This window comes from Vibrio sp. FF145, assembly GCF_041439075.1.
Classification (GTDB): Bacteria; Pseudomonadota; Gammaproteobacteria; order Enterobacterales; family Vibrionaceae; genus Vibrio; species Vibrio tasmaniensis_A.
Genome location: NZ_JBGONH010000005.1, coordinates 1 through 57,671 on the forward strand (window position 1 = coordinate 1; position 57,671 = coordinate 57,671).

Below are 57,671 nucleotides of genomic sequence, written 5' to 3' on the forward strand. Positions count from 1 at the left end.
AACCATCTGTAGGATCGTTCAACTGATCAGGAAAATGCTTAAATGATCAGTGTTAGCTCTTAAGCTGGGTTTTCTTTTATCAATCAAAGCTAATGATAAACTCAATCAAAACTAGGCGTCACTAGGTTCATCGATATCGATGCGAGTCACACGCTGCAAACCTCTTGGGAGCAGACCACCACGACGACCACGCTCACCACGGAAGTTTTCAAGATCCGCAGGTTTCAAGCCAAGTTTACGTTTGCCCGCGTAAATAGTCAGCGTTGCATTCTCTGGAATAGCCATCAGATGCGATACAAACTCTTCTCGCTCTTTTGCTTTCGCAGAAGGGATGTTGATGATCTTGTTGCCTTTACCTTTGCTCAGCTGAGGTAGGTCTTTAATAGGGAACAACAACATACGGCCTTGGTTAGTAATCGCCAGAATCTGGTTACTGTCCAGATCTGCAATAGGGCTTGGCAACATCACTTCAGAAGCTTGTGGCAAGTTAACTAACGCTTTACCGCTCTTGTTCTTTGAAAGCAGATCGCTACCCTTACAAACAAAGCCATAACCTGCATCAGAACCGACTAACCATAATTGTTCATTCTCTCCCATCACCACTTGGCGAATCGAAGTACCAGGGCTGACGTTCAGGCGGCCTGTAATTGGCTCACCTTGGCTACGTGCCGACGGTAATGAATGAGATTCAAGGGAGTAGCTTCGGCCATCACTGCCAAGGAACACCGCTTGTTGGTTACTCTTACCCTTAGCACTCGCTAAGAACTTATCACCAGATTTGTAGTTCAAGCCTTCAGCATCAACTTCATGCCCTTTAGCATGACGAATCCAACCTTTCTCAGACAACACAACCGTGATTGGTTCGCTTGGTACTAAGTCACGTTCTGTTAGTGCTTTCGCTTCAGCACGCTCAATCAGAGGTGAACGACGATCATCGCCGTATTTATCTGCATCTGCTTGGATTTCTTTCTTGATCAACGTATTCAAGCGACGCTCTGAACCGAGTAGCTTTTCAAGCTTTTCACGTTCAGCTTCAAGTTCCTCTTGTTCCGCTCGGATTTTAAACTCTTCTAACTTAGCTAAGTTACGAAGTTTAATATCAAGAATCGCATTAGCTTGAATTTCAGAAATGTTGAAACGGCTCATCAATACAGGACATGGTTCGTCTTCTGTACGAATGATTTCAATCACTTCATCGATATTAAGATAAGCAGCAAGCAAACCTTCTAAAATGTGCAAACGTGCTAGTACTTTATCTAAACGGTACTGCAAACGACGACGAATAGTTGTACGACGGAACTCAATCCACTCTTTCAGAATTTGAACTAGGCCTTTAACTTGAGGACGATTGTCTAAACCAATCATGTTCAAGTTAACGCGGAAGTTTTTCTCTAGATCCGTAGAAGCGAACAGGTGGCTCATCAATTGGTCACAGTCGATACGGTTTGAGCGAGGAACGACAACAATACGCGTTGGGTTCTCGTGATCTGATTCATCACGTAAGTCGTCAACCATTGGCAGCTTCTTAGCGCGCATCTGGTTAGCAATTTGCTCAAGTAACTTCGCACCTGACACTTGATGAGGTAAAGCCGTGATAACAATATCAGAGCCTTCCTTGTGCCAAACCGCGCGCATCTTGATGCTGCCACGTCCAGTACGGTAGATCTTTTCGATGTCCGACTTCGGCGAAATAATCTCAGCCTCTGTCGGGTAATCAGGGCCTTGAATGAAACCCATCACATCTGGAAGTTCAGCTTTCGGCGTATCAATCAAGTGAATCGCTGCGTTCGCCACTTCACGGACATTGTGAGGCGGGATGTCAGTCGCCATACCTACCGCGATACCAGTAATACCGTTAAGTAAGATGTGAGGCAGACGTGCAGGCAACATTTGAGGCTCTTTCATGGTGCCATCAAAGTTTGGTTGCCAATCAACGGTGCCTTGACCTAGTTCACCTAGCAGAACCTCAGCAAACTTAGACAATTTCGCTTCGGTATAACGCATTGCAGCGAACGATTTCGGGTCGTCCGGAGCACCCCAGTTACCTTGACCGTCTACCAATGGGTAGCGGTAAGAGAAAGGCTGCGCCATCAATACCATCGCTTCGTAACAAGCAGAGTCACCGTGTGGGTGATACTTACCTAATACGTCACCAACGGTACGTGCTGATTTTTTGTATTTCGATGCAGCTGATAAGCCCAGCTCAGACATCGCGTAGATAATACGACGCTGCACTGGCTTCAAGCCATCACCGATATACGGTAATGCACGATCCATGATCACGTACATTGAGTAATTTAAGTAGGCATCTTCGGTGAACTTGCGCATTGGCAGCTGTTCAACGCCATCATATGTAATTTCGTTAGACATCCATTATACCTCGGCCATATCACCGTTAGTCTGTAGCCATGTACGGCGATCATCTGCACGTTTTTTACCAAGCAGCATGTCCATCATCTCGTTGGTCGCTTCGTTGTCATCAATCGTTAATTGAACAAGACGACGAGTGTTTGGATCCATGGTGGTTTCACGTAACTGAAGTGGGTTCATTTCACCCAGACCTTTGAATCGTTGCACGTTGATCTTAGCTTTCTTCTGCGACAGTCGCTCAAGCACACCATCTTTCTCTGCGTCATCGAGTGCGTAGAACACTTCTTTACCGCAATCGATACGATACAGAGGAGGCATTGCCACATAGATATGACCCGCTTCAACCAATGCATGGAAATGGCGGGTAAACAATGCACATAGCAGTGTCGCGATATGAAGACCATCCGAGTCCGCATCGGCAAGGATACAGATCTTACCGTAACGCAGGCCTGATAAATCATCGTTGTCCGGGTCGATACCCAGAGCCACCGAAATATCATGTACTTCTTGTGAAGCCAATACTTGGTCCGCTGACACTTCCCATGTATTTAGGATCTTACCGCGAAGTGGCATAACCGCTTGGAACTCACGATCACGTGCTTGTTTAGCAGAACCACCCGCCGAGTCCCCTTCCACGAAGAAGATTTCGGTACGACTTAAATCTTGAACCGAACAATCGGTTAGCTTACCCGGCAGTGCTGGGCCTGAAGCAATCTTCTTACGCACAACCTTTTTGCTTGCGCGCATGCGACGGTGAGCATTCGCAATACAAGCTTCAGCTAACTGTTCTGCCAGTTGTGGTTTTTCGTTCAACCACAAGCTAAAGGCATCTTTTACCACCCCAGACACAAACGCTGCGGTTTGACGAGAAGAAAGACGTTCTTTTGTTTGACCAGCAAATTGCGGATCTTGCATCTTCACCGATAATACGTACGAACAACGATCGAAAATATCGTCACCCGTTAACTTAACGCCACGCGGTAGAAGGTTACGAAATTCACAGAACTCACGCATTGCATCAAGCAGACCTTGTCGAAGGCCGTTTACGTGTGTACCACCTTGCTTAGTTGGTACTAAGTTCACGTAACTCTCGGTGATCATATCACCGCCTTCTGGCTGCCAAATAATCGCCCAGTTCGCCATTTCTGTTTCAGCAACGAATTCGCCAACATAAGGTTCCTCAGGCAGTAAGGTGTAACCTTTCACACCTTCTGCAAGGTAGTCTTTTAGACCATCTTCATAGAACCATTTATGTTCTTCACCGCCAACCTTGTCGACAAAGGTGATTTCTAAACCAGGGCAAAGTACAGCTTTAGCGCGCAAGTTATTGATAAGACGTAAAACAGAGAACTTAGAGCTATCGAAATATTTTGGATCTGGCCAAAAATGTACCGTCGTACCGGTATTGCGATGACCACAAGTACCTGTAACAGTAAGATCCGTTACGGCATGACCACCTTCAAGGGCAATTTCATGTACCTGACCGTCACGGCGAACCGTCACTTCAACACGTTTTGACAACGCGTTTACCACCGAGATACCTACCCCGTGCAAACCACCTGAAAACTTGTAGTTATTGTTCGAGAACTTACCGCCAGAGTGGAGCTTAGTTAAAATCAGCTCAACACCTGAGATGCCTTTTTCAGGGTGGATATCAACCGGCATACCACGGCCATCATCCGTCACTTCTAACGATTGGTCAGCATGCAACACGACTTTAATCTTCTTAGCGTGTCCCGCTAGTGCTTCATCAACCGAGTTATCAATGACTTCTTGGGCAAGGTGGTTTGGTCTTTCTGTCTCGGTATACATTCCCGGGCGGTGTCGCACGGGGTCGAGACCTTCAAGTACCTCGAGGTCTTTTGCATTATATTGTTCAGTCATAATACGGAGTTTACTCAAAAAGTTTGCGTCAGTTCGCTGGCTCTAGTTTGACTAAAGCGAAATCATTACTATGAACCGTCATAGTAGAGCGAACGAGCGAAGTATTGGGGAATATAGTCTGGAAGCTGAGTAATGATGTCAAGCTAGTTCAAAAACTAAGGCATCAAACTATGATATTTCACCACTGATAGATGAAATAACAGTCAAACAAGAGAAAATTACTTGATTGCTGAAACAGATTAAAGATTTAGAAAGGTGATGATTTGTTGGGGGTAGCGTTCAAAATTAACAAAGCTATGATCCCCGCCCTCTTCTACTGTCTGTACTGCACCTTGGTACTTCTCTACCGCTTGTCGGTAATCCAGAACTTCGTCTTCCGTTTGCTGAAGTAACCAGAAGTCACTCGGCTGAGCGATAGCCGGAACCTCTAACGCCTTCAGTTCATTGATATGTTTTGTTTCCAGAACATATCGCTCTTCTGTGTATGGATTTACTTGTTCACCTAAATAGTCAGCAAGAAGCTCATACGGCTTAACGGCTGGGTTCACAACCACAGCTTTAAAGCCATAGTGACTATTCAGCCATGTTGAAAGATAGCCACCCAACGAGCTACCTACCAACGCTATCTGATATTGCTCTTTATATTGCTCCACCAGTTGCTGCAAATAAATGGCCGCTTGCTGAGGAAAACTCGGCAGTTGAGGTGTCATCACCTTGATATCAGGACGATGCTCCGCGCAATAGTCAGCCATCACCGTTGCTTTGTGAGAACGTGATGAACTGTTAAAGCCGTGAATATAGAGAAGCAGTGGCGGCTTAGCGGCTTGCTGTTCAGAATCAAACATCAATAACCTGCCGCTTCAAAATCAGGTAAGAATTGTCCATGAGGTAAACGGCGAACTTGCGTGCTTACAGATCCATCTTGATGCAATTCAATCTCTCTCCAACCAGGCGACAAAGTATCAACCGCAAAGTCATCTGAGTTAGGTTTGAATTGCACACAAGTCGACGGTGTTGCCATGACTTGTACACCATGATGATCTCGATTCATGTCTTGATGAACGTGACCACACAGTACCGCTTTCACATTGGTGTGCTGTTGAACCACTTCCCAAAATTGATCAGCATCTTTCAGGTTATGTTGGTCCAGCCATGCACTGCCAACCAATAGTGGATGATGGTGCAGCAGAACCAAGGTATTACGTTCGGGGAATTCGGTTAGCTTTTGTTCTAGTAGATCAAGCTGTTGATCACTGAGACGTCCGTGAGGCACACCAACCACTTGCGAGTCCAGCATCACCATCTGCCAATTATTGCCTAGCAAGACATGCTCAACGCACTGTATTTGTGGTGATGGTAAAACACTGCCCATATTCGGTTTGAAGTCATGATTCCCTGGTAACCAGTAACACGGCTTATCCAAAGGTTGAATTCCTGACTCAAATTTTTGGTACGACTCAGCACTGTGATCTTGAGAAATATCACCGGTTGCCAAAATCGCTTGATAGTCAAAGCCTTGACTAACAATGGCATCGACTACAGCACGAAAGCTATCTTGAGTGTTGATGCTTAATAAGCTGCCATTGCTCGGCGCAAATAAATGCGTGTCCGTTAGCTGTACAAGCTTAATACTGCTCTCATCAAATTTTGAAGTGTGTGATAATTCCAAAATAACAAATCCAGATACGTTACTGTTTAGACTTTAAAAGTGTTTTTAAATAGGCTCAATTAAAAAGAAACTGGGGTTCGGCTGATACCTGTTTTTAAACAAAACGTTAACCATTCCCCAAGAAATTTGTTCAATTGAAATTTCTCATCCTTTTGCAGAAGTTTTGTGTTGGGATAGTCATATTTTGCTTTGACTCGCGAAAAATCCCCGCTAGCGCACACTTCTGCAACTCGAGCGTCGTGATATAGCCTGACAGACATTTTTGGCAAAGGAAACACTGGCATCGCGTCACTCTGACATATATCTATTAATGTGGTGTATTTTGTGACCTCATTCACTGTCAATTGATACACCATATTAACGGCTTGGTAACAGCGAACGTCACCAACCTCATGCTCAACCGGTAACAGAGCATTAAGTTTGGCATAGTTAGTCTCGTAAACTCGCATCAATTCAGCCAGATCGACATGATACGGTTTTTTGACTGCTATATTTGGCATGACGTTAATCTATCCACTCTGACTGTAATTCTTGGTAGTTTAATTGTAGCCACTGCAGCGCAATGATCGTGGCGCCATTTTCAAACACACCGTCTTTTACTAACTGATAAGCGGCTTCGCGACTCATCACTTGTACTCGAATATCTTCACCTTCGTAATCCAATCCGTGAACCCCTTTTGCTGTCGTGGCGTCAACACAACCAACAAAGACGTCGAGCTTTTCTGAGCAACCGCCGGATGAAGGATAATACGAAGTAATAGGCAATACAGATCCGACTTCGACTCCCGCTTCTTCCATCGCCTCACGACGAGCAACATCTTGTGGTGATTCATCGGTATCAATAATCCCCGCAACAATTTCGTATTGCCACGGGTTCTCATGCTCTAGAGCACCGACACGGATCTGTTCGACGATCACGACTTCGTCACGTATAGGATCATAAGGTAACAACGCGGCAGCATGTCCACGCTCAAACATCTCACGCTCGATTGGTTGGCTCCAGCCGCCCTCAAACAGTCTATGTTTAAATGTGTACTTAACCATTTTGAAAAAACCACGAAACAGCGTCTCTTTTGAGACTATTTCCACATCTTGCGGAGTAAACTCATGTCGTTGATTGTCATACTGTTGCATTTGATACCTCACTAAGTGATCTTATAGTTTACTCATTGTCCGAGTTAACTACCAAGGATAAGGTTCAACTTTTAGTATAAAACTTATAATTAAAGTTAAGTTTTAAAAAATAAATATTGCACAAGTGGACAGTTAACTGTAAAAAAGTGCAAAGTTTCGAGTAAATTACCACCAAACTGGGTTAAACTCTTTTAAAGAAAATTCCATTAAAGGCAGGAATAGGAAAATGAAAAAACTGCTTCCACTATTTATCAGTGCAGCAATTGGCAGCCTGAGTTCGTCAGCTTTCGCTGATACGCTAGCTGAGGTTTACGACCAAGCAAAACAGAACGATCCTCAACTTCTTCGTTCAGCAGCGAAGCGCGATGCCGCTTTTGAAGCAGTAACGTCAAACCGTAGTGACTTGCTACCACAAATTGACTTGAGAGCTAACTACGACATCAACCGTGGTGAGCGAAGTGATGTAAATAATGACAGCAATCAATGGGGAGCTGGAATTTACTTTTCTCAGGAGCTGTACAAGCGCTCTTCTTGGATCACGCTAGATACAGCAGAGAAAAAAGCTCGCCAAGCTGATTCTTCATACGCAGCAGAGCAACAAGCTTTGATCCTTCGTGTTGCTACCGCTTACTTCGAAGTACTTCGTGCTCAAGATAGCCTAGAGTTTGTTCGTGCTGAAAAAGCCGCAGTTGCTCGTCAACTGGAACAAACTAAGCAGCGCTTTGAAGTTGGCCTTTCAGCAATCACCGATGTGCATGATGCGCAAGCTCAGTACGATGGTGTTTTGGCTGATGAAGTTTTAGCAGAGAACACTCTGATTAATAACTACGAAGGTCTACGTGAAATCACAGGTCAAGAGCACTCTAACCTAAACATCTTAGATACAGACCGCTTCTCAGCAAGCAAGTCTTCTGAATCTGCTGTTGCACTGGTTGAGCAAGCTCAAGAGAAAAATCTGAAGCTATTGGCATCACGTATTGATCAAGACATCGCTAAAGATAACATCACGCTAGCAAGCTCAGGTCATCTACCTAGCCTAACGTTGGACGGTAGCTACTCTCTTGCCGATCAATCAAGCAGCCCTAGTGATTACGACCAAGATAACCTAAACGTCGGCTTAAATTTAGTTGTGCCTCTATACACAGGTGGTAGTACAACTTCTTTGACTAAACAGGCTGAATACAACTACGTTGCAGCAAGTGAAGACCTAGAGGCAACTTACCGTAGCGTTGTGAAAGACGTTCGTGCATTCAACAACAACATCAGTGCCTCAATTGGTGCGCTACGCGCTTACGAACAGTCTGTTGTTTCTGCTCAGTCGGCTCTAGAAGCTACAGAAGCAGGTTTTGATGTAGGTACTCGTACTATCGTTGACGTACTAGATTCAACTCGTCGTCTATACGATGCCAACAAGAACCTTTCAGATGCTCGTTACAACTACATCCTAAGTGTACTTCAGCTTCGTCAAGCTGTTGGCACGCTAAGCGAACAAGACATTGTTGATGTAAACGCAGGTCTAAAAGTCGCAAGTAAGTAATGCTTAAATCCTAGTTAAATACTCTAACCAGAGTCTTTAATAAAGTGACTAGATTACCGCTACAAAAATGCCGCTCAATGAGCGGCATTTTTATTATCTGTTGATCTCAGCTTAACCCAAAGGTTAAGCCTTGAGACGAGAAAGCTAGAAGACTAAGAGTTAGCCTCGACCACCTTTAATCGCTTTAATGATTTCAGTCGTAGAGCAACCATCTTCAAAGTTAAGTACTTTAACTTCACCGCCAGCCGCAATCACTTCTGCACCACCAGCAATCTCTTCAGGTTTGTAATCACCACCTTTCACAAGAATGCTTGGAAGAACTTCAGAGATCAAACGTTGCGGTGTATCTTCAGAAAACGGAACAACCCAATCAACCGCACCTAAACCAGCCAGTACCGCCATACGACGATCGGTTGGGTTCACAGGACGACCTGGACCTTTTAAGCGTTTCACTGATTCATCCGTATTCACAGCAACTATCAAACGATCACCTAACTCAGCAGCATGGTTCATGTAAGAGACATGTCCCGCATGCAGGATATCAAAGCAGCCATTAGTCATAACGACTTTCTCACCTTTCGCACGAGCACGTTTCACAGCTTCAACTAGGGCAGCTTCAGAGATCACACCGTAGTCAGTATCTTGGCTACCATGAATCGCTTCCGCTAACTCAATCGTAGACAACGTCGATGTACCTAGCTTGCCGACTACCACGCCAGCTGCAGCGTTTGCTAATGCACACGCTTCATCAAGTGGCTTACCTGCAGCAACTGAAGCTGCTAATACTGAAATAACCGTATCACCAGCACCAGTAACGTCATACACTTCTTTTGCTTGAGTCGGTAAGTGGAATGGTTCTACGCCTTTGCGGAGCAATGTCATGCCATGCTCACTGCGAGTCACTAACAAGGCTTCAAAATCAAACTCTTCGATTAACGCGAGCCCTTTTTCGATCATTTCATCTTCAGACTTAACCTTACCGGCAACCAGCTCAAACTCCGCCATGTTTGGCGTAAGTAATGTCGCCCCACGGTAGCGTTCAAAATCTGCACCTTTAGGATCAATAAACACCGGAACGTTCGCTGCGCGCGCTTTTTGAATAAAGCTCTGCACATGCTCCAAAGCACCTTTCGCATAATCAGATAAGATTACCGAGCGTACATTAGGAAGAGCTTGCTCCATGCGAGATAAAACAAGTTCAGGATCCGTGTTCTCAAATTTGTCTTCAAAATCAAGACGGATCAACTGCTGTCCACGGCTCATGACACGCAATTTTGTGATGGTCGGGTAATCGTCCAACTCAACAAAATCACACTTAACCTTTAATGCACCCAAAGTATTTTTCAACACCTCAGCTGGCTCATCTTTTCCAGTCAAACCAACGATATGAGCATGACCACCAAGAGAGGCAATATTCATTGCTACGTTGGCAGCACCACCAGGGCGCTCTTCGTTATTTTCTACTTTAACAACGGGCACAGGTGCTTCTGGTGAAATACGGCCAGTAGGGCCATACCAGTAACGGTCAAGCATTACATCACCGACAACAAGAACGCCTGATTGGCTGTAGTCAGGTAGAATTGGTTTCATTGTGGATCTCCAAAAATCGAATCTGGCTAGAGTCTAGCACACTGATTACAGTGGCTAAACCATAGAAAAATGAGTGAAAGCCTAACTCGATAGATACTCTAGTAGCTAAGAAGTCGATAAGCGATCACTAAATGATAATGACGTAACCGTTAAGAAATAGTTCCGTTACGCTTCCATCCATTGCTTCCATGCCTGAACAACATGTTCCCTTTCCATTTTAAATTTATCAATCGCCACGTCCGCATCAAGGTTGAGTAGGTTGCGGTGATGGATTTCATCTCTTAATGTTGTATAGGCATTAGTTAATGCCATGCCTTGCTGTTCGTCCATAATCCCTTGTGACAACAGACTTTCAAAGATTCGTACATTGTCACACCAACGAGTCAACTTAGGTTTTTCATTACTGTATCGAAGTACTAAATATTGCGCCAAAAACTCAATATCGGTGATACCACCCGTATCTTGTTTCAGCATGAATCGATCGGCTTTTTTTCCACCTAGGTGCCCGCGCATTTTTTCACGCATATCGACAACGGATTTTTTAAGTACAGCTTCATCTCGAGTCAAACACAAAATCTCATGGCGAGTCTTGTTAAATGCCGAAGCCAATAAGTCATCACCATAAATCATACGAGCGCGAGTCAAAGCTTGGTGCTCCCAAGTCCACGCGTCATTATGCTGATACTCATCAAAGGCATCGGTTGGACTCACTAATAGACCAGAGACACCTGAAGGGCGCAAGCGAGTGTCGACCTCGTACAAAATACCAGAAGCAGTTCTGGTCGAGAAAATATGAATAATGCGCTGTGCCAACCTTAGATAAAACTGGCGTCCATCAATCTCTTTCTTACCATCAGTATAGATGTGTACTGGGCAATCGTGCATGAACACAATATCAAGATCGGAGTTGTAACCCAGCTCCCAGCCACCAACTTTGCCATAACCAACCACGGCAAAACCGCGCCCTTCTCGATCTTTCACATGAGTGGGCTCACCGAACTTAGCCGACACTTGCAGCCATGCTTGATTAATACCCGCCTCAACAATCGCTTCTGCTAAATAGGTTAGATGGTCGCTTACCTTCATAACAGGTAAAACGCCCGCAATATCAGCGGCTGCAATTCTCAAGATACAAGTCTGCTTAAACTGACGCAGCCCCTCCATCTGTTGCTCCATGTCATCTTCAGGAATACGGGCTAGATAATCACGTAACTCGGTCTTGTAAGACTCTAAAGGCACGGGATTATAGAGTTGCTGCGGATCAATAAGTTCATCTAACAGGATTGGATAGCGACCCAACTGCTCCGAGATCATCGGGCTCGCTGTACATAAGCGAACGAGTTGAGTGAGGGCCGCGGGGTGCTCATCCAATAGCTCAAGATACGTGGTACGCGTAACAATTTTTTGCAGCAGGTGCAGTACTCGAGACAAACCAAATTCAGCATCCTTGGCGGTGTAGAGCGCTTGAAACACTTTGGGCATTAATCGATTGAGTACCTCACGTCCACGAGGGCCAAGGGTTTTCTTAGCCAAATCAGCTTTGAATTGGATAATGGTTTTCGCCGCTTGCTGCGGGTTAGCAATCGCGATGTCATGCTCTAGAACCTGCTCAATCACATCTTGCTTATGAGCCATATCCCACAACTCACTAAAGTGACTCGCGATTGGGTTAGCATCATCTTCATCAACCCCAATTAGGTCTTCGAATACGGTGTGAACATTCGCCATATGAGCACGGGTCGCATCAATCAAACCATCCCAATCTGCAAACTGCATGGCGACAGCAAGTTGCAACTGTTCGAAATCGCCATCAGGTAAGGTTTGAGTTTGCTTGTCGGCCATCGCTTGTAATAGGTTCTCAAGGCGGCGTAAAAACAGGTATGCCTCACGTAAGTGACCGACCTCTTCTGCTTCTAATAAATGAAGAGATTCAATCGCACTTAACGTCTCCAACAAACCTCGACCACGAAGGCTCGGTTCACGTCCACCACGAATCAGTTGAAAGACTTGAGCAATAAACTCGACTTCACGAATACCACCAGAGCCAAGCTTAATGTTGTTTGATAAGCCGCGACGTCGCACTTCGCTACTGATCATCGACTTCATTCGACGCAAAGATTGAATGGCACTGAAGTCAATATAACGACGAAAAACAAACGGACGCAGCATCTGGCGGAGCTCTTGGTATTCAGGGTACATTTCGCTGCCCATCACACGCGCCTTAACCATTGCGTAGCGTTCCCAGTCACGGCCTTGTTCTTGGTAATAGTCTTCAAGAGCAGCATAGCTCATGACCAAAGGGCCGCTCTCCCCGAATGGACGCAAGCGCATGTCGACTCGATAACAGAATCCGTCAAAGGTTTGCTGATCAAGCGCCTTGATAATACGTTGCCCCAAACGCGTGAAGAACTGCGCGTTGGCGATACTTCTTCTTGCTCCTTGGGTTTCACCATTCTCAGGGTAAGTAAAAATTAGATCGATATCGGAAGAGAAATTCAGCTCACCGCCACCTAACTTGCCCATACCTATGATCAACATAGGCTGCGCTTCTCCTTGCTCGTTACAAGGTGTGCCCCACTCTTTACAACAAATATCGTACTGCCATTGATAGGTCTCAAAGATCATCGCCTCTGCTAGCATCGACAAATGATTTAAGCTCTGTTCTAGATCCCATGAGCCCATAAAGTCACGCCAAGCAATGTAGGTCATCTCACGATTACGGAATTGACGCAGTACACGTTGACCGCTCATTTCATCAACACAACCTGAAAGTAACTCGGCCAAACGCTTACGATACCCTTCCGCACGCTCTTGGCATCTCAGCACCTCTGGCAAGGTGCTGGATAAAATCGAGTCACGCTGTAAACAATCACCCACAAAACAGCTCAAGCCTAATACACGCTTGAGATCGGCAATCAGCGACTCAGGCCAAATGTTAATGGCGTCACTTTGATGCTCTAATAATTGCTCAAAAGCAGACTGGGAATGAGTGACGAGTAGAGAAGGCAATGGCATGTTTCTTCCTTGTGTAAGCTGCGCACCGAACAATTGGTTTGTCGGTTCGGTTCTTCAATAACGAGTTCTAAAAACTAATGATTAGTTATACCAAAGTTCTGCCAATAAAAAACGCCCACATTAGCAATGTGGGCGTTTTATCAGTGAACTGATCAAGCAAAGCCTTTATCTCTAATAACAAGTCTCCGTGGCCAAACCTCTAGGAATAGACCTATAGATCTTGCGAACTAGAGCTCAAGACCGAGAACAGGGGATTAAACCTTAAACTGCTTAATCTTACCGTCTAGCTCTTGTGCGTTGCTTTCCATGATCTCAGAAGTCTCGAGAAGCTCACCCACCACCACTACGGAGGCTTCAACAAGCTCACGAACATTGGTCAAATTGACACTCATCTCTTCCGCCACACTAGTTTGTTGGCCCGCAGCAGTCGCGATCTGGAAGTTCATATCATTAATCTGGTTTACCTGACTTACGATGCCATCAAGCTCAGAACCAGCGTTAGTCACTAGGTCTACGCCTTCAGCCGCTTCAACAACACTCTTTTCCATCAGCTCTACAGCCGAGTTAGCACTGCTTTGTAGATGGCTGATCATATCTTGAATTTCTACTGTCGCTTGCTGAGTACGTTGCGCAAGGTTACGAACCTCATCGGCAACAACCGCAAAACCACGCCCCGCTTCACCTGCACGCGCGGCTTCAATCGCTGCGTTCAAAGCCAATAGGTTGGTTTGCTCTGAAATGCCTTGGATAGTACCAACCACACTGCCAATCGAGTCTACGCGCTCTTCTACTTGGTTTACCGCTGCTGCAGAGGCTGCGATGTCCGAAGAAAGCTCACTCATCTTAGAAACAGAACCTTGAACGAACTTCTGACCTGTTAGTGCTTGACCTGATGCTTGCTCAGTAAGAGAAGAAGCACTTTGCGCGTGCTCAGCCACGGTTTGCACAGTAGACGTCATCTCGCTCATTGCTGTCGCTAGTTGGTCGATTTCGTTAAATTCTTCCTGAGCTGAATCTTTGGTTTCGGACATGCTGATGGTCATCACTTCCGTCAGGGCAAACAACTCATCAGAAGAGGCCACCTGAGTTTTGATCATGTCATTCAACTGGACTCGAGTTTTTTCGAGTTCTCGTGCAACATCACCGTATTCATCTTTACAATCCATATGAATTGGCACTGATAGGTTCTTATCGGCCATCGTTTTAATGGCGTCATTGAGGTATTGAGTTTGGCGAAGCATAACGCGCGCTGCCGCCAATAGAAGAACCACAAACACAATGATCATCAAGGCTGTTTGCCAAGCCACTTGAACTAGGTAAGTCTCGTAATGCTGCTGTGCAACTTGTGCATTGTTAGTGACTGCAAGTAATGAATCGTAAAACGCACTTGCGTCCCATAGCTGCTTCGAAATAATCAAGATAGTGCTGAAAACCATCAGCATGATCATTTTTGGAACGAGACGGATGTCCGAGATAATCCTTTCCCACGGCTTGAATGACAGTTTAGTCATTGTCAGTTCTCCATTAACTCTTATATATTGATGGCTTCTATATCCGCGAGATGGCTATGTCAGTCAAAGTTCGCGATTTATTTTGAGCCTCGTATGAATGTTAAATAGTATCAAAGACACCACTAAGCCGATGAGCTTATTATCACTGATTCTCTCTTTCTTAGCGTTATTTGTGATCTCAGGCTTATTGTTTGCACCGATTGATAAAGAATCGAAACAAGTTCTTATCGGCCTGGACTTTATAATCTGTAGCGTTTTTCTTTTTCAGCTCACTATTGATCTATTCAGATCACAAAATAAGAAAGAATATCTAAAAGTACACTGGATCGATTTCTTGGCAAGCATCCCTATGGTCGAGCCACTTCGATTCGCTCGCATTTTTCAGATCTTGCGCGTGATTCTCGTTCTTCGGTCAGGAAAACGTGTTTTCAGGGAGCTGTTTAGCAATCGAAAAGAAACGACACTCGCCTCAATTATTTTGCTATTGGTTATTCTCCTGACCATAGGTGCAGGAACAATACTGCTGCTAGAGCACAAGGATCCCAATGCCAACATTACCACTGGCCAAGATGCTTTATGGTGGGCTTTCGTAACGATTAGTACCGTGGGGTACGGCGATCATTATCCAGTGACGAGCTCAGGCAAGTTAGTCGCTTCTCTGGTGATCATTTGTGGTGTGGGTGTTTTTGGTATGATTTCAGGGTTGATTACTTCTTTGATCACCTCTCCAACTCGCCATGACAATCAACGAGCTGAAAACAAAGAGAAGCACCTTGAGAAGATCATTGAGCAACAACAGAAAATTCTCGAACGACTAGAAAAGCTGGAACAACAAACAAAAAAATAGGGCCGAAGCCCTATTTTCAATTTCATGTTGTTATGAAACTCAGTCTTGCCAATACGGCTCAACTTCTACACTTATTTGCCGTGTCTGTTCCATCGCATGCAGAATAGACACCTCTTGACGAGCTAACCAACGCTCTAGCTGAACCTTCTCATCGCCTTCTAACTTCTCAGTCAAAGGCTCTAATGTTTTAAGTGCCAGCAAATCGTCAATACCTTGCACCATATCGGCCCATGGCAAGCGGAAACTGTTTCGTTCATCGTCATCATACAAACTCGCGAAACCAACACCAGAATATAGGTTTCTCATCAAACGATATTGCTGTTCAATATACGCTTGGCTAGTCATCACTCGCTCTGGCGGGAAAGCTTCCATCAAGTCGGCCCATGTGCGATCGAGTTGCTTAACCGAAAACCATTCGATACCACGTGCCATTTGTTCACGTGCTTTTTCGTCTAAGAATGGTTGCCAGCCACGAGACAAGATCCAGCGACTCAGATCTAGCAACAAACCAGTGTAACGAGCAGAGCTCAACAGGGTAAGCAGCTCTTCGCGATCGGGAAGTTGCTCTTGCATCTCTTTAAGTTCAGCGACCAAAAACTTACGCGCATCCAATTTACGCAGTACGTGGCCTTTATCTTCGAGCAAATCTTCGAAGTGGTCATAGCTTTTCAGCCAGTTGAGCTCTTGCTCAAGCCACTTGAGCTCTTGGCGTAAAATAGCACTCGCGCGTCTTGGGACAATACCACCATAGATAGTGAAGGTTTGACGGATGAAACTCAGCGAGTGACTGATCTCATGTAACGCTTCAATTGATTGGCGCTCGGTGAAGATCTGCTCATGATAATGCCAATGAGCGAGAGCATGCTCTAAAGATTGAATAAAACACGATTCAACGGTATCACTTTTATCAGTATCAACTAAGGTCAAAGGAGTCACTTCATCTCCTTGATAACCTTGAGCAAGGCGGTAACCCTTAGCGGCTTTGCTTAGATTACCTAAACGCATGCCACCTTGTTCACAGAATTGACGAGACAATGTAAATAGAGCATCTGTTTGACCGGACTTAAGTTCCAATTCGACTTCACAAATCGGTTCTTGCAGTTCGCCTGATTCAACAAAACCTTGATCGAATGCGACCTCGACTTGACTGCCATCAGGCATACCAATCAACCACTGCTCACGTGTGAAGTTGGTAGAAAATAGAGGAGTCAGCTCAGCTTGCAGCGTTTCGATGTCTTTACCCGCTGGCCAGATGTCCTCTGGATGTAGGGCTAGCTTAGGTTCATTGCTGTCATGTTCTGCATTGTATTCAGGCCTTTGATGCAGGCCTGCAACCACACGACCAGCCGTCTTTACGGTTTGTACAAATACGTCATCAAAGCGTCGAATGCGCAAGCCAGTATCGTGCTTACGTAACCAGTTATCGGGGGTGTCAAAGTAGATGTTACCTAGCTCACGACAACTGTGCTGAAGTACTTTAGTTTCAGCAATTTTCTTGCGTAAAGTCTCTGAAAAATCAGGAGAAACAAAAAACTTCAGTTCTATCTCGGTTTCCATAGTTATACCTTTCTGTGAAGATAGGGACAGGATATTGCCAATTTGAAAACTCAGCAAGTCAGAAATATCGCCCTTATGATGATCTAAAACAGTTTTAATGAGACATTGATTAGGTTAACATGCGCGACTTTGTAGCCATCGCTTAACATTTCACCATGAATATGGTGTATGTTGTTTTAAGGTTATTATTTATTAGGTTGGATGACCATGCCAGTAAATACAATTATGGGGTTATTTGCAAAGTCCCCAATTAAACCTTTGCAGCGTCACGTAGTATGCGTGAACGAATGTTGTTCTCACCTAGTTAATTTCTTTGAAGTTTCTTCAAAAGGTGACTGGGAGAAAGCATCAGAAATTCGAGCTCAGATTTCTCACCTTGAGAAAGAAGCTGACGTACTAAAACGTGAAATTCGCCTTAAACTTCCTCGCGGTTTGTTTATGCCAGTTGATCGCACCGATATGTTGGAGCTATTAACTCAACAAGACAAACTAGCAAACCTAGCGAAAGACATTGCTGGCCGTGTATATGGTCGTCAACTTGTCATTCCTGCTCCTATGCAAGAAAACTTCATCGCTTACGTTAAACGTTGTCTAGATGCAGCGAACCAAGCACAAAACGTAATCAATGAACTAGACGAATTACTTGAAACGGGCTTTAAAGGCCGTGAAGTAACACTCGTTGCTGAAATGATTCATCAATTAGATGTAATTGAAGATGACACGGACGCGATGCAGATCGAACTACGCCAACAACTAATGGCGATTGAAGATGGTCTGAATCCAGTTGATATCATGTTCTTATACAAAATTCTTGAATGGGTTGGTGGTATTGCAGATCAAGCACAGCGTGTGGGCGCTCGTCTTGAAGTAATGCTTTCTCGATCTTAAATCATACGCTAACTATATAACGAAGAGCATTTTTTGAACAAACCACTTATGCGCTGAGTATTTCTCTCGCTGAGCGGTTTTTTCCGTCTAAATTTGTTCCGCTTGTTATCAAACAACTAGGTATTACGATGGATATCCTTGCTAACTACGGCACTGTCCTGATTATTGTTGCAGCAGCTTTCGGTTTCTTGATGGCTATTGGTATTGGTGCAAATGACGTTGCGAACGCAATGGGCACTTCAGTAGGCTCTAAAGCTCTAACCGTTAAACAAGCGATCATTATCGCAATGATCTTTGAATTCGCAGGTGCTTACCTTGCGGGCGGCGAAGTAACTGACACGATCCGTAAAGGTGTTATCGAAACATCTCTGTTTGCAGATCAACCTGACGTACTTGTGTACGGTATGATGTCTGCACTACTAGCTGCTGGTACATGGCTACTTCTAGCTTCATACATGGGCTGGCCAGTATCAACGACTCACTCAATCATCGGTGCAATCATCGGTTTTGCTTGTGTGTCTGTGGGTACTGAAGCTGTAGATTGGAACAGTGTCCAAGGCATTGTGGGAAGTTGGATTGTCACACCATTGATTTCCGGTATCTTCGCCTATCTCATATTTGTCAGTGCCCAACGACTGATATTCGATACAGAAAACCCGCTATTCAATGCGAAGCGTTTTGTACCGGTATACATGTTCATTACTACAATGGTCATTGCACTTGTAACGATCAAGAAAGGTCTTAAGCACGTAGGCCTTCATCTAACCGGTACTGAAGCATGGTTATGGGCTGCAGGTGTTTCTGCTGTCGTCATGATTGGCGGTTACTTATACATTCAGAAGAAGTTTGCTAACCGCGAAGAAGACCACGGTTTTACTGGCGTAGAAGGTATCTTCAGCGTACTAATGGTTATCACAGCTTGTGCAATGGCATTCGCACACGGTTCAAACGATGTTGCCAACGCGATTGGTCCACTATCAGCGGTTGTTTCAACGGTTGAGCACATGGGCGAAATCTCAGGCAAGAGCACTATCGCATGGTGGATTCTTCCACTAGGTGGTATTGGTATCGTTGTTGGTCTTGCAACAATGGGTCATAAAGTAATGGCAACCGTTGGTACTGGTATTACAGAACTAACTCCTAGCCGTGGCTTTGCAGCTCAACTAGCGACCGCGTGTACGGTTGTACTTGCTTCTGGTACTGGCCTTCCGATTTCAACCACGCAAACATTGGTTGGTGCGGTATTAGGTGTAGGCTTTGCTCGTGGTATCGCAGCTCTAAACTTAGGCGTTGTGCGTAACATCGTAGCTTCTTGGATTGTGACGTTACCTGCAGGTGCTCTACTTGCTGTTGTATTCTTCTACGCAATTCAGGCTATGTTTACTATGTAATAGCCCTGACGCTAGTCAATATTAGCGTCAGAAAACGGTGAGCTTCAGTAAAGATATGTAAATACCATGTCATTATTGACTCAAACGCACAGAAAGGGAGGCTTTGCCTCCCTTCTTTGTTGCACCATATAAAAAAACTAAATATTATTTGCTCATTGAGGCTGACTCATACGCCTACCCAATTTGAATCGTTAAAGGATTTACTGTGAAAAAACTGATTAGCTTAGTTTTGTTCGCAATGCTTGCGGCTCCAGCTGCCTTTGCTCAAGACCGTTATATTGCTGACAAACTATTTACTTATATGCACTCTGGCCCAAACAATACTTTCCGTATCATAGGTAGTATTGATGCCGGTGAGAAAATCACCTACCTGCAAACTAACAAGAGCACGGGTTACACTCAGGTTCAAGATAGCCGAGGACGCAAAGGTTGGGTTGAGAGTAAGTTCGTAAGCACAAAAGAAAGTATGGCGCTGCGCATGCCTAAGCTAGAGAAAGAACTCTCTGAAGTAAAAGGCAAGCTGGCAAATGCTCGCCAAAGTGCTGATAGCGAAAAAGCAGGTCTCGCAAGCTCTCTAGACTCTCGTAACAAGCAGATTGCTGAACTAGAGCAGAACTACAGTGAGATTAGCCAACAGCTAACGAGCTCTCAAACAGAGAACCGCGAACTACGCGCTAAGCTAGATACTCAAAAAGATGACTTACTATTGAAGTACTTCATGTACGGTGGTGGTGTTGCTGGTATTGGTCTACTTCTTGGCCTTGTTCTGCCACACATCATGCCTCGTCGTAGAAAGTCACCAAACGGCTGGGCGTAAGCCTCGCATTTGCTACAGTAGGTTCAGTATCGAATATCAAAAAGGAGCACCGAGGTGCTCCTTTTTATTTGTCTGGATTTATCATTCAAGTCACAGCGCTAATACCTATCACTGCGCTAACATCAATCACAGTAAGTAATATCGATAGTACTAACCTTTCCACTCATACAAAGCTGGGATTTCTATTTTCTGCTGATTGAATTCAATGATTACCGATTGTGGTTTAATCTCAAGCAACTGAATACCCCGCTCGATCCATTCCCCTTGAGCAACTTCATGTCCATTCACTTTTACCCAACGCTTAGTTTCGCTACTCGAGTACATGTGAGTTTGTAAGTCTAACTTAGGTAATACACCAGACAATCTATTGCCATGTGTTTCTAAACCGATGACCTGAGAATCCATATTCCCCACAGGTCTAGAATCCATCGGTTCAGGTGAAACCGACTGCTCTCCCATCATTGATTCAAGCTTCAACGCTAAATCGGGTGGCAACTCGGTGAGGTCTAACCCTTTTAGTAAATCACGGTCCGATTGCAGCGTGACATTATCATTATTCGTTCCAGGTTGAACTGACGGTTCAATAGATAATGGTTCAAAATTCGTTGCTGCTTGATTACTATTTTCTACATTTGCCACGATCGCTTTTGAATCACTAGCGATATTACCGATGTCGGTGCCCATCTTTGCATGTATCTCTTGACGCGGTAGTGCTTTCAAAAGCTGGATTACCGGTGCCGAGCGAACAGAAAATAATGCTTTATCATCTGCATCCACTGACACTGCATCCACACTGGCAATGCCAGAACCGGCAATTTGAGGCTCAAAGTCTGATTGAAGCTTTGATTCAGGCAGAGCTCCGGAGGCAACGGGGCTAGCCGAGCCTTGCTGCTGTTGATTATACGACTGATAAACCAAAACGCCGCCCACCAATAAAGAAGGCACCAAGACAAGGATCAGTCCCATTGTTAACGATGAACCTCGTTTGTTGCTAATCCCTTTAGCAGAACTAGGCACGTGATGGTTTTGGTAACCTTTAAAGCTAGGTTTATTATTAGAAGACTGTTTAAGCTCGTGCATAATACGTGACATTAGCTTTCGCCTCCTTCTAATGACATCAACTTAGGCGAGTCGAGTTGAGCTAATCTCTGCAACCTTGCTAAGGTGCGCTTACCTGCGATGCCATCAACAGACATGCCCTGCCAAGTTTGAAACGCTTCGATTTTCATTTTCAATTCATAGTCAAATACATCACTGCCCGATACGTCTTCACCCAAGACTTCTGAAAGCAATAGATCAAGTAAAGCAACCGCCTCACCTTGATAGCCCTCTTTCAGGGTCTCTCTTAGCGGCTGTTTCCAAATCGCGACATAATCACCTTGCCAAATTTGCTTTAAGGTGCGCTTAGGCATCACCAATAGCTTTTCGTTGACTAGGAGCTCAACAGACTCCTCAGACGCGCCATAAAGTACAGCAAACACAGGTTCTTGACCTAATTCCAGATTAAGAACCACGGGAACTCCAAGTTCAATCAAATATTCTAAATTGGCTTGATGTTGCTCACATACAAATACACTTTGTTGTTCACTCAAACATAGCCAATCACGAAGCGAAGATTCATACCCCCAAAGCGTGTATAGGTCCCTAATTGCAAGCGTTTGATTATTCCCTTGCCTTAAGTGATTCTGAACATCTTGTGGTAGTGCAAACTTCGAAGCCTTGAGATCTTGAACCGATATAGATTTATCATCCAATATCGGTGTTTCAGCCACAAATGAGCGTTGAGTATTCGCCGCTACTTCCGTTTTCACTTCACTGGAAGTATCCGCAGGCATCCATGAACTAATATAGGTTGGGGCGAAGTTAAAGGTCGCGATTGCAAGGCCGACACTTAATGTGGCAATCCCCGCGTATTGGATTAACTTTGGAACTACATGAGTAGCTTGAGTTTTCTCGACGTGATACACATCGGCCTGAAAGGACATGACCTGCTGACAAGCTCGGTTAACCGTTTCATTACTCAGTGATTTATCACCATCATGGAAAGCCAATTGCAGCGCTTTATCACACACCAAGTTAATGAGCCTCGGAATACCATGGGTATATTGGGAGATAAGCTTGATTGAACGATTCGAAAACAACATCTGCTCACCACCAGCCGTTTCCAAACGAAACGCGATGTACTTACCCGTTTCTTCGATATTAAGAGGTAATAAGTGATAGCGACCTGTAATCCGCTGCGCGAGTTGACGTAGCTGTGTGGTTTGTAAGTGTTGCTGTAATTCAGGTTGTCCAACCAACAGCACCTTTAATAGCTTACGACTGTCGGTTTCTAAATTGGTCAGAAGGCGTAGCTGCTCCAACACATCAGCTGCAAGGTGTTGGGCCTCATCTATCACCAATAAGGTTTGAATGCCTTCAGCATGGCTATCAAGCAGGAAGTGATGAATTGCCTGACTCAGCTGTTTCAACGATGCTTGTTCAGGGTATTCGACCTCAAACTCATCGCAGATAGCTTCAAGTAAATCTGAATTGGAAAACGTAGGGTTGAGTATAAGGCCAGCTTGAGTCTGATTATCGAGTGATGACAACATCGCTTTGGCGACCGTTGTTTTTCCAGTACCCACTTCACCAGTAAGCATCGCGAAGCCCCCACCTTCGCCTAAACCGGCTTGTAGGTTCTGCATCGCTTCTTGGTGACGCTGACTCAAAAACAAATAGCGAGAATTTGGTACAATCGAAAATGGCATCTCAACGAAGCCAAAATATTCCTTATACATGTGCTGCCCTATAATTACGATTAATGGAAAGTACCATTGCTCGCAGTAAAGTCCAGCAGTGATAAAACATTTCGAGGTGATAAGTTGCAAATATACGATAGCCGACCAAAATACAATGGGCTACAGCGCTATCTAGTCGGTGGAGCGGTACGCGATAAGCTGCTCAATATTGATAGTTATGATAGAGATTGGGTCGTGGTAGGAAGTACTCCTCAGGAGATGGAAAGCCTTGGCTTTACTGCTGTCGGGAAAGATTTCCCTGTATTCTTACATCCAAAAACCAAAGAAGAGCACGCACTGGCTCGCACTGAGAAAAAATCCGGTTCGGGTTATACCGGTTTCGAATGTTACTTTGCACCAGATGTGAGTTTGGAAGAAGATCTCATGCGTCGAGATCTAACGATCAACGCCATCGCTCAAGATGACAAAGGCCAACTTTACGATCCTTACCATGGCCAAAAAGATCTCTCTGATCGTATTCTAAGGCACGTCTCGGATGCCTTTGTTGAAGATCCTCTTCGTGTGCTGCGTGTGGCTCGCTTCGCCGCCAAACTCCATCATCTCAACTTCACGGTTGCATCTGAAACCATGGTGATGATGAGTGAGATAGTGCAATCCGGTGAACTGGCACACCTCACTGCCGAACGAGTTTGGCAGGAGTGGCATAAATCTCTTAGTACTCCGCATCCTGAAGTGTTCCTCTCTGTATTGAAAGAGTGTGGTGCACTAGCAGTCGTATTACCTGAGATTGACGCTCTATTTGGTGTGCCTCAACCTGAAAAATGGCACCCTGAGATCGACACGGGCATTCACACTCTGATGGTGGCTCAACAAGCAGCACTCTTAAGCCAGTCATTGCCAGTACGTTTTGCAGCTCAAGTGCATGACTTAGGTAAAGGTGTCACGCCAGAAAGCGAGTGGCCAAGCCACAAAATGCATTGCCATACAGGCTTAAAAATCATTAAGAAACTGTGTGAAAGAGTCAGAGTGCCCAATGAATTCAGAGACCTCGCGTTGTTAGTGTGCGAACAGCATTCTAATATCCATCGTGCTGGAGAGTTAAATCCAACCACCTTTCTCAAAGTTCTCAACAAGTTCGATGTATGGCGTAAGCCAGATAGACTCGACGATATACTGCTTTGCTGCCAGGCCGATCACGCAGGCCGAAAAGGATTAGAAGATCAACCGTATCCTCAAAAAGCGCGTTTTGAAGTGGCTTACCAAGCAGCACTTCAAGTCGAAGTTAAAGCAATCATTGCCGATGGTTTTCAAGGTAAAGACATTCGAGAAGAACAAGAGAAGCGCAGAGCTGCCGCGATTGAGATTGCCCTGTTAGAACTCGCTGATAATTAATCGTAATAACGCTGGTTACCATGCATTAAAAAACCCGCAACTAAGCGGGTTTTTCCGTTTCAATCTGTAGGACGAAACATTTGTCTTCGTAAGTCGAGCGCTACTGCATCATCAAGAAAGCAAATAGACCAAAACCTAAAATCAGGCGGTAGATAACAAACGGCGTCATACCCATACGAGAGATAAGCTTCAAGAAGAAGTGAATACAGATATAAGCACTGATGAAAGAAACCACGATTCCCGTTAGCAAAGTACCAACATGGATTGGATCACCACTGGTCACTAACTTCAGGCCCAAGTAACCACCAGCCAGAGTGATGATTGGGATAGACATCAAGAAAGAGAATCGAGCCGCCGCTTCACGTGTGAAACCAAGGTAAAGTGCTGCGGTAATCGTCGCGCCAGAACGAGACGTACCTGGGATGATAGCCATGGCTTGAGCAAGGCCAATAAACAGCGCCTTTTTCCAACCCGCTTGGTATTCGTCATCACGCAGGCTTGAGTTCTTATCCACCCACCATAGCAACAGACCAAAGATAATCGTGGTCGTTGCAATCACCCACGCACTGCGCAAGTAAAGCTCAACAATATCTTTCATCAACAAACCAAAGATACACGCAGGAATCGTCGCGAGAATGATCATCCACGCGAGCTTTGCTTCTTTACTGCGATCGCCTTTAAAAACTGAACCAAAAAATGCGCTCAACAGAGAGACCACTTCTTTGCGGAAATAGATAACGACGGCAGCCAGAGTACCGACATGGACCGCCACATCAAAAGCCAAACCTTGATCTTCCCAACCTAAAACAGCCGAAGGAAGGATTAAGTGTGCAGAACTGGAAATAGGTAAAAACTCAGTAAAGCCTTGCACCAACGCCAACATAAACGCTTCAAAATAACTCATTACTTACCTTAAAAATTATAGTGTTATATCAACGACAGAGAGCGTATCTAATTGCTGCATCTTCTGCCATATCTCACTGACGGTTCTTCCATCTTGCGGGATCACTCTCGCAGGACAAAGATCATAAAGTGGTTGTGTTACAAAAGGATATTTATAGATATCACTGCGTGGTAATTCTGGATCGCTCTCTGATACCACCTCTCCAAACAGCACAATATCAAGATCGAGCTTTCGATCTTGAAGCTTATGGGCATCTTGAGGGCGACCCCATTTAAACTCAATTTCACGCAGGTGCTGTGAAAATTCAGTCAATGAGAGTGATGTATCGATCTCAACCACAAAGTTATAAAACGAGTGGCTTTTAAACCCCACAGGCTCACAGTGATAGATCTTAGAGCATTTAAGGTTAGTCCCTAATGATTGAAGCTCTGTCCATGCCACCCTTGCATGCTTGTCGCGGTCTATGTTCGTGCCAACACCAACATAGGCTATTGTCATGCTTGGCCTCGTTCGATGATCACACCCACGGCTTTTGCTTGTGGTACTGCGCCAGGCTTCGCTAAACGGATTTTAATCCAAGGCACTGAGAACTGAGTCATAATCAATTCAGCGACTTCTTCTGCCACACGCTCAACCAATAGGAATCGGCCATTCGCAATGTGGTCAAGTACGGCAGTGCTGACTGTCGAGTAATCCAAAGCATCGACAACATCATCACTCTTACCTGCTGGGCGATTGTCATGAGCCATTTCAATATCAAGCACAAGTTTTTGTTTAATCTCTTGTTCCCAATCGTAAACACCGATCGTTGTAATTACTTCTAGCTGTTCAATGAAAACTTTATCCAGTGCCATGACTTGTCCTTTTAGAGGTCGGATACCCATACCGGGGAAAAAAACGTATTATTTGCGTAATTCCAGATATGATATCAATTACTCTTAGATTGAGCATTATTTTCCCATCGTTAGGCTTATAACTGTTTAAGGAAAAACATGACCCCATTGGCACTCATCATGATTATTGCTGCCTATTTACTAGGTTCAATCTCTAGTGCGGTCTTGATATGCCGAGTTTTAAGACTTCCTGACCCAAGAACTGTGGGGTCCAATAACCCCGGAGCCACCAATGTGCTTCGCGTGGGCGGTAAAGGCGCCGCGGCGGCCGTTCTGCTTTGTGACATGCTTAAAGGCACCATTCCTGTTTGGCTTGGCTACTACCTCAAGATCGATCCAATCATTTTAGGTGTTGTGGCGATCGCAGCCTGTCTTGGTCATATGTATCCAATATTTTTTCACTTTAAAGGTGGTAAAGGCGTCGCAACCGCACTCGGAGCTATCGCCCCAATTGGATTCGATCTAACGGGCATGATCATGGCGACCTGGTTGGTTGTGGCATTTTTGTTTCGTTATTCTTCTTTAGCTGCACTGGTTACAGTGTTGCTCGCACCTTTCTACGCTTGGTTAGTCAAACCTCAATACACACTGCCTGTGGCCATGTTGTGTTGTTTGATCGTCCTACGTCACCATCAGAATATCCGCCGTCTACTCGATGGCAGCGAACCAAAACTCGGGCAAAAAAAATCGGCTTAAACTGTCATGTCTAAGCCGAACCATTTTTAAACTAAGATACGTTTAAACCGACGCTAGTCTAATTCGGTCAATACCATTCGTTCTTTCATTGCTTACAGCAGATGTTTATCTAAAAACGTCTTCAGCATTGTGTTCACAAACTCTGGTTGCTCTAGCGAACTAATATGACCAGCACCAGGAATCACCACTAACTCACTGCCCGTAATGCAATCGTGCATTAGGTATGATTCCAGTGCCGGACGTGGTTTGTCTTCTTGCCCTACAGCGATCAAAACCGGCAGTGCAAAGCTCTCTACTGCTTCAATCATATCGCGACGTCCAAACACCATTCGACCAATTCGAGCCACTTCTTCAGCGTTCTCACCCTTAAGAGCTGATAATTTCTGAGTAAAGCCTTCCACTAAAGTTGGCGTATTTTTTTGAGCATCATTTGCAAAGAACAATGGAACAACCGCTTCAACAATCGGTTGAGGAACCATCTTGGTTTGAGTAATGGTGTCTAACATGCTGAAGTATTTAGCATGAGCAACTTCTGGTTCTAGGCCTACGAAAGTGTCCATTAGAACCAAAGACTTGATACGTGCACGTGCAAGTTCCGCTAACTCGGTTCCCCACATACCACCAACCGATAAACCGACTACGGAGAATTCTTCGATTTCTAAATGATCAAGCAGAGCCAAAATGTGTTGAGCGTAATCTTTTAAGTTGCGCATCGAGCTCGGCGCGGCTTGTGATTCACCATGAGACCAAAGCTCTGGAACAATACAGCGATACTGAGTTTTTAATGCATCGATCTGCGGCTTCCACATTGCACTGTCCCAAAGGTAGCTGTGGCCTAATACAACAACAGGGCCTTGACCTTCATCTAGGTACGCCATCGATTGATTGTCTACTGTGAACTTGTTCATTTTCTTCCCTAATCTCTATCAGCAATTATTTATCGACATACAGTCGGTAAGCTAGGATATAAAAACGGCCGCACTCAGCGACCGTTTATCGAAATACTATGGTTTATTTGGCGATTGGTTATGATTAAACAATCGGCTCTAGCTGGTCAATTGGCCAACGCGGTGTGGCATGGACAGATAAATCAGCCGTTTCACCATTCTTCAGGCGCTGCATGCCCGCATAAGCGATCATCGCACCGTTATCTGTACAGAACTCAGTGCGTGGGTAGTACACCTCTCCACCGATTTTCTTGGCTAATGCTTCAAGCTCAACTCGTAGTTGTTTGTTGGCACTCACACCGCCAGCAATCACGATACGTTTCATGCCCGTCTCTACCAACGCACGCTTACACTTGATTACCAAGGTCGCACAAACCGCTTCTTGGAACGCATAAGCGATGTCAGCACGAGTTTGGTCATCATTGTCATTAGCACGAATGGTATTTGCCGCGAACGTTTTCAAGCCCGAAAAGCTCATATCTAGGCCCGGACGATCGGTCATTGGACGTGGGAACTTAAAACGACCTGGCGTGCCTTTTTCTGCGAGTCGAGATAGCAGTGGACCACCTGGGTAATCTAAGCCCATTAGCTTCGCGGTTTTATCAAACGCTTCACCCGCCGCATCATCAATCGATTCACCAAGAATTCGGTATTCACCAATGCCTTTCACTTCTACCATCATGGTATGACCGCCAGAAACCAGCAGAGCAACAAATGGGAATGGTGGAGGATTATCTTCTAGCATTGGCGCAAGAAGGTGACCTTCCATATGGTGCACTGGCACAGCAGGCACGCCCCACGCATAGGCAATACTGCGACCAATCGTTGCGCCCACAAGCAATGCACCAACCAAACCAGGGCCAGCCGTGTAAGCCACGCCATCAATATCTTTCGACGTTAGGTTCGCTTCTGCCAATGCCGCTTTAATCAGTGGAATGGTTTTTTTTACGTGGTCACGCGACGCTAGCTCAGGTACCACACCACCGTAATCGGCGTGCAGCTTTACTTGGCTGTATAACTGATGAGAAAGCAGCCCTTGCTCATCATCATAAATTGCGATTCCTGTTTCATCACAAGAGGTTTCAATACCAATAATGCGCATAATTTTCTCGGCACGCTTTCGTCTAAAATGGGAAATTAGCGCAATATTACCCTGCCTAAGCTCTTCAAACAAATATTGTACAGACTATAATCGACAAAGTGCTTTACAAAGCCACTGTGATCGGATTAAAATTCCGCACCATTTTTGATCAAGCTGGTTAATGACCAAACGCGAATAGAGAGTTAGCTCGATGGGTAACTTCTCTGATTTGGTACTGAATAACCAGCGATAATGAATAACCCCTGAGGTGAAAGGCATATGCCAATAGTTAAAGTACGTGAAAACGAACCGTTCGACGTTGCACTACGTCGTTTCAAGCGCTCTTGTGAAAAAGCAGGTATCCTTTCTGAAGTGCGTCGTCGTGAGCATTACGAAAAGCCAACTACAGTTCGCAAACGCGCTAAAGCAGCAGCTCAAAAGCGTCACGCTAAAAAGCTAGCTCGCGAAAACGCACGTCGCGTTCGTCTGTACTAATAACTTAATCCATAAGGACTGAGTTATGGCTCTTATTGAACAACTCAAAGAAGAGCAAAAATTAGCGATGAAAGCCAAGGACAAACCGCGCCTTGGCACTATCCGCTTAGCTCTTTCAGCAATTAAGCAACGTGAAGTTGACGAACGGATCACTCTGAACGACGACGACATTATTGCTATATTAGTTAAAATGGTTAAGCAACGTCGCGATTCTGTTGCTCAATATGAATCGGCAAATCGTCAAGATCTTGCTGACGTGGAAAAAGCAGAAATTACGGTACTTGAAGGCTTTATGCCTCAACCGCTAACTGAAGAAGAAGTTATTGCACTACTTGATAGCGCAATTGCAGAAGCTCAACCTGCGGGCATGCAAGACATGGGTAAAGTAATGGCTATCTTGAAACCACAAATTCAAGGGCGTGCAGATATGGGTAAAGTTAGTGGTTTAGTTCGTTCTAAACTCGCTTAATCCCAAATCAAATTGCAACAAGCCGTGCAATCCTTCGGAACGCACGGCTTGTTTGTATCTGTAACCTATTCAAACTATTATTATCCACACTCTCAGTTAGTGCATTTTTCTAAGGTTTTATGGCAGGACACATCCCGCGTAGTTTCATCGATGATCTCCTAGCGCGTCTCGACATTGTCGATATTGTGGACGCACGCGTGAAACTTAAGAAAAAAGGCAAAAACTATGGTGCTTGTTGCCCATTTCACAACGAAAAGACCCCTTCTTTCAGCGTAAGCCAAGAAAAACAGTTTTATCACTGCTTTGGTTGTGGCGTACACGGCAATGCTATCGACTTCATTATGGAGTTCGAACGTCTCGATTTTGTTGAAGCGATTGAAGAGCTGGCCTCATTTTTAGGACTTGATGTTCCTAGAGAACAGCGCAGCGGTGAAATATCTACGGCGCCAAGAGCCAACAGCGAACAAAAACGTAACCTCTACGATTTGATGGGCGGCATCAGTAATTTTTACCGCTCTCAGCTGAAAATTTCAGCGAACAAACCTGCGATTGATTACCTAAAAAATCGCGGTCTTTCTGGTGAAATCGTACAGAAGTTTGGCATTGGCTACGTCGCTGATGAATGGGACTTGGTTCGTAAGAACTTTGGCCAACAAAAAGAAGCCCAAGACATGCTCGTTACTGGCGGCATGTTGATAGAAAACGATAAAGGCAACCGATACGATCGATTCCGTGGACGCGTGATGTTCCCGATTCGTGACCGTCGAGGCCGAGTGATCGGGTTTGGCGGCCGTGTCTTAGAAGACGGCACACCGAAATACCTGAACTCACCAGAAACGCCTATCTTCCATAAAGGCAAAGAGCTTTACGGCCTTTATGAAGTGCTGCAAGCCTACCGTGAACCGCCGCAAATACTTGTGGTTGAAGGTTACATGGATGTCGTGGCATTAGCGCAATATGGTGTTGATTACTCAGTGGCATCACTGGGCACCTCGACAACCGGTGACCACGTTCAAATGTTGTTCCGCCAAACCAGCACAGTGGTTTGTTGTTACGACGGTGACCGAGCAGGTAAAGAAGCGGCGTGGCGCGCACTCGAAAATGCGCTTGAATACCTGAAAACAGGTAACACGCTCAAGTTTCTGTTCTTGCCAGACGGTGAAGACCCAGACAGCTATATTAGAGAACACGGTCAGGCTGCTTTCGAACAGCTCGTCCACAATGCGACACCGCTTTCTACTTACTTGTTCGATAATCTTATTGAGATACACAAATTGAACTTGGGAACAACGGAAGGGAAGTCGGCACTGCGAGCACACGCAAGCGCCTTGATTAACAAAATCCCTGACAGTTATTTCCAAGAACTGCTCGAGAAATTATTGGATGAGCGTACTGGTTTTGATAACCAACTGAGACGAGCTCGTGTTCATACTAAGAACCCGACACCTCAACCGCATAAAGAACTGAAACGCACTCCAATGCGAGAAGTTATCGCTTTGCTTATCCAAAATCCGAGCTATGCTGATATGGTACCGGATTTATCAAGTGTCAAAGGCTTACAGTTGCCTGGACTAAGTTTATTCGTCGAAGTACTTGATAAATGCCACGCGCATCCCCATATCAACACAGGCCAATTATTAGAGCATTGGCGACACAATAAACATGAGGCGCTTCTGTCTCGTCTCGCGAGCTGGGAAATCCCCCTCGACGAAGACAATCAAGAAGACATATTTTTAGACTCATTGGACAATATCCTTGCCCAGTGCGTTGAAAAACAAATTGAAAACCTGCAGGCCAAAGCAAGAAGTGTCGGTTTATCAGCCGAAGAAAAAAGGGAGCTACTAGCTTTAATGCTAGATCTAAAAGCGTAACCCTGTTTGATTAGTCAGCATTTAATAAATTTGTTAACATAATTGGTTTGCATTTGAGAATGCAACGTCCTTCACCAGACCTGAAGTTGGATATCATCTATGGATCAAAATCCGCAGTCACAGCTAAAATTACTTGTTATTAAAGGCAAGGAACAAGGCTATCTGACCTACGCCGAAGTAAACGACCACCTACCTGCAGAAATCGTGGATTCTGAACAGGTAGAAGACATCATTCAAATGATCAATGACATGGGTATCAAGGTAGTAGAAACTGCACCTGACGCTGATGATCTAGCACTTAATGATGACGATGCCAATATAGATGAAGATGCAGCTGAAGCTGCTGCTGCTGCGCTGTCAAGCGTAGAAAGCGAGATTGGCCGTACAACTGACCCAGTTCGTATGTACATGCGTGAAATGGGTACAGTTGAACTACTGACTCGTGAAGGCGAAATCGACATTGCGAAGCGTATTGAAGATGGTATCAATACTGTTCAATTATCTGTAGCTGAGTACCCAGGCACTATTCCATACATCTTGGAACAGTTTGACCGCGTACTCGCTGAAGAGATTCGTTTAACAGATCTAATCAATGGCTTTGTTGACCCAGACGACGATGGCACAGCTGCGCCAACGGCGACTCACATCGGTTCAGAACTTGCTAAAACTGATCTAGAAGACGAAGACAAAGAAGAAGCAGAAGACGACGAGGAAGAAGAAGAGGAAGATACAGGTATTGATCCTGAGCTTGCTCTTGAGAAGTTCACAGCACTTCGCACTAGCTACCAAAACCGTCAACTCGCAATCAATGAATACGGCCATGAAAGTCCGAAAGCCACACTTGCAACGACAATGATGCAAGACGTATTCAAAGAGTTCCGTCTAACGCCAAAACAGTTCGATTACCTAGTAAACGAACTGCGTACTTCAATGGATCGCGTACGTACTCAAGAACGCCTAATCATGCGTCAAACGGTTGAGTACGGCAAAATGCCGAAGAAATCTTTCATTGCTCTATTTACTGGTAATGAATCTAGCGAAGCATGGTTGGACGAAGTTCTTGCTTCAGACAAACCATACGCTGAAAAGATCAAACGTAACGAACACGACATCCGTCGTTCTATCCAAAAGCTGGATATCATCGAACGTGAAACGTCTCTTACTGTTCAAAGCATTAAAGATATCAGCCGTCGTATGTCTATCGGTGAAGCGAAAGCTCGTCGTGCTAAGAAAGAGATGGTTGAAGCGAACTTACGTCTAGTAATCTCGATTGCTAAGAAGTACACAAACCGTGGTCTACAATTCCTGGATCTAATCCAAGAAGGTAACATCGGTCTGATGAAAGCAGTAGATAAGTTTGAATACCGTCGTGGTTACAAGTTCTCTACTTATGCTACGTGGTGGATCCGTCAAGCAATCACTCGTTCGATTGCCGACCAAGCTCGTACTATCCGTATTCCGGTTCACATGATCGAAACGATCAACAAACTAAACCGTATCTCTCGTCAAATGCTACAAGAGATGGGTCGTGAACCACTTCCGGAAGAGTTGGCTGAGCGCATGCAAATGCCTGAAGACAAGATCCGTAAAGTACTGAAAATCGCTAAAGAGCCTATCTCAATGGAGACACCAATCGGTGACGACGAAGATTCGCACCTAGGTGATTTCATCGAGGATACAACGCTAGAACTGCCTTTAGACTCTGCAACGGCAACAAGCCTGCGCGGCGCAACTAAAGACGTGCTTGCTGGCCTAACTCCTCGTGAAGCGAAAGTACTGCGTATGCGTTTCGGTATCGACATGAACACTGACCACACTCTAGAAGAAGTGGGTAAGCAGTTCGACGTTACTCGTGAACGTATCCGTCAAATCGAAGCAAAAGCACTGCGTAAACTTCGTCACCCAAGCCGCTCAGAAACTCTACGCAGCTTCCTAGACGAGTAATTACACGCTTTAGTGTGGTTAGCTTTTAAGCATAAAATAAAAAAGGTGAGCGTTGGCTCACCTTTTTTGTACCTGTATGATTTAAGTGGCTAAGATGTAAGCGGAATTGCCCCTCATAGTGTCTAGACACCAATGAATGCTTCCCCTATAATCTATGCCCTACGGCCCCTTAGCTCAGTGGTTAGAGCGCACGACTCATAATCGTTCGGTCCCCAGTTCAAATCTGGGAGGGGCCACCAAATTAGAAAAGCCAGAACAGTTCACGCTGCTCTGGCTTTTTGCTTTTCTGAAGCTGTACAACTCACAGCTATGTTTCCTACAAATAACCAATCGTCCACACAATTCCAATTCCCTCTATGTGACTAAATATACTTTTCTTTTATAAAAAAATCGGCAATATGAGAGCACGTAAATAATTCAATAGTTCAGGGAAGACTCATGAAAGACGAAACGCTCTCGATTCACTTCGGCTACGACACTGATCCAACAACCAAATCGGTTGCGACCCCTATTTACCAAACCGTTGCTTACGAATTCGATGACGCACAACACGGCGCCGACCTCTTCAATCTTGCGGTTCCCGGTAATATCTACACTCGCATAATGAACCCAACCAATGATGTATTAGAAAAGCGTATGGCGGCCTTAGAGGGTGGTATTGCTGGCTTAGTGGTGAGTGCAGGCAGCGCGGCGATCAACTATGCCATTCAAACGTTGGCACAAATCGGTGACAACATCGTTTCAACGCCTCAGCTTTACGGCGGTACTTACACTCTATTTGCTCACATGCTGCCAAGTCAAGGGATAGAAGTTCGCTTTGCCAAAGACGACAAACCAGAAAGCTTAGCGGCACTGATTGATGAAAAAACCAAGGCGGTTTACTGCGAAAGTATCGGCAACCCAGCAGGTAATATCATCGACTTAGAACGTGTTGCCGAACTTGCTCACGCAAAAGGTGTGCCTGTGATTGTCGATAACACGGTAGCAACACCTGTACTGTGTAAACCTATCGATTTTGGTGCTGATATTGTGGTGCACTCGCTAACTAAATACGTTGGTGGTCACGGAACAACACTCGGTGGCGTAATTGTCGATTCAGGAAAATTCCCATGGGCAGAGCATAAAGATCGCTTCCCAGTTTTTAATCAGCCAGAGCCTTCTTACCACGGTGTGGTGTACACCGAGGCTTTTGGTGACGCCGCGTTTATTGGACGTGCTCGAACCGTTCCACTGCGTAATACGGGTGCAGCACTGTCGCCAATGAATGCCTTCATGCTAATGCAAGGTCTAGAAACGTTGTCGCTACGCATGGAGCGACACACAGAGAACGCACTAAAAGTAGCAGAGTACCTTCAGCAACATGAGAAAGTGAGTTGGGTGAGCTACGCTGGTTTACCAACGTCTGAGTTCTATCCGTTGGCTGAGAAATACATGCAAGGTAAGCCATCGGCCATTTTATCTTTTGGCTTGAAAGATGGTTATGAAGCGGGTGTTCGTTTCTATGATGCGCTACAAATCTTCAAGCGCTTGGTGAACATTGGCGATGCAAAATCTCTCGCTTGTCACCCTGCTTCAACAACGCATCGTCAATTAAGCGAAGCAGAGCAAAAACAAGCGGGCGTATCACCAGAGATGATTCGCCTTTCAGTAGGCATTGAGCACATTGACGATATCTTGGCTGACCTAGAGCAAGCGCTTAATACTTAATAACAGTAAAGCTATCTCTAACACTGATCGTTAACTCACAGACACAAAAAAGCCCATCACAGGATGGGCTTCTTATTATCTAATTTTCTGTGATAGGTTGGCGATTACTCAACCGTTACCGATTTCGCAAGGTTACGAGGTTGGTCAACGTCGGTCCCTTTGATTAATGCTACGTGGTAAGACAACAGCTGCATCGGTACTGTGTAGTAGATAGGTGCTGTTACTTCACTTACGTGAGGCATCTTGATGATCTTCATGTTCTCATCGCTTTCAAAGCCAGCGTCTTCATCTGCGAATACGTAAAGTAGACCGCCGCGAGCACGTACTTCTTCAACGTTTGATTTCAGCTTCTCTAGCAAGTCGTTGCTTGGTGCAATAACGACTACTGGCATATCTGCATCGATAAGAGCCAAAGGACCGTGCTTAAGCTCACCTGCCGCGTATGCTTCTGCATGAATGTAAGAGATCTCTTTCAGCTTCAGAGACGCTTCCATTGCTATTGGGTAGAACTCGCCACGACCTAGGAACAATGTGTGGTGCTTATCAGCAAAATCAGGTGCTAGTGCTTCAATTTCTTTATCAAATGCCAATGCTTTTTCAATATCAGCAGGCAGTTGATGCAGTGCTTGAACGATTTCAGCTTCTTTCTCTTCATTGATACGACCTTGTAGATGACCAATTGAAGTTACCATCATCAGCATAGCCGCTAGCTGTGTCGTGAAGGCTTTAGTTGAAGCAACGCCGATCTCAGTTCCTGCGCGAGTCATGAAGGCAAAATCAGATTCACGAACTAGCGAAGAACCCGCAACGTTACAGATAGTCATTGCGGACATGTATCCCTTCTCTTTTGCCAAGCGAAGTGCAGCAAGCGTATCGGCCGTTTCACCTGACTGGGAGATAGTTACCAATAGGCTATTCGGGCGAACAACGAAGTCACGGTAACGGAATTCAGAGGCAATCTCTACGTCACAGCTTACGCCTGCTAGAGACTCAAACCAGTAACGTGCAACCATGCCAGAGTTGTAAGACGTACCACATGCGATGATCTGCACATGCTCTACCTTGCTTAGAATCTCTTCGGTTTTAACACCAATTGCGTTGGTGATAACAGACGTTTCAGAGATACGACCTTCCATTGTATTGATTAGCGCTGTTGGCTGCTCAAAGACCTCTTTCTGCATGAAGTGACGGTATTGACCTTTATCACCTGCATCGTGTTCTGCGTTTGATTCAACGATGTCTCGCTCTACACGCTCGCCCGCTACATCAAATACCGTAACATCACGACGAGTTACCTCAGCAACATCACCTTCTTCTAGGTACATGAAGCGACGAGTTACGTTTAATAGCGCTAGTTGGTCTGATGCCAGAAAGTTCTCACCGACACCAAAACCAATAACAATAGGGCTACCTGAGCGAGCAACAACAATACGGCTAGGATCTTTACGATCAACCACCACCGTGCCATACGCACCATCTAGTTGTTTTGCTGTTTTTTGTAGCGCTTCAACCAAAGAAGCTGAAGTGCGAAGTTCCCACTCAACTAAGTGAGCAATAACTTCCGTATCCGTTTGTGAAGTAAACACGTAACCGCGCTCTTTCAGTAGAGCGCGCAGTGCTTCGTGGTTTTCGATAATGCCGTTGTGTACAACTGCAATATCACCAGACATGTGTGGGTGTGCATTCGCTTCAGATGGCTCACCGTGTGTTGCCCAACGTGTATGGGCGATACCAGTACCGCCAATAACATGTTGCTGATCGACTGCGTCTGCTAGCTCTTGTACTTTACCAAGGCGGCGTACACGAGTTAGATTAGACTCGCTATCAACTACAGCGACACCCGCTGAATCGTAGCCTCGGTATTCTAGGCGGCGAAGGCCTTCTACTAAAATTTCGGCTACATCACGCTGTGCTACTGCACCAACAATTCCACACATAGTTTCACTCCATCAATTTCGTTTTATTCCTATTGGCAGCAAGCAAAGGCCAGATCTTTATCAAGAGCAATTATAGGAAGGTAAATGCATAATACTTAAATTTGTTTTTACGTTGGATCAGTCAAGATCACACGAACATCATGTGATTCGATACTTGCTTTGGATTCTTCGCCTAAGTCTGTATCGGTAATTAAGATGTCAATGTGCTCCCATGCCAGCTCTAAGTTCGGGATCTTTCGTCCCACCTTTTCCGACTCAACCATCACGATCACTTCTCGTGACACTTCAGCCATTACTTTACTTAGACCAACCAATTCATTGAACGTGGTTGTGCCTCTATCAAGGTCGATACCATCAGCCCCAATAAATAGTTGATCAAAATCGTAAGCACGAAGTACTGACTCTGCGACTTTGCCTTGGAAAGAATCCGAATGGGTATCCCAAGTGCCGCCGGTCATTAGCAGTGTTGGTTCGCTTTCCAACTCATTAAGTGCATTAGCAACGTGCAATGAGTTGGTCATCACAACCAAACCACGCTTGCTATTGAGCTGCTGAATTAGCGCCCCTGTCGTGCTACCGCTATCGATCACAATGCGATTATGGTCGCGAATTAAATCTGCCGCGGCTTTCGCTAATGAAATCTTTCGAGTCGAAACTTGTGGACCCAGCTCTTCGTTCACAACCTCTTTCGGTAATGAAATCGCACCACCATAACGGCGCAAAAGCTGACCGTTTTTCTCTAAAGACGCCAAGTCCTTTCTAATCGTGACCTCTGAGGTTTCGAACTTAGCGGATAATTCATCAACACTAACCTCCCCTTTTTCATTCACTAGGTTAGAAATTGCATGTCTTCTGAGCTGGGTGTTTCGTTTCGACATTTAAAAAAGGCCATTAAGTTTCGATATGAAACATATTATAGTTACAACGAAACTATTTAGTCCATTTATTTTGATCCAAAAAATTAATAAATAGCGATAAAACCTTGTCCTAAGACAATTGTTAAGCAGTGATATTGAACTCATTAGGTGGTAGAATCCGCACCCGAAAAGAAAAAAAATTACAAAACTGACTGTTATTTCTTTGCAACTTACCGCCTATATAGTGGGGTAAGTCACAGAAAACCGATATTGAATCAAAATCTTTTGGTCATAAAATGACTAAAATTGATGAAAGACTTACAACTCTGAAGGACATATTGGAAGTCCCGCGCTTTTACACAACAGGCACAAAATGTTGATGTAGCGGACCAATCTTCAGAACTTAAATAAATTTCAAATTGTAACAATACTTACCGGAGAGTACCTTCCATGAAAAAGACCAAAATCGTATGTACGATTGGCCCTAAAACTGAATCTGTAGAGAAGCTAACTGAACTAGTAGATGCTGGCATGAACGTTATGCGTCTTAACTTCTCTCACGGTGATTTCGCAGAGCACGGCACTCGTATCGCGAACTTCCGTAAAGTAATGGAAAATAATGGTGAGCAACTTGCGATCCTTCTAGATACTAAAGGTCCAGAAATCCGTACTATCAAACTTGAAGATGGTAACGACGTAGATCTAGTAGCTGGTCAAGAGTTCACTTTCACAACTGACGCAACAGTTGTTGGTAACAAAGACGTAGTAGCAGTAACTTACCTAGGTTTCGCTAAGGACCTAACAGCAGGTAACACTATCCTTGTTGATGATGGCCTAATCGAAATGGAAGTTATCGCAACAACAGAAACTGAAGTTAAGTGTAAAGTTCTTAACAACGGTGCTCTAGGCGAAAACAAAGGTGTTAACCTGCCTGGCGTTTCTGTTCAACTTCCAGCTCTTTCTGAGAAAGACAAAGCTGACCTTAAGTTTGGTTGCGAGCAAGGCGTTGATTTCGTAGCTGCTTCTTTCATTCGTAAAGAAGAAGACGTTAAAGAAATCCGTGAGCTTCTAAACGCTAACGGCGGCGAGAACATCCACATCATTTCTAAGATTGAAAACCAAGAAGGTGTAGATAACTTCGATTCAATCCTTGAAGCTTCTGACGGCATCATGGTTGCTCGTGGTGACCTAGGTGTTGAAATCCCAGCTGAAGAAGTAATCTTCGCTCAGAAGATGATGATCGAGAAGTGTAACCGCGCACGTAAGATGGTTATCACTGCAACTCAAATGCTTGACTCTATGATCAGCAACCCACGTCCAACTCGTGCAGAAGCGGGTGACGTTGCGAACGCAATCATGGATGGTACTGATGCAGTAATGCTTTCTGGTGAAACTGCTAAAGGTAAGTACCCAGTTGAAGCTGTTACTATCATGGCTCAAATCGCGAACCGTACTGATTCAGCTCTTAAAGCTGAGCTAGGTTCTCGTCTAGACAGCCCACGTCTACGCATCACTGAAGCAGTATGTAAAGGCGCTGTAGACACAGCAGAGAAGCTAGCTGCTCCTCTAATCGTTGTTGCAACTGAAGGCGGTAAGTCTGCACGTTCAGTACGTAAATACTTCCCAACTGCAAACATCCTTGCTCTAACAACTAACGAAAAGACAGCTGCACAGCTAGTTCTTACTAAAGGTGTTAAGCCAGTTCTTGTTGACTCTATCGAGAACACAGACGCGTTCTACATCAACGGTAAAGAAATCGCTCTACAATCTGGCCTAGGTAACAAAGGCGACATCGTAGTTATGGTTTCTGGTGCTCTAGTCGCTTCTGGTACTACAAACACAGCATCTGTTCACGTTCTATAAGAATGAACCGATTCGCATAAAATATAAAAGAGGGCTTCGGCCCTCTTTTTTTATGAAACAAAATCTTGCCTAACTTTTCAGTACGCTGTATTATCAATCACATTAGAACTACGTACTGTTAAACTCCAATAAACTCTTCCTAAGAAACGGATTAGCAGACTAGAAATCAAATATACATGAGGTTTGTAATGTCTAGTCCTACGCTTACTGACAAAGTATCAAAGATGATTCGCCAAGATATTCTCAATGGTGAATTAACCCCAGGTAAAAAACTCGTTGTAGCTGATCTCAAAGCACGATACAACGTCGGCGCATCTCCAATTCGCGAAGCCTTAGTGCAACTATCTTGGAGTAAATACGTAAAGCTAGAGCCACAAAAAGGCTGCTGGGTATCACCGGTATCAAAGAAAGAACTCAATGACCTATATGAAAGCCTTCGTGTTGTCTCTTCTGTTCTGCTTAAAAAGGCAATTTCAGCAGGCGATGAAAGCTGGGAACTGGAAGTATTAACCTCCTACCACAAGCTATCACGCATACAATATGTCTCAGAAGAGTTTGATTGTGTTGAGTGGGAAGAACGTCACCAGCAGTTTCATGCAGCGTTACTTGAAGGCGCAGACTCAGAGAACATGTTTAAGTTCTTTGATGATCTTATCAATCAAGTAAAACGCTACCGCTTCCTAGCGATGTCAGCGAAAAGCGCATCTGATGATCTGTTCAATATTGATGAGCATGAAATGATCATGAAGCTGGTACTTGCTAAAAATGTCGATCAAGCGACAGAACTATTGGATCAACACCTGTTAAGTTCAATGAAGCGAATTGAAGAAGTTATCGAAGCCGCATAATGTCAAGATAGATTCTAACCACATAAAAACGGAGCCTAATAGCTCCGTTTTTTATTTCCAGTATTACGACTGAACTACCACCCAAAAAACTCTTTGTGATGAGTATTGAGTAGCACAACCATAGGTAAAAAATACAATGCACTCAGTTGAAAGCCAAGAACGGCTAATGTACCTATGGTTACCCTCACTAAAAAATCGACAAACATACCACGCCTCTTTCAATCAGACTGTATGGTTATCATTCAGTTTAGTTCAAATCATCGAGAGCATTAGACTTTAGTCTAATCATATAAACTTTGTGGATAAACGATAGCGACTTCCAAAAAGCAAAACGGCCCAAATTAAGGGCCGTTCGTATCAGTAAAATCGCTATTTTTTTCAAACGATTAAGTGATCAGTTTTAGCTTAAAAGCAGCTTTAAATCTTTCTTCGTTAGGCTTTCAACGCTCGTTCACCACGTGCGATGCCAACAACCCCACTTCGAGCCACTTCAAGTACTTCCGTTACTTCAGACAATGCCTGAATGAAAGCATCCAGCTTCTCGCTAGTGCCAGCCATTTGAACCGTATATTGCGAAGCCGTCACATCAACGATTTGACCACGGAATATATCCGCTGTGCGTTTCACTTCAGCGCGAGCAAAGCCGCTAGCGCGTACTTTTACCATCAGAAGTTCACGCTCGATATGCTCAAGCTCAGACACTTCTTGTACCTTAAGTACGTCGATTAACTTGTGTAGCTGTTTTTGGATCTGCTCAAGCTGCATTTCGCTCGAGTTAGTGGTGACATTCAGACGAGAAAGCGTTGGATCATCCGTAGGGGATACATTCAAAGACTCGATGTTGTAGCCACGCTGAGAAAACAAGCCAACCACACGAGATAGTGCACCTGGTTGGTTTTCCATTAATAGTGAAAGGATGTGTCTCATATTATGTTCTCTCCGTTTTGCTTAGCCACATGTTATCCATACCCTCGCCTTTGATCTGCATTGGGTAGACGTGCTCGGTGTCATCCACACTAATATCGACAAATACCAAACGGTCTTTCATCGCTAGTGCTTTTTCCAAACCTGATTCCAGTTCATCCGGAGATGAAATACGCATGCCAACGTGGCCATAAGCCTCAGCGATAGCAGCAAAATCAGGAACAGAGTCCATATATGAATTAGAGTAACGACCTTGATAAACAATGTCTTGCCACTGTTTTACCATGCCTAAGAAACGGTTGTTAAGATTAATAATCTTAACGGGAATATTGTATTGCAGCGCAGTCGACAGCTCTTGGATATTCATTTGAATACTGCCGTCACCAGTAACAATCACAACTTCTTCATCAGGTTTCGCAAACTTAACGCCCATACCAGCAGGTAAGCCAAAGCCCATCGTGCCTAGACCACCAGAGTTAATCCAACGGCGCGGCTTGTCAAACGGGTAATACAAAGCAGCAAACATTTGGTGTTGACCTACATCAGAAGCAACATAGGCATCGCCATTGGTTACTTTATGCAGCGTTTCAATAACTTGTTGTGGCTTAATTCGACCCGACGTTTTGTCATACGCTAAGCAGTCACGTTCTTGCCACTGTTTAATTTCACTCCACCAGCTTTCCATCGCTTCTGCATCGTTAGTTCCACCTTGCTCAATAAGCAGGTTAACCATGCTTTCTAGTACTTTTTCCGCTGAACCTACAATCGGTAGATCCACTTTAACGTTCTTAGAGATAGAAGATGGATCGATATCAATGTGCATGATCTTCGCATCAGGGCAGTACTTATCTAGGTTATTGGTCGTTCGATCATCGAAACGTACGCCAATACCAAAGATCAAGTCCGCATTGTGCATCGCCATATTGGCTTCATACAAACCATGCATGCCCAACATACCCAAAGAGTTCTTATGAGTACCAGGGAAAGCGCCAAGCCCCATTAGGGTACTTACCACGGGTAAATTCAGTGCCTCTGCTAATTTTAATAGCGGCTTATCTGCCTCAGAAATAACCGCACCACCACCGACATAAAGTACCGGTTTCTTCGCTTCAAGAAGGGCTTTTAGCGCCTTTTTGATCTGACCTTTATGACCCGTAACCGTTGGGTTATATGAACGCATTTTGATCGTTTCTGGGTATTCATAAGGAAGCTTAATTTGTGGGTTTAAAATGTCTTTTGGCAGGTCAATAACCACAGGACCTGGACGTCCTGTCGTTGAAATATAGAATGCTTTTTTAACGACTTCAGGGATATCTTCCGCTTTCTTAACGAGGAAGCTGTGTTTAACGATCGGGCGTGATACACCAACGATGTCACACTCTTGGAAGGCGTCGTTACCAATAAGGTTATTTGGTACGTTACCAGAAATAACAATCATTGGGATTGAGTCCATGTAGGCTGTTGCAATACCAGTAACGGTATTGGTCGCACCTGGACCAGAACACACAAGTACTACACCCGGCTTACCGGTAGAACGAGTATAGCCATCTGCCATGTGGGTAGCGGCTTGTTCGTGTCGTACTAATACGTGTTTAATTTCAGCAGTTTTAGCATGCAGCGCATCGTAGATATCAAGTACAGAACCACCTGGATAACCAAAGATTTGTTCTACACCCTCTTCAATTAGAGACTGCACCACCATCTCAGCGCCGGATAACATTTCAGCGCCGGATGACATAGCTGTTTCAGGTTTTGTTGTCATATTGCTCTCCTCACCAGTTTCCAATCACATTTGGTGAACATGTTGGGCTGGTTTTTCATAGTCTAGGGCTTATTCGTAGCCTAATTCGAAATACTTCCACTTTTTCGGCTATGGCTGTCTGTAGTGATAACAACAAACAGTAATACGAAACAACTTTAACGCTTTATTATCATCTGGTCTAACGCCTGTTATTCGGCAACTGTGCCAAAAAACCAACTATTAGCTCAAAGCATCAAATAAAACCCAACACAGGCTTTCACACTAGGTTTAAATACTGCCTACTTGATAAAAAAAAGCACTTAATATTTCAACAGTTCGCTATTTATCGATAAACAGCGAGCTTGTTGGTGTGCGCTTTCGCACATTGTGCTGTGTCATTAGATACAAAAAATCCCCCTAAAAATGCAATCACATTCGTAGGGGGATTTTTAAACAACTGAAAATTTATCTAAACAGAAAACTACTTATCTTTAGGCTTTTCGTTGTACATTTCTTCGATTTCGTCTTGATACTTATCGTTAATAACCTTACGACGCAGTTTCTGGGTCGGTGTTAGCTCACCATCATCCATAGAAAACGCTTTTGGCAGCAACTTAAACTTCTTCACTTGCTCAAACTTCGCTAGCTCTTGTTGTAAGTCATTCACACGCTTCTCTAGCATCTCTACTATTTGGTGATTTTTAACAAGTTCCACACGGTCATGATATTTGATATTAAGCTCTTTGGCATACTCTTCTAGCGAGTCATAACAAGGAACAATCAGTGCAGAAACGAATTTGCGCGTATCAGCGATAACAGCAATCTGCTCGATAAAGTGATCTTTACCAATTGCGCCTTCAACCACTTGCGGTGCAATGTACTTACCGCCAGAAGTCTTCATTAATTCTTTGATGCGATCAGTAATGAATAGATTACCATTTTCATCAAAATGACCCGCATCACCCGTTTTCAGGAAACCATGCTCGTCAAATGTCTTAGCTGTCTCTTCTGGCATCTTGTAGTAGCCGCGCATCACCATTGGGCCACGAACAAGGATCTCATCCTTAGCGCCAATTTTCACTTCAGCGCCCGGCATCGACATACCGATCGAATCAGGGTTAAAACAACGGTCATCCCAGCACGATACTGTTGCCGTGGTTTCTGTCATGCCGTAGCCAAGTTTTACATTGATACCAATCGCGTGGAAGAAGCGACCAATGGTTTCATCAAGCTTCGCGCCACCACATGGCATGAAGTTGATGTTACCACCTAACAGAGCTCGCAGTTTAGATAACACAAGCTTGTCAGCAAGCGCATGGCTCTTCTTCAGCATGAATGATGGTGTACGACCTTCTTGATGACAAACAGAAAGCTTCGCGCCCATGTTCACCGCCCAAGTAAAGAGTACTTTACGAATAAACGGTGCTTTAGATACTTTCTCGTGAATCGCTGAGAAAATCTTCTCGTAGAAGCGAGGAACAGCAGACATAACCGTTGGTTTAACATCACTCAATGCATCACGAACTTGCATGGTGTCTTGCAAATAGCAGTTGGTTGCGCCTTTATAAAGGACATAGAAAGTCCAAGCGCGCTCAAATACATGTGATAGAGGTAAGAAACACAATGAGACGTCGTCTTTGCTTAAGCTGAGACGCTCATCATGGCCTTTTAGTTGATAGCCAACATTAGTGTAATCAAGCATTACACCTTTAGGCTGGCCCGTTGTACCAGAGGTATAGATAAGCGTCAGTAAGTCATCCATGCTGGCATCCGCAAGACGAACATCAAGCTCAGCTCGCTGCTCTTCAACACCACGAGCCATGAACTCTTTCCAAGAGACGGCAAAGCGATGTCCTTGCAGATCGATATCATCAGACATCGCCACAACAACTTCTAGCTGTTCACACTCTTCAAAAAGGCTAACCGCCGCATCGAACTGAGCTTGCTCGCCAACGAATAAGATCTTCACATCTGCATTTTGGATAATGTAAGAAGACTGCGCCGCTGTGTTGGTTGGGTAGATTGGTACCGTTACAAGACGCGCTTGTAAGGATGCGAAGTCAGCCACAGTCCACTGAGGCATATTGTTCGAGAAGATACCGATCTTATCCTGAACTCTCAATCCTTGAGCCAATAGCGCTAATGAAAGCGTATCGATTTGTTGTCCAAATTGTTCCCAGCTAATACCTTGCCATACATTGCCTACTTTGTGCTTCAAAGCTGTACGGTTGCCACCTTGGGCAATTTGGTCACGAAGTCTTTTTACGATATGAAAATCTAAATTGGCCATCTCTTTACCTTTGGCTTACACCTGTAAGCTTTTTTGAGCGCACAAGTGTACCTCTGATCATGGAAAAGGCAACTGATGAAGCTCAAAGTTATAAGTAATAGTACGTCTCACGCTAAGTTTTCTATCAACAAAAATAGCAGGTACAAAAAAACCCTAAGCTAGACTCCTAGCTTAGGGCTTATAAATCATAGAAATTAGTGTCTAGTTAAGCGCCACTACTTCGCCACAGATCATCATTAACTGATCTCGTAACCAGATGTGTCCTTTGTCCTTTTCACTTGATTCGTGCCAGCTAAGGAAGCCAGAAATCGCCGCATTATCGAATGGGAAATCTAAAATCTGAAGCTGCTCTTTGTTTGCTGCATGTTCTACCATCCAACGAGGAGCGATTGTTACTAATTCAGATTGACCAACAACGTAAAGAACGTTGCTCAAGCTCGTACCTTCGTAGAAAGGCGTGCAATCTAGGTCACGGTAAGCTTGCTCAGAGAAGCTACGTTGACCGTGAATGCGAGACAGTTTAGCGTGCTTTTCGTTAAGCAATTCTGCCGCTGAAACTTCACCGTTGATGCGTGGGTGAGAAGCAGAAGCGACCACAACCAATTCATCTTGGAAGATCTCAGTGCTTGAGAAACCTTGTTCATCAAAACGCGAGTAATCAATAACGAAGTCAATTTCTTGGTAACGCATGCGCTCAGAAAGTTGACGGTCAAATTCTGCATCCATGTGCAGATTAACGCTAGGTGCTTGGTCGTTGATTGTCGACATAATCTTAGGTGCAAAACGCATGTCGCAAGGGCTACAAATTGCAAGTTTGAACAAACGAGAAGACGACTCTGGTGAGAATACAGAACTTGGCAATTCGTTGCGTACTAACTGCAGCGCTTGACGGATTGGGCCAAACAACTGACGAGCACGTTGAGTCGGTTGAATACCACGACCTTGACGCATGAATAGCTCGTCGTTGAACATTACTTTCAAACGAGCAACAGCATTACTTACCGCTGGCTGAGACATGCCCAGATTATGAGCTGCACGTGTAATATTTTGCTCTTGCATAACTGCATCAAATACAGTCAAAAGATTTAAGTCGACTCCACGAAGTGTGCTTTCCATTCTGTAGCTTGCAATTGCACTCATTGCGTCTTTTTTATCTAACATTCAAGTTGCCTCTTGTCGGTTCGACAGGGTTAAATTGGTAATGGTGTGGGAATAGATAACCACTAATTCTTATATTTATCAGACCGATGTTTTTCGGATTGCCATTACTATTAACCAATAAATCTCGAGCTACCAACAAGATTGATAAAGAATAATTTAATTTTACCTTAATGATTAAACAACACCTAAAAATCAGTTGCTTATGGAGTTATAAAAAAACATAAAATGCGTCACTTATGAGTTTCATTTCGACTTATTTAGCTGTCCTATCGTTTTGGTTACATTTGTTACAAATTATTGAACTCGTGAATCGTTCAGCTAGGCAATTCAGAAATAACACTTATGGGTTACGTGAGTGATGCATAACTAGGAAAATCCACCTTATCCCAAAGTTGCTTTCTCAAGTCATCTTGGTTAGACCATTTGCCCGCCAAAACCCACTCAACAAGTGCACTTGCCACGTCAGGGTAAGTAACCCTTTCAGCCTGCTTTTCACCGAGCCAACTACGCAAGATAGCCGCGTCTAAAAAACTCATGGTTTGAGCCAACCCGAGCGCTTCAAGCGTCGCCACATTACTTTGTTGTTCGAACTGTCCCTCAAGAGGCTTAAGAAGCAACTTCTTACCTAAAGTTAAGGCTTCAGATGGCAATTCAAAACCGCCGTTGGCCACCACACCAGAGCACTGATTGAGATCGAATTGGAAGCCGGCATGACTGAGTGGTTTGAACTCTATATTTTCGACTCGGCTATGCTCAATCACATTCGGGTGATAACAGACAAAGTGATGAGAAACAAACTTCATCAACAACTCAGAGATAGCATCAAGATCCTCAAATGGTAGATAAACCAAGGTGAAGTCTTGTGTTGCTTTAGCTCGCTCATCACACGCAGGCGTGTGAACGATAGGTGGCAATATTGGCTGTTCAAAGTGATACCAGTGCAAACCAATAGAGTGCTCAGTTGGGGCGAAATGTTGAATAACGGAATGTTCAATCCAGTTGCCCCCTTCTTTAGGTACATCATAGCGGAACGCATTCTGGTGGCTTATACCAATACACGGCACACCTTGCCTCTTAGCCGCCCATGCAGTCACAGGTTCAAAATCATTAATCACTAAATCATAAGGCGTAAGATCGAGCTGGTTAACCTCGCGGAGAAATCGCCAGATGTTGTTCTCGATGAATGTCTTGCCGTATTTAACCTTCCCCTGCTCGCTGTAAAAAGTTAAACCGCTACGGGTCTGATAGTTGCCAAACGCTTCCATCGAAAAGAATTTACTCTCGTCTCGCCCAGAGAACAGAAAGTCGACATCAATATTATGTTGGCGAAACGCGACAGCCATTGCTCTCGCACGAGCGATGTGACCATTCCCTGTACCTTGTACGCCATATAAAATTTTCATTCAGGTTCCTTGAAGATTAATAATTCGAGCTCTGCTGTCTTTGCCTGTGTCTTTTTAATATGAACAACAGAACAAACAGCCATACGACTAAGCGCTATAAAATGAAGTAAATGGCTAGGCTTGTGCACGCTATACCTAGCGCTGCGCCAATCAGTACGTCCGTTAAAAAGTGCACACCGAGTAGGATTCGAGAGCCTGCAATCGCTGTCGCCCAAATCAAGCTAAAGAGATAGAGACTTGGATAAAAATGTCCGATTAGAGTCGCCATAACAAATGCAGCAGCGGAGTGCCCAGATGGCAGGCTGTATTTATCTGACGGCACAATGTGAGAGTGAAATAATGAAGAGAATTCAGCGGGTCTGCGGCGCTTTAGGGTGTTTTTGGCTACCCAATAAATCGGTAGCTCTATCGCAAAAGCGGCTAGACCAACCATTAAAAATTCACGACCTGTGTAGCCATCAGCTAACAGCGCAATCAGAGCGATCAACACATATAGATGACCATCCCCGGTATGAGACACCGCTTTACTCAATGTTGCATGTTGCCCGCTATAACGGTTCTTCAAACAGAAAACAGAAAATGCCACATCCCAGCGGACAATAGGTTCGATAGTACGCATACGATCTCCTTAACAATCCTTATTCAGTTAAGGCTCAAGGTATGCCCCTGAAATGACAGTTAGGTGACGTTTTGAATGAACTAAAATGAATTTTGAAGCGAATTGACCGCTTTCGCTAAGTAAGCTGATGGGAGCCAAGAAGCTGCCGATAAAAATAAAGCGACCCAAGGCCGCTTTATTCTTCTATGTTTTCACTTCTTTATATAAGCAAACACTACTTCTATCGTGTTAATGGTTATAGCGTTCGCTAATGATAATAGTGCTGACTAATGATAATAGCGCTAAAGGTTATAGCGCTAATGGCTCATGCTTTTTGACCAACCTAAAATCCGCCAATATGGCGTAGGCAGCAGGGATCATAAACAGCACCAGTAAGGTTGAAGCAAATATGCCAAACACGATCGAAATAACCAGAGGCTGGATAACCTGAGCCTGTAAGCTAGTTTCCGTCAACAGCGGTAGCAAACCAGCGGCGGTCGTCATTGATGTCAAAAATACCGCCCGGAAACGCTCGCGACTGGCTTTCACCACCGAGTCATGCACGCTATCTCCTTCATCGACATGGTGACGAATGTACTGCACCAACAAGATGGAATCATTAACCACAATACCAGCAAGCGACACAAAGCCCATCATGCTCGGCATACTTAACGCGTGCCCTAACAGCCAGTGACCAACAACTACCCCAATAAAGGCCAGTGGAATCGCTAACATTACGACGACCGGTTCCAAGTAGCTTCGGAACTGATAACTCAGAATCGCAAACACACCGAATAAACCCAGTAGGAAGCCTTTACCCATTGAGGCTCCTGTCTTCGCGGCATCTTTGGCTTCCCCTTCAAAATCAAAACGTAAGCCTGGGTATTTTTGAATCAGCTTAGCGGCTTCTTCTTTTTGAAACTGAGCCAAAATCGCGGAAGAGCTCGCCTTCTTATTATCGATGTCACCAAAGATACTGATGGTTCTCAGCCCATCGATACGTTGGATTCGTACGTAGTTACGCTGGAAATCTAACGTTGCCAATGTCGCTAGCGGGATCTGGCTGCCATCTGCGGTGATGATTGGGAAGTTAGCCAGTTGCTGTAAATCACCCGCTTGTTCTTTATCAAGGCGTACCTCAATCGAAATGTTCTCAACCCCAATTTGGATTTCATCCGCAGTCTGACCAAAGAAGGCCGCACGCAATTGGGAAGCAATCATCTGCCCATTCACATTGTAGGTTTCCGCACCTGGGCGAAGTTTAACTAAGATCTCTTCCTTACCCATGCGCATGTCATCAAGAACACCATGCACACCATCAAACTGATTAAGGTACTCCTGAATATCCAAAGAAGCCGATTTCAATGCAGCAAGATCATCATGTTTGGCGCGGATTTCGATAGCACGACCACCCGGCCCCATCGTCGGTTGTTTGAAAACCAGCGAGATAGGGTCCGCCAAATCGCCGATGTCTTCCCGCCATGCATCAATGAAATCATCGATCACCGTGTTGCGACTTTCTGCACCACGCAAGTCTAAGCGCACAGTGGCTAAATGTGGGCCTGATTCATTGGCATCCGCGTTTGCATTGAATTGGCTGGTGATATGCTCAACCAATCTATTACCGTCCTCGACGTCTTCACTCCACTGCTCATTCAAACGTTCAGCAGATGCGACTATTTTATGGACCACTTTCTCGGTTTGAGACAGTGATGCGCCCGGTGGAAGAATGATGCGAGCCTCGGCAATATCACCATCCAACTCAGGAAATGGTTGGAATTTGACAACACCACCAGCAATCAAGGAGATAGATAGAAGTAATAAGGTTATCACTCCCCCCATAAAGGCGTAGCGGAACGTCACGACCTTCTCAACCATGTTCATCAAGATGGTATTACGAAAGTTCTCGAACTTCTCTAACAACACAACTTTAAAGCGCAGCGCTGGCTTATCATTTTTTTCTTTGTGTAATGAATGAGATAAGTGATTTGGTAGAATAAGAAACGCCTCGATTAAGCTCAGCGACAACACCAAGATAAGCACCTGAGGCACCGCTTTAAGCACCGCGCCCATTTCCCCATCAAGGAACAGTAAGCTACCGAAAATACACACCGTGGTTAGGAAAGAAGACAGTACTCCGGGAAGCACTTTCTTTACGCCGTTGTACACCGCATCATCAACGCTTTGTCCCCTATCTAAATGGGAGGCTATCGATTCGGCTATCACGATGGCGTCGTCCATCATGATACCAATCGCCATTAATAAACCGACCAATGACATGATGTTAATCGACAAGCCCAAGTTAGCCATTAAGAACAAGCCACCAAGGAAGGCTACCGGCAGACCAGCAGCTACCCAGAATGAATAACGCAAACTGAAGAACAACCACATGGTGGCAAATACCAGAACAATACCTTGCCAGCCATTGCGCACCATCATGGTTAGGCGATCCCACAGCACAGAGGAGAGATCGTTGGTCATTTGTAGCGTCACGCCATCAGGGGCAATCGCGCTCTGATCTTCAACGAAACGCGTCACGTTCTCTTTGATTCGTAACGCATCATCTTCTTTATTCTTACTGATTTTCAACAGAGCCGATGGCTTACCATCAAATAGAACCTTCTGTTCATCAAGCTCAAAGCGGTCGGTTATTTTGGCTATGTCTCTCAAACGAATCACCGAGCCATTAGGCGCAGATCCAACCACAATACTTTCCAGCTCAACCGGTGTAATTCGTCTCTCATCAAAACGAATCAGAAAATTTTTGTCTGGCGTCTCAACGTTACCGCTTGGCAGTTTTACATTCTGACGGCCAATTTGGTCGGCGATATCACCGACACTCAAACCCAACTGGCGAATGGCTTGGGTATCCAGTTCGACACGATATTGGTGATCGGAAAAACCACTAACTTCGACTAAAGAAACGTCGTAATCGAGCTTCATGGTTCGTTTGAGATCTTCGGCGTAAGCTTTGAGTTCAGGCCATGAGGTTTCGGCTGTAATCGCGATATCAACTACCGGTTCATTCCAATCCAACTCTTGAACAACCGGAGATTCAATCTCACTAGGGAAATCATTGATCGAGTTGATCTGAGTTTGAACGTCCACCAGCATTCGGCCAATGTCCGCTTTCTCATTTAACTTGAGAATTAAACGAGCGCTGCCTTCGATGGCTTCACACTGAGTCTCTTCAATGTTGGCTAAGCCGTCTACTGCATCTTCCATTCGCACACATAAGCTCTCTTCCACTTCTTGTGGTGATGCGCCGGGATAAACGATCGCCGCCATAATGTAAGGTGGATCATAGGCAGGAAAGGTTTCACGTTTGATGGTTGATAGTGAGCTTATACCCAAAATCAACAACCCAAGCATCAACAAGTTTGCTGCTGTTGGGTGCCGAGAGAAAAACTTGATCATGACGCACTCTCCTGAGTATCTGATTCAAGCTCAGCCTCTTCAGAGTTCGACTCTTTCAGTAACATGCCTTCGATTGCTGGCAGGACATCATTGAGAACCAGTTTATCTCCCGTTTGTAGCTCACCACTCACAACCACTTGATTGTCTCTGCGATAAAGCACTTCAACATTCACCACTTGCAAACGCTGATTGTCGTCCATCAGGTAAACCTTATCACCATGCAGTGCTCGCTCAGGCACAACCCAACTCAGATTCGCGACACCTTCAATCTCCGCTTTAACAAACATACCATTGACCAACGGAGGAGCGCTGTCTGGTTGCAGTTGTGAGTAGTCTTGAGCGATTTCAAGAATGATCCCTGCTGTCGCTTGGTTCTCATCAACCGTCTCACTGATTCTCGCCACCTTTGCAGGCCAATTGAGGTTAAGGCTGCCACTGTTTAGCTGAATACTTGCTTTGATCGGCGCTTCATAAGGGTTTGGTATGCCTGCGGCATCACGAGGGAATTGAGTAAAGCTTGAGGCTAAAGTTTGCATATCGTGAATAGAGAGTTGCGCCTCAACTTCCATAACTTTAATCCCGTGAGCAACAAACATCTCTTGCTGAAGATTAACCACTTGGTTCTGTTCAATATCAACCTGCGCAATTCTCATCGCTCTAGGTAGGGTGATGGTTGTTTTATCTAAAGAGCGTTGCGCCTCTTTTACTTTAGAGACATTCACCTTAATCACGGCTTCCGCAACACGCTTTTCATCTGGCATCAATGCAATTTGGTTATCAATATCCAATACAAGCTTCTGTTGAGACAGTGCACTTTGTTGTTGCAGGTCGACATCCGATTGAGAAGTCAGCCCTTTCTTGCGCAGATCTTGTTTACGTTGCAGCTCTTTATTGCTGATCACTAAGCGGTTCTTTTCGATCTTTAAGGTCTGCTTAAGGTTATCTTCTTCTTGGTTTAACTTAGCTAATGAAGTCTGGCTTGATTTAAGATCCGCTTCAGCTTGTACCAACTTCAACTCGTAATCCAAAGGATCGATCTTAAGTACCTCAGTTCCCGCTGGAATGATCTGCCCTTTTTCTAGGTCTGGATGTCGATAAACAATCTGCCCTGTCACCTCGGCGATGGCTTTCCATTCAACTTTAGGGACTACTTTGCCAAAGCCCACCGCCAACGGCGCGATCATTTGTTGTTCTAAACTAACTGTTTCGACTAGACGAGCCCTATCTCCCGCGGGCTTAGTCGGCAGATCCGGCTTTAAGCTAATCGCAGTCACAAGGCCGATGACACCAACCGCAAGTGCTGGGAAGAAGAGTAGTTTTTTATTTATTTTCATTATCTTTTGTCCTGCACTGCAGAAGGGCTCGGTGCGTTGATAAAGCCTTCGGTCATCAATTGAATGTTGTGTTCGATTAAACGGTTAAGAAATTCTTCATTAATCTCAATACCATGGATTGCTAATAGAGGGGGCGGAGCAATGAAGGGGAACACCATCAAGCTTATATACGAAACTCGACACAATTTTGGATCCATGTTCTGTTTTAAGATGCCTTGTTCAACCAGCTTTTCAAAAATGACATCTTGGGCTGGCTTGGCGACATCGAGAAAAACCTTTTCGAGCAACTCTCTTTGCACTTCAGAGGGAGGCATATTCATCACTTGAGCAATCAAGCGAGGAAACTTGGGCACCTTGACCATCTCTTTATAGTAAGTCCGCATTAAATCAAGAAAGTTCTCATGGCTGCTTTCTTCAACCAATCTCTGCATTTGCAATTGCATCGGTCGTAGCGTTTCACGCAGCATCGCCTCAAATAATCCAGCCTTACTGCCAAAGTAATAACGGATCATCGCAATGTTCACACCCGCACGATCAGCAATCAGGCGTGTCGAGACCTTGTCGTATGACTGAACGACAAACAGATCACGAGCATGCTCAATCAATAGTTGTCGAACATCTAAGTTCTGTTGAGGTCGCCCCGCTTTTCGTGCTGTCATGGCATCAACCTATCTCTATAATTAATCATTCGATTAATTATAGAGATAAACAGGCATAACAGTAGAAGATTAATTACTCACTATTTAATCAATTGATTAATTACTTTAGTCACGCTTGTGATTTTTTTGGTGAATCGTTCCATTAAAAATATTTACTACAAAGTTTTAACCTACACATCAGCCAAACGATAAACTAACCCGCCAATACAAAACCACCATTTAGTTGATATCGCTAACACTTAAACAAAAAACAGCACAAACAAAACCAAAACACTGCCAATGCACGCTGATATTGGATTTTCTTGTTTGACGCTCAGAATAAATTACGGTAAATATGGTGTTAACAGTTTATTTACGGATATTTGTGTAATGATTTTTTCTTCTTCTCTACTGCTGAAACTTCTCCTTATCGTGAACCAATCGCGCGGGTAAGTTGTGGGTCAAGAACTACACAAATATTAAAACCCGCACTGAGCGGGTTTTTTTGTAACTGGCACTTTTAAAAGAACATCATTCTTAATAATAATTTGGATAGCAATCGATTCATTATCGATATAAGGAAGCACCCATGAACGATCAAGTAATAATTTTTGATACTACCTTACGTGACGGCGAGCAAGCATTGGCTGCAAGCCTTACGGTAAAAGAGAAGTTACAGATCGCTTATGCTCTTGAGAGACTGGGTGTAGATGTTATCGAAGCTGGCTTCCCTATTTCTTCTCCGGGTGATTTTGAGTCAGTACAAACCATCGCTAAACACATCAAAGACAGCCGTATTTGTGCGCTTTCTCGTGCCGTAGCGAAAGATATCGATGCCGCTGCCGAAGCGCTTAAAGTTGCTGACCAGTTCCGTATTCATACCTTCATCTCAACATCAACGGTTCACGTACAAGACAAATTACGCCGCAGCTACGATGACGTAGTAGAGATGGCAGTGAAAGCAGTCAAGCACGCTCGTAACTATACCGATGATGTTGAATTCTCTTGTGAAGATGCCGGCCGTACCCCTATCGACAACCTATGTCGCATGGTTGAAGCCGCGATTAACGCAGGCGCGAAAACCATCAACATTCCAGACACAGTGGGCTACACAGTACCAAATGAGTTTGGTGGCATTATCAAGACGCTATTCGATCGCGTACCCAACATCGACCAAGCGATCATCTCTGTTCACTGTCACGATGACTTAGGTATGTCGGTTGCAAACTCAATTGCTGCTGTGCAAGCGGGCGCTCGCCAAATTGAAGGCACAATCAACGGTATTGGCGAACGTGCAGGTAACTGTTCTTTAGAAGAAATTGCAATGATCATCAAAACTCGCCAAGAGCTTTTGGGTGTTCATACTGGCTTGGATCACAAAGAGATTCACCGTACCAGTAAGTTGGTTAGCCAACTTTGCCACATGCCGATTCAAGACAATAAAGCAATCGTCGGTGCTAACGCATTCAGCCACTCTTCAGGTATTCACCAAGATGGCATGCTTAAGAACAAGAACACTTACGAGATCATGACACCTGAGTCTATTGGCTTGAAAAACAAAGCCTTAAACCTAACAAGTCGTAGTGGCCGAGCAGCTGTTAAGAGCCACATGGACGCGATGGGTTATAAAGACAATGAGTACAACCTAGATTCATTGTACGAAGACTTCTTGAAGCTTGCTGATCGTAAAGGACAAGTGTTCGATTACGACCTAGAAGCATTGATGCACTTCGCGAATCTACGTGATGAAGATGACTTCTATAAACTTAACTACCTAAGCGTACAATCTGGTAGTGTTATGTCTACCACCAGCATCAAACTGCAATGTGGTGATGAAGAGAAATGCGAAGCGGCTGTCGGCAACGGCCCGGTTGATGCTTTATACCAATGTATCTACCGCTTAACAGGCTACGAAATCGCGTTGGATAAGTTCGACCTAACTGCAAAAGGTGAAGGTGAAGATGGCTTAGGTCAAGCTGACATCATTGCTAACTATAAAGGCCGTAAGTACCACGGTACGGGCGTTTCAACCGATATCGTTGAAGCTTCTGGTCAAGCGTTGCTACACGTTATCAATAGCATTCAACGCGCAGACACTATTGCTGAAATGAAGCAGCAAAAATTCGCGACAGTTTAATACCCCAATAACAGAGCCCTAGAGCCGATGTTGTTGGCTTTAGGGACAAAATTTAAAACGAGCCAAACAGCTCAGTAACAAGAATTAAAGGATTAACATGACAAATAAATCATACAAGATTGCCGTACTACCTGGTGATGGCATTGGCCCAGAAGTAATGCAACAAGCACACAAGGTGCTAGACGCGATTGAAAAGAAACACGCAATTAGCTTTTCTCGCGAAGAGTATGATGTTGGTGGTATCGCAATTGATAACCACGGCTGTCCACTTCCAGAAGCAACAGTTGCAGGTTGTGAAGAATCTGACGCGGTACTTTTTGGTTCTGTCGGCGGCCCTAAATGGGAACATCTTCCACCAAACGACCAACCTGAACGTGGTGCGCTACTTCCGCTACGTAAACACTTCCAACTGTTCTGTAATCTACGTCCTGCGCAAATCCACAAGGGTTTAGAGTCTTTCTCTCCTCTACGTGCTGACATTTCAGGAAACGGGTTCGACATCGTTGTTGTTCGTGAACTAACAGGCGGTATCTACTTCGGTCAACCTAAAGGTCGTGAAGGCGAAGGCGCAACAGAAAAAGCGTTTGATACTGAGGTTTACCACCGTTACGAAATCGAACGAATTGCGAAGATTGCGTTTGAATCTGCACGTCTACGTAACAAAAACGTTTACTCAATCGATAAAGCGAACGTTCTTCAGAGCTCTATCCTATGGCGTGAAGTGGTTGAAGAAGTAGCGAAAGACTACCCAGATGTAAAACTAAGCCACATGTACATCGATAACGCGACCATGCAGCTAATCAAAGATCCATCTCAGTTTGATGTGATGCTTTGTTCAAACATCTTCGGTGACATCATCTCTGATGAGTGTGCAATGATCACAGGCTCTATGGGCATGCTTCCTTCTGCAAGCTTGAACGAAAGCAACTTCGGCTTATACGAACCTGCGGGCGGCAGTGCTCCAGATATCGCAGGTAAGAACATCGCGAACCCAGTAGCGCAAATCCTTTCGGCAGCGCTAATGCTTCGTTACAGCCTAGGCGAAGAAGCGGCAGCACAAGACATTGAAGCCGCGGTATCTAAAGCACTTTCTGCAGGCGAGCTAACGGCAGACCTTGCAGGTAAGAACCAAGCACTGACTACCTCTGAAATGGGTGACAAGATCGCAGAGTA

General features: G+C 44.7%; 44 protein-coding genes and 1 tRNA gene (1 of these 45 running past the window's edge). 17 read left to right on the plus strand and 28 right to left on the minus strand.

All coding sequences use genetic code 11. The features are described 5' to 3' along the window. Nucleotides 1-111 precede the first annotated feature (111 nt). From parC to nudF, 6 genes are all read right to left on the minus strand, one after another. Nucleotides 112-2,370, minus strand: coding sequence for a DNA topoisomerase IV subunit A (gene parC / locus ACED42_RS03215; protein WP_371701387.1), 2,259 nt, complete (start codon nt 2,368-2,370; stop codon nt 112-114). Nucleotides 2,371-2,373: 3 nt separating this feature from the next. After that, entirely contained in the window at nt 2,374-4,254 is a 1,881-nt protein-coding gene (parE, locus tag ACED42_RS03220; protein WP_009848965.1) for a DNA topoisomerase IV subunit B, read from the minus strand. A gap of 239 nt (nt 4,255-4,493) precedes the next feature. Next, a complete protein-coding gene (yqiA, locus tag ACED42_RS03225) occupies nt 4,494-5,099 on the minus strand; it encodes an esterase YqiA (RefSeq protein ID WP_017101355.1) in 606 nt (201 codons plus the stop codon). Then, a complete protein-coding gene (gene cpdA / locus ACED42_RS03230) occupies nt 5,099-5,923 on the minus strand; it encodes a 3',5'-cyclic-AMP phosphodiesterase (protein ID WP_009848963.1) in 825 nt (274 codons plus the stop codon). The genes yqiA and cpdA overlap by 1 nt, the downstream gene beginning before the upstream one ends. A gap of 59 nt (nt 5,924-5,982) precedes the next feature. Further along, entirely contained in the window at nt 5,983-6,423 is a 441-nt protein-coding gene (locus tag ACED42_RS03235; protein ID WP_009848962.1) for a DUF1249 family protein, read from the minus strand. Nucleotides 6,424-6,427: 4 nt separating this feature from the next. Further along, nucleotides 6,428-7,057: an ADP-ribose diphosphatase gene (nudF, locus tag ACED42_RS03240; protein ID WP_012603196.1), complete on the minus strand. Its 630-nt coding sequence runs from the start codon at nt 7,055-7,057 to the stop codon at nt 6,428-6,430. Between the two features lie 226 nt (nt 7,058-7,283). On the opposite strand from nudF, the gene tolC reads away from it, so the two are divergent. Beyond that, complete coding sequence (gene tolC / locus ACED42_RS03245) at nt 7,284-8,594, plus strand: outer membrane channel protein TolC (RefSeq protein ID WP_017102956.1); 1,311 nt, start codon at nt 7,284-7,286, stop codon at nt 8,592-8,594. A gap of 159 nt (nt 8,595-8,753) precedes the next feature. On the opposite strand, the gene hldE is transcribed toward tolC, so the two are convergent. The 3 genes from hldE to ACED42_RS03260 form a co-directional block, all read right to left on the minus strand. Continuing rightward, the gene (gene hldE / locus ACED42_RS03250; RefSeq protein WP_009848977.1) at nt 8,754-10,184 is read right to left on the minus strand and encodes a bifunctional D-glycero-beta-D-manno-heptose-7-phosphate kinase/D-glycero-beta-D-manno-heptose 1-phosphate adenylyltransferase HldE; all 1,431 of its coding nucleotides are present in this window, start codon (nt 10,182-10,184) and stop codon (nt 8,754-8,756) included. A 165-nt stretch (nt 10,185-10,349) separates the two neighbouring features. Then, on the minus strand, nt 10,350-13,199 hold the full coding sequence (gene glnE, locus ACED42_RS03255) for a bifunctional [glutamate--ammonia ligase]-adenylyl-L-tyrosine phosphorylase/[glutamate--ammonia-ligase] adenylyltransferase (protein ID WP_371701389.1): 2,850 nt from the start codon (nt 13,197-13,199) through the stop codon (nt 10,350-10,352). 254 nt (nt 13,200-13,453) lie between these two features. Then, nucleotides 13,454-14,710, minus strand: coding sequence for a methyl-accepting chemotaxis protein (locus ACED42_RS03260; RefSeq protein ID WP_012603193.1), 1,257 nt, complete (start codon nt 14,708-14,710; stop codon nt 13,454-13,456). 97 nt (nt 14,711-14,807) lie between these two features. Here ACED42_RS03260 and ACED42_RS03265 point away from each other — a divergent pair, with 97 nt between their 5' ends. Further along, on the plus strand, nt 14,808-15,557 hold the full coding sequence (locus ACED42_RS03265) for a potassium channel family protein (RefSeq protein ID WP_017100419.1): 750 nt from the start codon (nt 14,808-14,810) through the stop codon (nt 15,555-15,557). Between the two features lie 39 nt (nt 15,558-15,596). Here ACED42_RS03265 and ACED42_RS03270 read toward each other — a convergent pair whose 3' ends face one another. Next, nucleotides 15,597-17,114, minus strand: a complete 1,518-nt coding sequence (locus ACED42_RS03270; protein ID WP_371701391.1) for a CYTH domain-containing protein — start codon at nt 17,112-17,114, stop codon at nt 15,597-15,599. A gap of 207 nt (nt 17,115-17,321) precedes the next feature. Here ACED42_RS03270 and ACED42_RS03275 point away from each other — a divergent pair, with 207 nt between their 5' ends. From ACED42_RS03275 to ACED42_RS03285, 3 genes are all read left to right on the plus strand, one after another. Then, on the plus strand, nt 17,322-18,002 hold the full coding sequence (locus ACED42_RS03275) for a TIGR00153 family protein (RefSeq protein ID WP_029223984.1): 681 nt from the start codon (nt 17,322-17,324) through the stop codon (nt 18,000-18,002). 128 nt (nt 18,003-18,130) lie between these two features. Beyond that, nucleotides 18,131-19,393 (plus strand): inorganic phosphate transporter, encoded by a 1,263-nt coding sequence (locus tag ACED42_RS03280; protein WP_012603189.1) that lies wholly within the window; start codon nt 18,131-18,133, stop codon nt 19,391-19,393. 205 nt (nt 19,394-19,598) lie between these two features. Beyond that, nucleotides 19,599-20,210: a TIGR04211 family SH3 domain-containing protein gene (locus ACED42_RS03285; protein ID WP_086050104.1), complete on the plus strand. Its 612-nt coding sequence runs from the start codon at nt 19,599-19,601 to the stop codon at nt 20,208-20,210. A 150-nt stretch (nt 20,211-20,360) separates the two neighbouring features. Here the strand turns inward: ACED42_RS03285 and ACED42_RS03290 are convergent, their stop codons facing one another. Together ACED42_RS03290 and ACED42_RS03295 are read right to left on the minus strand one after the other, a co-directional pair. Then, the gene (locus ACED42_RS03290; RefSeq protein ID WP_269335502.1) at nt 20,361-21,302 is read right to left on the minus strand and encodes a general secretion pathway protein GspB; all 942 of its coding nucleotides are present in this window, start codon (nt 21,300-21,302) and stop codon (nt 20,361-20,363) included. Then, nucleotides 21,302-22,990 (minus strand): AAA family ATPase, encoded by a 1,689-nt coding sequence (locus tag ACED42_RS03295; RefSeq protein WP_371701394.1) that lies wholly within the window; start codon nt 22,988-22,990, stop codon nt 21,302-21,304. The genes ACED42_RS03290 and ACED42_RS03295 overlap by 1 nt, the downstream gene beginning before the upstream one ends. Nucleotides 22,991-23,026: 36 nt before the next feature. Between ACED42_RS03295 and ACED42_RS03300 the strand changes: the two genes are divergently transcribed. Next, entirely contained in the window at nt 23,027-24,343 is a 1,317-nt protein-coding gene (locus ACED42_RS03300; protein WP_371701396.1) for a multifunctional CCA addition/repair protein, read from the plus strand. A 100-nt stretch (nt 24,344-24,443) separates the two neighbouring features. On the opposite strand, the gene ACED42_RS03305 is transcribed toward ACED42_RS03300, so the two are convergent. The 3 genes from ACED42_RS03305 to folB are packed head-to-tail and all read right to left on the minus strand — an operon-like array spanning nt 24,444 to nt 26,101. Then, nucleotides 24,444-25,247, minus strand: a complete 804-nt coding sequence (locus tag ACED42_RS03305) for an undecaprenyl-diphosphate phosphatase (protein ID WP_004735967.1) — start codon at nt 25,245-25,247, stop codon at nt 24,444-24,446. Between the two features lie 15 nt (nt 25,248-25,262). Beyond that, nucleotides 25,263-25,745, minus strand: coding sequence for a 2-amino-4-hydroxy-6-hydroxymethyldihydropteridine diphosphokinase (gene folK, locus ACED42_RS03310; protein WP_012603184.1), 483 nt, complete (start codon nt 25,743-25,745; stop codon nt 25,263-25,265). Beyond that, nucleotides 25,742-26,101: a dihydroneopterin aldolase gene (gene folB / locus ACED42_RS03315; protein WP_004735969.1), complete on the minus strand. Its 360-nt coding sequence runs from the start codon at nt 26,099-26,101 to the stop codon at nt 25,742-25,744. Before folB ends, folK begins: the two co-directional genes overlap by 4 nt. A 138-nt stretch (nt 26,102-26,239) precedes the next feature. Between folB and plsY the strand changes: the two genes are divergently transcribed. Then, entirely contained in the window at nt 26,240-26,836 is a 597-nt protein-coding gene (gene plsY / locus ACED42_RS03320; RefSeq protein WP_009847793.1) for a glycerol-3-phosphate 1-O-acyltransferase PlsY, read from the plus strand. A 92-nt stretch (nt 26,837-26,928) separates the two neighbouring features. Here the strand turns inward: plsY and ACED42_RS03325 are convergent, their stop codons facing one another. Together ACED42_RS03325 and tsaD are read right to left on the minus strand one after the other, a co-directional pair. Further along, entirely contained in the window at nt 26,929-27,744 is an 816-nt protein-coding gene (locus ACED42_RS03325) for an alpha/beta fold hydrolase (protein ID WP_371701398.1), read from the minus strand. Between the two features lie 124 nt (nt 27,745-27,868). Then, entirely contained in the window at nt 27,869-28,885 is a 1,017-nt protein-coding gene (gene tsaD / locus ACED42_RS03330) for a tRNA (adenosine(37)-N6)-threonylcarbamoyltransferase complex transferase subunit TsaD (RefSeq protein ID WP_009847795.1), read from the minus strand. Nucleotides 28,886-29,143: 258 nt separating this feature from the next. Here tsaD and rpsU point away from each other — a divergent pair, with 258 nt between their 5' ends. From rpsU to ACED42_RS03360, 6 genes are all read left to right on the plus strand, one after another. After that, on the plus strand, nt 29,144-29,359 hold the full coding sequence (gene rpsU, locus ACED42_RS03335; RefSeq protein ID WP_004396009.1) for a 30S ribosomal protein S21: 216 nt from the start codon (nt 29,144-29,146) through the stop codon (nt 29,357-29,359). 25 nt (nt 29,360-29,384) lie between these two features. Further along, the gene (locus tag ACED42_RS03340; protein ID WP_009847797.1) at nt 29,385-29,828 is read left to right on the plus strand and encodes a GatB/YqeY domain-containing protein; all 444 of its coding nucleotides are present in this window, start codon (nt 29,385-29,387) and stop codon (nt 29,826-29,828) included. Between the two features lie 119 nt (nt 29,829-29,947). Then, the gene (gene dnaG / locus ACED42_RS03345; RefSeq protein ID WP_012603181.1) at nt 29,948-31,699 is read left to right on the plus strand and encodes a DNA primase; all 1,752 of its coding nucleotides are present in this window, start codon (nt 29,948-29,950) and stop codon (nt 31,697-31,699) included. A 99-nt stretch (nt 31,700-31,798) separates the two neighbouring features. Continuing rightward, on the plus strand, nt 31,799-33,643 hold the full coding sequence (gene rpoD / locus ACED42_RS03350; protein ID WP_009847799.1) for an RNA polymerase sigma factor RpoD: 1,845 nt from the start codon (nt 31,799-31,801) through the stop codon (nt 33,641-33,643). Between the two features lie 163 nt (nt 33,644-33,806). Continuing rightward, nucleotides 33,807-33,882, plus strand: a tRNA-Ile gene (locus ACED42_RS03355). A gap of 199 nt (nt 33,883-34,081) precedes the next feature. After that, nucleotides 34,082-35,350, plus strand: coding sequence for an O-acetylhomoserine aminocarboxypropyltransferase/cysteine synthase family protein (locus tag ACED42_RS03360; RefSeq protein WP_371701401.1), 1,269 nt, complete (start codon nt 34,082-34,084; stop codon nt 35,348-35,350). Nucleotides 35,351-35,454: 104 nt separating this feature from the next. On the opposite strand, the gene glmS is transcribed toward ACED42_RS03360, so the two are convergent. Together glmS and ACED42_RS03370 are read right to left on the minus strand one after the other, a co-directional pair. Further along, the gene (gene glmS / locus ACED42_RS03365; protein ID WP_371701403.1) at nt 35,455-37,287 is read right to left on the minus strand and encodes a glutamine--fructose-6-phosphate transaminase (isomerizing); all 1,833 of its coding nucleotides are present in this window, start codon (nt 37,285-37,287) and stop codon (nt 35,455-35,457) included. A 107-nt stretch (nt 37,288-37,394) separates the two neighbouring features. After that, nucleotides 37,395-38,165: a DeoR/GlpR family DNA-binding transcription regulator gene (locus ACED42_RS03370; protein ID WP_371701404.1), complete on the minus strand. Its 771-nt coding sequence runs from the start codon at nt 38,163-38,165 to the stop codon at nt 37,395-37,397. Nucleotides 38,166-38,594: 429 nt separating this feature from the next. Between ACED42_RS03370 and pykF the strand changes: the two genes are divergently transcribed. Continuing rightward, nucleotides 38,595-40,007: a pyruvate kinase PykF gene (gene pykF / locus ACED42_RS03375; RefSeq protein ID WP_012603178.1), complete on the plus strand. Its 1,413-nt coding sequence runs from the start codon at nt 38,595-38,597 to the stop codon at nt 40,005-40,007. Nucleotides 40,008-40,183: 176 nt separating this feature from the next. Next, on the plus strand, nt 40,184-40,855 hold the full coding sequence (locus ACED42_RS03380) for a GntR family transcriptional regulator (protein WP_012603177.1): 672 nt from the start codon (nt 40,184-40,186) through the stop codon (nt 40,853-40,855). Nucleotides 40,856-41,287: 432 nt separating this feature from the next. Here the strand turns inward: ACED42_RS03380 and ilvN are convergent, their stop codons facing one another. The 9 genes from ilvN to ACED42_RS03425 all read right to left on the minus strand — a co-directional run bounded on the left by ilvN (nt 41,288) and on the right by ACED42_RS03425 (nt 54,382). Continuing rightward, a complete protein-coding gene (gene ilvN / locus ACED42_RS03385) occupies nt 41,288-41,782 on the minus strand; it encodes an acetolactate synthase small subunit (RefSeq protein WP_004735875.1) in 495 nt (164 codons plus the stop codon). A 1-nt stretch (nt 41,783) separates the two neighbouring features. Then, entirely contained in the window at nt 41,784-43,541 is a 1,758-nt protein-coding gene (locus tag ACED42_RS03390; protein ID WP_009847808.1) for an acetolactate synthase 3 large subunit, read from the minus strand. Between the two features lie 460 nt (nt 43,542-44,001). Then, a complete protein-coding gene (locus ACED42_RS03395; RefSeq protein ID WP_135382999.1) occupies nt 44,002-45,810 on the minus strand; it encodes a long-chain fatty acid--CoA ligase in 1,809 nt (602 codons plus the stop codon). Nucleotides 45,811-46,011: 201 nt separating this feature from the next. Continuing rightward, complete coding sequence (gene leuO, locus ACED42_RS03400) at nt 46,012-46,971, minus strand: transcriptional regulator LeuO (protein WP_371701407.1); 960 nt, start codon at nt 46,969-46,971, stop codon at nt 46,012-46,014. 347 nt (nt 46,972-47,318) lie between these two features. After that, nucleotides 47,319-48,374, minus strand: a complete 1,056-nt coding sequence (locus ACED42_RS03405; protein ID WP_371701409.1) for an MJ1255/VC2487 family glycosyltransferase — start codon at nt 48,372-48,374, stop codon at nt 47,319-47,321. Nucleotides 48,375-48,468: 94 nt separating this feature from the next. Beyond that, nucleotides 48,469-48,993: a phosphatase PAP2 family protein gene (locus tag ACED42_RS03410; protein ID WP_371701411.1), complete on the minus strand. Its 525-nt coding sequence runs from the start codon at nt 48,991-48,993 to the stop codon at nt 48,469-48,471. 288 nt (nt 48,994-49,281) lie between these two features. Further along, nucleotides 49,282-52,389, minus strand: a complete 3,108-nt coding sequence (locus tag ACED42_RS03415; RefSeq protein ID WP_371701413.1) for an efflux RND transporter permease subunit — start codon at nt 52,387-52,389, stop codon at nt 49,282-49,284. After that, the gene (locus ACED42_RS03420; RefSeq protein ID WP_371701415.1) at nt 52,386-53,723 is read right to left on the minus strand and encodes an efflux RND transporter periplasmic adaptor subunit; all 1,338 of its coding nucleotides are present in this window, start codon (nt 53,721-53,723) and stop codon (nt 52,386-52,388) included. The genes ACED42_RS03415 and ACED42_RS03420 overlap by 4 nt, the downstream gene beginning before the upstream one ends. Beyond that, nucleotides 53,723-54,382: a TetR/AcrR family transcriptional regulator gene (locus ACED42_RS03425; RefSeq protein WP_009847815.1), complete on the minus strand. Its 660-nt coding sequence runs from the start codon at nt 54,380-54,382 to the stop codon at nt 53,723-53,725. The genes ACED42_RS03420 and ACED42_RS03425 overlap by 1 nt, the downstream gene beginning before the upstream one ends. A gap of 568 nt (nt 54,383-54,950) precedes the next feature. On the opposite strand from ACED42_RS03425, the gene leuA reads away from it, so the two are divergent. Together leuA and leuB are read left to right on the plus strand one after the other, a co-directional pair. Next, entirely contained in the window at nt 54,951-56,498 is a 1,548-nt protein-coding gene (leuA, locus tag ACED42_RS03430; RefSeq protein WP_009847816.1) for a 2-isopropylmalate synthase, read from the plus strand. 97 nt (nt 56,499-56,595) lie between these two features. Beyond that, nucleotides 56,596-57,671: the 5' portion of a 3-isopropylmalate dehydrogenase gene (gene leuB, locus ACED42_RS03435; protein ID WP_371701416.1), read on the plus strand. It continues 16 nt past the right edge of the window; 1,076 of the gene's 1,092 nt are visible here — the first part of the coding sequence; its start codon is at nt 56,596-56,598; the stop codon falls past the right edge of the window.

Bases quoted from the DNA above. Each gene is read 5' to 3' on its own strand.
- ACED42_RS03290 (WP_269335502.1), bottom strand. From the start codon at position 21,302: ATGTCACGTATTATGCACGAGCTTAAACAGTCTTCTAATAATAAACCT.
- ACED42_RS03340 (WP_009847797.1), top strand. From the start codon at position 29,385: ATGGCTCTTATTGAACAACTCAAAGAAGAGCAAAAATTAGCGATGAAA.
- ACED42_RS03280 (WP_012603189.1), top strand. From the start codon at position 18,131: ATGGATATCCTTGCTAACTACGGCACTGTCCTGATTATTGTTGCAGCA.
- ACED42_RS03260 (WP_012603193.1), bottom strand. From the start codon at position 14,710: ATGACTAAACTGTCATTCAAGCCGTGGGAAAGGATTATCTCGGACATC.
- pykF (WP_012603178.1), top strand. From the start codon at position 38,595: ATGAAAAAGACCAAAATCGTATGTACGATTGGCCCTAAAACTGAATCT.
- ACED42_RS03380 (WP_012603177.1), top strand. From the start codon at position 40,184: ATGAGGTTTGTAATGTCTAGTCCTACGCTTACTGACAAAGTATCAAAG.
- hldE (WP_009848977.1), bottom strand. From the start codon at position 10,184: ATGAAACCAATTCTACCTGACTACAGCCAATCAGGCGTTCTTGTTGTC.
- glnE (WP_371701389.1), bottom strand. From the start codon at position 13,199: ATGCCATTGCCTTCTCTACTCGTCACTCATTCCCAGTCTGCTTTTGAG.
- ACED42_RS03275 (WP_029223984.1), top strand. From the start codon at position 17,322: ATGCCAGTAAATACAATTATGGGGTTATTTGCAAAGTCCCCAATTAAA.
- ACED42_RS03305 (WP_004735967.1), bottom strand. From the start codon at position 25,247: ATGAGTTATTTTGAAGCGTTTATGTTGGCGTTGGTGCAAGGCTTTACT.
- ACED42_RS03410 (WP_371701411.1), bottom strand. From the start codon at position 48,993: ATGCGTACTATCGAACCTATTGTCCGCTGGGATGTGGCATTTTCTGTT.
- ACED42_RS03425 (WP_009847815.1), bottom strand. From the start codon at position 54,382: ATGACAGCACGAAAAGCGGGGCGACCTCAACAGAACTTAGATGTTCGA.
- ACED42_RS03370 (WP_371701404.1), bottom strand. From the start codon at position 38,165: ATGTCGAAACGAAACACCCAGCTCAGAAGACATGCAATTTCTAACCTA.
- ACED42_RS03390 (WP_009847808.1), bottom strand. From the start codon at position 43,541: ATGACAACAAAACCTGAAACAGCTATGTCATCCGGCGCTGAAATGTTA.
- parC (WP_371701387.1), bottom strand. From the start codon at position 2,370: ATGTCTAACGAAATTACATATGATGGCGTTGAACAGCTGCCAATGCGC.
- rpsU (WP_004396009.1), top strand. From the start codon at position 29,144: ATGCCAATAGTTAAAGTACGTGAAAACGAACCGTTCGACGTTGCACTA.
- ACED42_RS03420 (WP_371701415.1), bottom strand. From the start codon at position 53,723: ATGAAAATAAATAAAAAACTACTCTTCTTCCCAGCACTTGCGGTTGGT.
- ACED42_RS03265 (WP_017100419.1), top strand. From the start codon at position 14,808: ATGTTAAATAGTATCAAAGACACCACTAAGCCGATGAGCTTATTATCA.
- ACED42_RS03405 (WP_371701409.1), bottom strand. From the start codon at position 48,374: ATGAAAATTTTATATGGCGTACAAGGTACAGGGAATGGTCACATCGCT.
- ACED42_RS03295 (WP_371701394.1), bottom strand. From the start codon at position 22,990: ATGTATAAGGAATATTTTGGCTTCGTTGAGATGCCATTTTCGATTGTA.
- tolC (WP_017102956.1), top strand. From the start codon at position 7,284: ATGAAAAAACTGCTTCCACTATTTATCAGTGCAGCAATTGGCAGCCTG.
- tsaD (WP_009847795.1), bottom strand. From the start codon at position 28,885: ATGCGCATTATTGGTATTGAAACCTCTTGTGATGAAACAGGAATCGCA.
- nudF (WP_012603196.1), bottom strand. From the start codon at position 7,057: ATGCAACAGTATGACAATCAACGACATGAGTTTACTCCGCAAGATGTG.
- ACED42_RS03360 (WP_371701401.1), top strand. From the start codon at position 34,082: ATGAAAGACGAAACGCTCTCGATTCACTTCGGCTACGACACTGATCCA.
- yqiA (WP_017101355.1), bottom strand. From the start codon at position 5,099: ATGTTTGATTCTGAACAGCAAGCCGCTAAGCCGCCACTGCTTCTCTAT.
- parE (WP_009848965.1), bottom strand. From the start codon at position 4,254: ATGACTGAACAATATAATGCAAAAGACCTCGAGGTACTTGAAGGTCTC.
- folB (WP_004735969.1), bottom strand. From the start codon at position 26,101: ATGGCACTGGATAAAGTTTTCATTGAACAGCTAGAAGTAATTACAACG.
- glmS (WP_371701403.1), bottom strand. From the start codon at position 37,287: ATGTGTGGAATTGTTGGTGCAGTAGCACAGCGTGATGTAGCCGAAATT.
- ACED42_RS03415 (WP_371701413.1), bottom strand. From the start codon at position 52,389: ATGATCAAGTTTTTCTCTCGGCACCCAACAGCAGCAAACTTGTTGATG.
- rpoD (WP_009847799.1), top strand. From the start codon at position 31,799: ATGGATCAAAATCCGCAGTCACAGCTAAAATTACTTGTTATTAAAGGC.
- folK (WP_012603184.1), bottom strand. From the start codon at position 25,745: ATGACAATAGCCTATGTTGGTGTTGGCACGAACATAGACCGCGACAAG.
- dnaG (WP_012603181.1), top strand. From the start codon at position 29,948: ATGGCAGGACACATCCCGCGTAGTTTCATCGATGATCTCCTAGCGCGT.
- ACED42_RS03395 (WP_135382999.1), bottom strand. From the start codon at position 45,810: ATGGCCAATTTAGATTTTCATATCGTAAAAAGACTTCGTGACCAAATT.
- ACED42_RS03270 (WP_371701391.1), bottom strand. From the start codon at position 17,114: ATGGAAACCGAGATAGAACTGAAGTTTTTTGTTTCTCCTGATTTTTCA.
- leuO (WP_371701407.1), bottom strand. From the start codon at position 46,971: ATGTTAGATAAAAAAGACGCAATGAGTGCAATTGCAAGCTACAGAATG.
- ilvN (WP_004735875.1), bottom strand. From the start codon at position 41,782: ATGAGACACATCCTTTCACTATTAATGGAAAACCAACCAGGTGCACTA.
- leuA (WP_009847816.1), top strand. From the start codon at position 54,951: ATGAACGATCAAGTAATAATTTTTGATACTACCTTACGTGACGGCGAG.
- plsY (WP_009847793.1), top strand. From the start codon at position 26,240: ATGACCCCATTGGCACTCATCATGATTATTGCTGCCTATTTACTAGGT.
- ACED42_RS03235 (WP_009848962.1), bottom strand. From the start codon at position 6,423: ATGCCAAATATAGCAGTCAAAAAACCGTATCATGTCGATCTGGCTGAA.
- ACED42_RS03325 (WP_371701398.1), bottom strand. From the start codon at position 27,744: ATGAACAAGTTCACAGTAGACAATCAATCGATGGCGTACCTAGATGAA.